This window comes from Mycobacterium sp. E3251 (assembly GCF_001666835.1).
Taxonomy (GTDB): domain Bacteria; phylum Actinomycetota; class Actinomycetes; order Mycobacteriales; family Mycobacteriaceae; genus Mycobacterium.
This window is the reverse complement of sequence record NZ_LZJF01000120.1, coordinates 57,672-114,149: the sequence shown is the minus strand read 5'-3', so window position 1 is coordinate 114,149 and position 56,478 is coordinate 57,672. Positions and strand designations below refer to the sequence as shown.

Here is a 56,478-nt window from a genome sequence, read left to right as displayed (position 1 = left end):
CCCGACCAGCGCAGTTGCGGGCTCAGCGTGTGGGACTTGTCGTCGAACCCGCCGTGGGCGCCGTGGTCGCTGCCCGCCTCCTGGTCGAGCGGGTGCCACAGGTTGTGCGGCCGCCCCGGGCGCACATGCTGCTCGGTCTGCTGCGAGTCGTAACCGGTGCGGCCCAGGTAGCGGTCCAGCAGCGGCGCGACGAACTTCTGCGCCAGCAGCGTCACCATGGTGCTGTCGCCGACCCAATATTGTTTGCGCTCCGGATGATCGGCGGCATACACGACGCCGCGGGCAGCGACCACGGCGCCCACGGCGGGTTCGACGACAAGTCCCACACGCTGAGCCCGCAACTGTGGGCGTCGCAACACCCCGTCATCAGCGGCACGGGCGCGCTCGGCGCGGCCGGACTTGGCGCGTGGCTCGCCGCGCGCCGGTGGACGCGATGACCCTCGACGCACGCATCGACGAGGTCACCGCGCGGGTCTACGAAATCCCCACCGACGCACCGGAAGCCGACGGAACCCTGCCCTGGTCGTCGACCACCCTGGTGCTGGCCGAGGTTGCCGCGGGCGGGCGGCGCGGGATCGGCTACACCTACGCCGACGGCGCGTGCGGCGCGCTGATCAACGGGCCGCTCGCCGGCACGGTCACCGGGCGCAGCGCCCTCGACATCCCCGGCGGGTGGCAGGCGATGGTCCGGTCGATGCGCAACAACGGGCGCCCGGGTCTGGTGTCGTGCGCGATCTCGGCGGTCGACACCGCGCTGTGGGACCTCAAGGGCAAACTCGTGGGCCTACCGGTATGCCGCCTGCTCGGCATGGCGCACGACCGGGTTCCGATCTACGGCAGCGGCGGCTTCACCACCTATGACGAACGCACCACCCGCGCCCAACTCGAACGCTGGGTGCAGGAGTGGAAGATCCCACGAGTCAAGATCAAGATCGGCGAGTCGTGGGGCTCCGACGAGCGCCGTGACCTTGACCGCATCGCGCTCTCGCGCAAGGTGATCGGGCCGGACGTCGAGCTATATGTGGACGCCAACGGCGCCTACCGCCGCAAGCAGGCCATTCGGATGGCCCACGCGATGTCCGCCCACGACGTCACATGGTTCGAGGAACCCGTCTCCTCCGACGACCTGGCCGGGTTGCGGGAAGTGCGCGACCAGGTCACCCCGGACGTCACCGCGGGCGAGTACGGCTACGACCTGGCCTACTTCAACCGGATGCTCGCCGCCGACGCGATCGACTGCCTGCAAATCGACGTCACCCGCTGCGGCGGGATCACCGACTGGCTGCGCGCCGCCGCCGTGGCCGCCGCCCGCAACGTCGACGTGTCCGGCCACTGCGCCCCCAACCTGCACGCGCACGTGGCCAGCGCCATCCCGAACCTGCGGCACCTGGAGTACTTCCACGATCACCACCGCATCGAGCACATGCTGTTCGACGGCGCCCTGCCGCCCGAGGGTGGGGCGCTGCGGCCGGACCGGGACCGGCCCGGGCTGGGCCTCGAGTTCAAACACGCTGATGCCGAGCCGTATCGAAAAGCCTGATGCATGAATGGACCCGCGCGAAAGTGGGCATTGATATGCAGAGGACATAGTTACGGATCTGAAGGGCAGTGCGCGATGACCGTGAACTTCGAAGACGAGGCCGTCCACGGCCGCAACGGGGACTCCCCCGACGACGGTTCGGCCGACTCGGCGTGCGAGGTGTTCATGTCCGATGCCGTCGACGAGCAAGACCTGAACGCGGTCGACTTGGTCCTGGGCCTCGGCGAGCCGCAGAGTGTCGGCCGGTTCCGGTTCTTCCTGGACGGCCACCGCTGGGAGTGGTCGGCGGCGGTCGCCCGCATGCACGGATACAAGCCGGGACAGGTGCAGCCCACCACGGAACTGCTGCTCAAGCACAAGCACCCAGACGACCGCGAGCGCGTCGCCGCCGTCCTGGAACGCGTAATGCACGGCAAGCCGTTCAGCAGCCGCCACCGCATCATCGACACCGGCGGGCGCACCCACTGCGTCGTCGTCGCGGGCGACCGGATGCTCGACGACCACGGCACCCCGCTCGGGACGTCCGGCTTCTACGTCGACGTCACCGACTCGCTGCAGACCGACATCAACAACGTGCTGTCGGCGGTCGCCGACGCCCGGGCCCGGATCGAACAGGCGAAGGGCGTCCTCATGGCCGCCTATGGCATCTCCGCGGAGCGGGCGTTCGACATCCTGGTCTGGCGATCCCAGGAAACCAACCTGAAACTGCGCGAACTCGCCAGCCGCTTCCTGGACGCGGTGGCCAGCAAGGCATCGGCGGAGACCCAGAGCGAAGTCGACCGGGCGCTGCTGACCCTCGAATAGCCGCAGTAGGGTCGGGCCGGTGGCACACCTATTGGGAGCCGAGGCCATCCACCTCGAATACCCGACCCAGCTGGTATTCGAATCGGTGACGCTGGGCGTGAACGACGGCGCCCGCATCGGCATCGTCGGGCGCAACGGGGACGGCAAATCCAGCCTGCTGCGGTTGCTGACCGGCCAGCTGCAGCCCGACTCCGGCCGCGTCACCCGCCGCAGCGGCTTGCGGGTGGGCGCGCTGAGCCAGGCGGACACCCTGGACCCGGACCACACCGTGGGCTGGACGCTGGTCGGCGATGCGGCCGAACACCAATGGGCCGGTGACGCGCGGGTGCGCGACGTGGTCGGCGGCCTGGTCTCCGACATCGGCTGGGACGCCGCGATCTCGACGCTGAGCGGCGGCCAGCGCAGGCGCGTCCAGCTGGCTAGGCTGCTGGTCGGCGAGTGGGACGTCATCGCGCTCGACGAGCCCACCAACCACCTGGACATCGAGGGCATCGCCTGGCTCGCGGAACACCTACGCCAACGCTGGGCACGCAATACCGGCGGGCTGCTGCTGGTCACGCACGACCGCTGGTTCCTGGACGAGGTCGCCACCACGACGTGGGAGGTGCACGACGGGATCGTGGAGCCGTTCGAGGGCGGTTACGCGGCCTACGTGCTGCAGCGCGTCGAGCGCGACCGGATGGCGGCCGCCACCGAAGCCAAGCGGCAGAACCTGATGCGCAAGGAGCTGGCCTGGCTGCGGCGCGGCGCGCCGGCCCGCACCTCGAAGCCCAAGTTCCGCATCGAGGCGGCCAACCAGCTGATCGCCGACGTGCCCCCGCTGCGGAACAACGTCGAGCTGGCCAAGCTGGCGACCGCTCGGCTCGGCAAGGACGTCATTGATCTGCTCGACGTGTCGGTCGCGTTCGACGGCCACCCGGTGCTGCGCGACGTCGAATGGCGGATCGCCCCGGGCGAACGCACCGGCATCGTCGGCGCCAACGGCGCCGGGAAGTCGACGCTGCTGGGGCTGATCGCCGGGAGCATCTTGCCGGACACCGGACGCGTCAAGCGCGGCAAAACCGTCCAGCTGGCCGTGCTCGACCAGCAGGGCGACGCCCTGGCCGGGCTCGCTGACGACCGCATCGCCGACGTGCTGGGCCGGCTCTCCGGCGGGTACGAGGTCGAGGGCCGCGAGGTGACGCCCGCCCAACTGCTGGAGCGGCTCGGCTTCGGCCGGGGACAGCTCTCGGCCCGGATCGGCGAACTCTCCGGCGGGCAGCGTCGGCGCCTGCAGCTGATGCTCACGCTGCTCTCCGAGCCCAACGTGCTGCTCCTCGACGAGCCGACCAACGACGTCGACACCGACATGCTCACCGCCATGGAAGACCTGCTCGACTCCTGGCCCGGCACCCTGATCGTCGTCTCCCACGACCGCTACCTGCTCGAGCGGATCACCGACCAGCAGTACGCCGTTCTCGACGGCCGGTTGCGGCACCTGCCCGGCGGCATCGACGAGTACCTGCGGCTGGCGCGGCGGGAAGCCGGCGCGGCCGCGCCGCCTGCCGCCGCCGCTCCGGTTGAGCCGGCGGGGATTTCGGGAGCCGAGCGGCGGGCCGCGGAGAAGGAGCTGGCCGGCGTCGACCGCCAGCTCGCGCGGCTGGCCGACCGGATCGCGGCCAAACACCACGAGCTGGCCGAGCACGACCAGGCGGACCACGTCGGCATCACCCGGCTCACCCAGGAGTTGCGCGCGCTCGAAGACGAGGTCGCGGCGACGGAGAGCCGCTGGCTGAACCTCTCGGAGGCGCTGGAATAGTCGGAGACCCGACCGTAAGCGCGCGACTTCATTCCTTTCCACCCAGCGCGCGCGGTACCAGCATGCCCGCCAGATGTGTACCGCTTTTTCAGACAGTCCGGTGGCGGTTACTTTCCGCGCTTGGCGATGACGAGCCTTCCAAGGATTGCGACGGCGGCGAATGATCCACCGATATAAGCCTTGGCCATGTCGCGGGCCGAGACGTCGGCGCGGACCGGGAGCGAGGTCAGCCAGGCCACCGCGTCGTCGCGCTCACCGTCGCAGTAAAGCCGCATCGAGCAAGGCATAAACCTGCCGATGCCGCGAGCCGGTGCGCGGATCCAGTCGACGTCGCTGACGACAGCGCAGCCATCGAGCAGCCGCACGTAACCCGACCCCAGTCGAGCGTCCGCCCACAGCGCACCCGGCGTGATGCACTCGAAGTCCGGCCCGAACTGGTAAAGCAGTCGCATCCGATGCCCGTCTTCTCGCGCTCGATCGATGAGCGGCGCAAAGACCCGCTCGTAGTCGTCGGTTGTCACCGTCCCGATCGCCTCCAAGGCTTGAACACCCGCGGGCATGTCCGAAAGTTCTTTCAGCACAACGACCCCTCTCGGGCATCGACGGTGGGATCAACGCGTCGTACCGGTTGCCGGAGCTGTTACTCCCTTACCTTGATCAGCATCAATATTACTTCCTACTGCAACTATTGCATAGTGCAATGATGGTCAACTCGGCTCAGAGGGAAGGTGCGCATGAGGGTCGTCGTCGTTGGGGACTGAGCTGTGAGGCGCGCGCTCAGCGCCAGCGCAAGAGCACGAGCTCGGAGCTGAATCCCGGGCCCATCGCGAGCATCAGCCCGGGGCTGCCGCCGGGCGGCGGCTTGGCGATGGTGTCGCGCAGGATGTGCAGCACCGAGGCCGACGACAGGTTCGCGATCTCGCCCAGCGAGCGCCAGGTCAGCTCGAGGGCGTCCGGTGCCAGCCCGAGACTGTTGCCGATCGCGTTGATGACCTTGGGTCCGCCGGGATGCGCCACCCAGGCGCCGACGTCGTCCGTCGTCAACCCGTGGGCGCCCAGGAACCTGCTCACGTCGCCCGCCAGGTGGCGGTCGATGAGGTTCGTCAGCTCGGGCGACATCACCAGGTGCAACCCGGTCGAGCTGACGTTCCAGGACATGATGTGCAGCGATTCGGGATAGAGCCGACTGCGGGAGTCGACGATGTCGGGCCCGCCGGGGCTCATGCGGTCGGCGCGACGGTCGCCGACGGCGACCACGGCGGCGGCCCCATCGCCGAACATGGCGGTTCCCACCAGACCGGAGACGGTCGGCTTGACCGCGGGGAAGGTGAGGGAGCACAGCTCGACCGACACCAGGACCGCGACGCCGTCCGGCGCGCCGCGCAGGTAGTCGTGCAGTTGGCCCACGCCCGCCGCCCCGGCCGCGCAGCCCAGACCGAACAGCGGAACCCGGCGCACGTCCGAGCGCAGTCCGAGCCGGCCGGCGATCCTCGCGTCGAGTGACGGCACGGCAACGCCGGTGACCGTGGTGGTGGCGATCATGTCGATGTCCTGCGGCCGCAGGCCCGCCTCGTCCAGCGCGCCCAGCAACGCTTCGCAGCCGAGTTCGACGGCGCGTTCGATGAAGACCTCGTTCGCCTCGCCGAAATCGGTCAGCGACGGGTACCGCTCCAGCGGCAGGACCAAGTGGCGGCTGTTGACCTTGGCGGCGGCGTGCAACCGCCGAACGACCTCTTCGTGCTCCTTCAATGCGGGGAATTCGACGATCTGGTCGGTGATTTCGGCCTGGCTGTAACGATGCGGCGGCAACGCTCCGCACACGCCCGCGATGACGCTCATGCCCAACCCTCTTGCTTGCGTCCCAGCTCAAAAGGGACTTTCATCAATTCCCGAAGTCTAGGCCGTTCCGAGTGGCCCGGCAAAAAAACGGCGTATTCGACATGTGTTGTATTGCATCGAGATTCCGTCATTCGGCGTCCTCGTCGTCGCCGGAATTCAGCGCCATCGCGATCAGGGCGTCGGGGCTCAACGAGTCGATCATGTCGATGACCGGTTCGGCGACAACGCTTTCCGGGCCCCCGGCGAGCAGCAGAAGTTTGTCGAGCAATCCCGTTCTTCGAAGCTCGGCGAGCGGGATGCCGCGCAGCGTCGACCACACCTTTTCCTCGTCCGATTCGTCGTCTTCGCCGCGGAACAATTGCCGGCGCAGATGATCGGCCAGCGCCGCGGGGGTGGGATAGTCGAAGATCAGGGTCCGCGAAAGCGCCAGCCCGGTCGCCGTGGTCAGCCGGTTGCGCAGTTCGACGCCGGTCAGCGAGTCGAACCCGAGGTCGGCGAAGGCACGATCGCGGTCGATGGCTCGGCCGTCCGGATGACCCGACACGGCGGCCGTGTGCTCGCAGACCAGCTCGGCAAGCCGGCTCTGCCGCTGCGCGGGGTCCAGGGCGTGCAATTGTTCGGCCAGCCCCGGCGACCGGGTTACCTTGCCGGGCAACGCATTATGCTCGTCACCGAGCCAGAACCGTTGCCGGGCAAAGCCATACGTGGGCAGGTCGACCCGGCGCGCACGCGAGCCGTCGAACACGGCCGGCCAGCTCACGCCCACTCCGGCGGTGAAGAGCCGGCCCGCCGCGCTGAGCACCGACTCGATCTCCGGAGCATCCTTGGGCACGGTGACCACCGAGATCGGCCGGTCGGTGGCCAGCGATTGGTCGACCGCCGCGCTGAGCCCACCGCCTGGGCCCACCTCGACGAACACCGTCGCCCCCAAGGCCTCGGCGGTGCGCACGCCGTCGAGAAAACGCACCTGCCGGCGCACATGCTCGACCCAGTAGTCGGCGGACCCGTACCCGGTTCCGGCCGGCTCTCCGGAGACGTTGGACACCAGGCAGATTCGCGGCCGTCGCGGCTCGATGCCGGCCACCCGATGCGCGAACTCCTCGAGCATCGGCTCCATCGACGCCGAGTGAAACGCGTGCGAGACCGCCAACCGGTGCGTCCGCCGGCCGGTGCCCGCCAGCCGGTCGGCCACGGTTTCCACCGCGGCCCGCTCACCGGACAGGACCACCGAATTGGGCCCGTTGACCGCCGCGATGCTCACGCCGTCGTTCAGCAGCGGCGCGACCTCGGCCTCGCCGGCGCTCACCGCCACCATCGCCCCGCCGGCCGGCAGCGCCGCCATCAATTCGCCGCGGACCGCCACGATGCGCGCCGCGTCGTCCAGCGACAACACGTCCGCCACGCAGGCCGCGACGATCTCCCCCACCGAATGACCCAGCACCAGTTCGGGTGTCACGCCCCAGGACCGCCACAACGCGGCCAGGGCGATCTCGAAGACGAACAGTGCCGGCTGCGCGAACTCCGTGCCCTGCAACAGCTCGGCGTCGGTGCCCCACATCACCTCGCGCACCGGCGACCGCAGGTGGGCGTCGATCGCCGCCGCGGCCTCGTCGAAGGCGTGGGCGAAGGCCGGAAAGCGTTGATGCAGTTGGCGGCCCATGCCCGGCCATTGCGAGCCTTGGCCGGGAAACACGAAGGCCGTCTGGCCCGCCGGCCCGGCCCGGCCCACCACCACACCGGGGGCCGGCCCTCCGGCCGCCAGTCCGGCCAGGCCGCGCGTCAGCACGTCGCGATCTGAGCCCACCAGCACCGCCCGATGCTCGAACACCGAGCGCGTGGTCGCCAACGACCAGCCCACGTCCGCCGCGGTCACGCCCGAGTGGGCCACCCGCTCCGCCAGCCGCCGCGCCTGGTTGGCCAGGGCCTGCTCCGAGCGGGCCGACAGCACCCACGCCACTGACCCGTCACACCTATCCGCGTGCGGATCCTGTTGCGCGGGAGCCTGTTCCACGACGACATGCGCGTTCGTGCCGCCCATGCCGAACGACGACACCCCGGCACGGCGCGGACGGCCCGCCGCCGGCCAGCGCAGCGCGTCGACGTTGACCCGCAGGTATTCGAGGTCGGGATTTCCGTCGGCGTAGTTGAGGCTCGGCGGAAGCACCGAATGCCGCACCGCCAGCACGGTCTTGAGCAGGCCCGCAATTCCCGCGGCGCCCCCGGCGTGGCCGATGTTGGTCTTCACCGACCCCACCCGCAGCAGATGCTCGCGCGCACCGAACACCTCGCCCAGCGCCCGTGCCTCGACCGCGTCGCCGACCTTCGTGCCGGTGCCGTGCGCCTCCACGTAGTCGATATCGCCGCTGCCCAGGCCGGCGGCGGCAAGCGCCCGCCGGATCACGTCGGCCTCACCGGAAACCGAGGGCACCGTCTGGCCGGCGGCCGTGTGCCCGGAATTACCAGCCGCGCTGCCCCGGATGACCGCGTGAATGCGGTCACCGTCCCGCATGGCCGCCGGCAGCGGCTTGAGCAGCACCAGTCCCCCACCCTCGCCGCGGACGTAGCCGTCCGCGCGCCGATCGAACGCGTAGGTGTGACCCGACGTCGACAGCGCGCCGAATTCGCGTTCCAGCATTGCCGTTTCGTCAGCCAGGTTCAGGTGAACCCCGCCGGCGATCGCCAGCGCCGACTCGCCCGTGCGCAGGCTTTCGCAGGCCAGGTGCACAGCGACCAACGACGACGATTGACCGGAGTCGACGGTCATGCTGGGACCCTGCAACCCGAAGGCGTACGAGACCCGGTTGGCGATCATGCCGCGGCTGATGCCGGCGAACGAGTGGTGGTCGAGGTGGTCGGCGATGTCGCGCAGGGTGAGGACGGCGTAATCGTCGGCCATCGCCCCGAAGTACACCGAAATCGCCGTTCCGCGAACGGTTTCGGGAACCACGAAAGCGTCTTCGAAGGCTTCCCAAGTCAGTTCGAGCGCCAATCGTTGCCGGGGGTCCATCGCGGACGCCTCCCGCGGCGAGAGGTTGAAGAAGTCGGCGTCGAACTCCGCGACGTCCCCGGGCAGTTGCGTCGCCTCGCGGCCGTCGCGGATGAGATCCCAGAACTCGCGGGGGCTTGCCGCGCCGGGGAATCGGCACGCGAGACCGATGACCGCGACGTCCGTCATGTTAGGGGCCCATCTCTTCGTCGAGGATGGCGAAGAGCTGACTTTCGGTGGCGGTGGCGATGTCGTCGTCGAACGGGTCGTCGGAGTACTCCGGGTAGGGCACTTCCGCCGGCCCGGTGAGGGTGTTCAGCAGGCCTTCCAGCCGGGCGACGAGCTTTGCTTTGTCGTCGGGGCTCCAGTCGGACCGGCCGAGCAGTGCCTGCAACTCGCGGGCCACGTCGTTGAAGCGGGCCATGCGGTCGGGCGGCTCTCCGCTTGCCCCGGTGCTCAGCTGGCCGTCGAGATGCTCGGCCAAGGCCGCCGGGGTGGGGTGATCGAAAATCAGCGTGGGCGAAAGGGTCAGTCCGGTCGCGATTTTGAGCCTGTTGCGCAGCTCCACCGCGGTCAGCGAGTCGAAGCCGAGGTCTCCGAAGGCCTGCTCGCCGTCGACGTCCGCGGTGCTGTGGCCCAACACCGTGGCGGCGTTGCCGCAGACCAGCTCCACCAGCTCGCGTCTGCGCTGTTCGGGGGCCAGGCCGTCCAGCCGCGCGCGCAGGCCCGTCAGCGACACCATGTCGGTCGGGTCGAGAACCCGCCGCGCGGGCCGGGTGGCCAGCTGGCTCAGCAGCGGCGGTAGCGCGGCGCCGGCGTGCGCCAGCGCGGCGGTGTCGAGGCGGGTGGCCACGACCACCGGCGGCTCGGCCAGCAGCGCGGCGTCGAGCAGGTCGAGCGCCTGGCGCGTGGACAGCGGGGCCAGCCCGGCGCGGCTCATCCGCGCCTTGTCGCGGTCGGTGAGGTTGCGGGTCATGGCCGACTCCTCTTCCCACATCCCCCAGGCGATCGACAAGCCGGGCAGGCGGTGGGCGTGGCGGTACGCCGCCAGGGCGTCCAGGAAGCTGTTGGCGGCCGCGTAGTTGCCCTGACCCGGGGCGCCCACGATCCCCGCCATCGACGAAAACATCACGAACGCCGAAAGATCCAGCCCCCGGGTCAGCTCGTGCAGGTGCCATGCCCCGTCGACCTTGGAGCGCAGCACCGCGTCGATGCGCTCCGGGGTCAGGGACGCGATCACCGCGTCGTCGAGCACTCCGGCGGCATGGAACACGCCGCGCAGCGGGAAGCGCGCCGGTACCTGCGCCAGCAACCGCGCCACGGCGTCGCGGTCACCGACATCGCAGGCGATCACGGACACCTGGGCCCCGGCCTCGCGCAGCTCGGCGACCAGTCCGGACAGCCCGTCCGCCCGCTCACCGCCGCGGCTGACCAGCATGACGTGCGGCACGCGGTAGCGCTCGACCAGGTGACGCGCCGCCGCCGAGCCGGCCATGCCGGTCCCCCCGGTGATCAACGCGGTGCCGCCGGCCAGCCCGGCAGCCCCGTCGGGCATGGTGAGCACGACCTTGCCGACGTGGCGGGCCTGGCTGACGAACCGGTAGGCGTCCGCGGCGCGACGCACATCGAAGGCCTTGACGGGCAATGGCTTCAGAGCTCCGGCCGCGAACAACCGCATCAATTCCGCCCACATCTCCGCGATGCGGTCCGGGCCCGCCTCCATCAGATCGAACGCGCGATAGGTGTGGGCGATCGCATCCGGGTCGCGCAGGTCGGTCTTGCCCATCTCGATGAAACGCCCGCCGGGGCCCAGCAACCGCAGCGAGGCGTCGGTGAACTCGCCGGCCAGCGAGTTGAGCACGACGTCCATGCCGGCGCCGCCCGTCGCGGCCGAGAACTTTTCCTCGAAGTCGAGGGTTCGCGAATCCGCGATGTGGTCGTCGTCGAAACCCATGGCGCGCAGGGTGTCCCACTTGCCGCGGCTGGCGGTCGCGAACACCTCGGCGCCCCAATGCCGGGCCAGCTGCACCGCCGCCATGCCCACCCCGCCGGCCGCGGCGTGCACCAGCACGCGCTCGCCGGACCGCAGGCCGCCGAGGTCCGACAGCCCGTAATACGCCGTCAGGAACACCACCGGCACACCGGCCGCCTGGGTGAACGACCAGCCCGGCGGCATCCGGGTCACCAGCCGGCGGTCGACGGCCGCCTCCGAACCCGTCAGGCCCAGGATGCCCATGACCGCGTCGCCGACGGCCAAATCGGTTACGCCGGGCCCGATCTCGGTCACCACCCCGGCGCCCTCGGCGCCCAACTGCGCGAGGCCCGGATACATGCCCAGGGCCACCAGCACGTCGCGGAAGTTCACCCCGGCCGCGGCCACCGCCACCCGCACCTGACCGGCGGCCAGTTCCGCCGGCGGGCCGGATACCACCGCCAGGTCCTCCAGCGTCCCGGCATCACCGGCGGCCAGCCGCCAGACCGACGGCGCTTCGGGGAACCGCAGCACCGGGTGCGCCTTGACCGGCTTCAGCCGGGCACCGTACGCGACGCCCTCGCGCACGATCAATTGCGGTTCCCCGCAGCCGATTACGGACACGAGGTCGAGGGAACCATCGGAGTCGACCAGCACCGCCCGCCCGGGATGCTCGGCCTGCGCCGACCGCACCAGCCCCCACACCGCTGCACCGGCCAGGTCCGACACGTCCTCACCGGGCAGCGCGACCGCCCCCCGGGTCAGCACCACCAGAGGCCCGGACCCGTCGCCCCGGGACTGCAACACGCCCAACGCCTCGTGTGTGGCGGCGTAGACCGAGCCGACCACGCCCGGGCCGTTCGACGCCGGCTGCCACACCTCGGGGGCCGCTTCGAGGCCGTTGTCCGACAACGGAACCGGGGACCACACCGCCTCCAGCAGTTCGCCGCCGCCGGAACGCGCCGCCGCGGCCGCCGACAGCTGTGCGGCCGAGACCGGACGCGTCACCAGCTCGCGCACCGACAGCACGGGCAAGCCCGACGTGTCGGCCAGCTCGACCGCCACGGCACCCGTGCCCACCGGCGCCAGCCGCACCCGGACCCGCGACGCCCCGGCCGCATGCAGACACACCCCTTGCCAGGAGAACGGCAGGACGGTCTCGGCCCGCTCGTCGGCCACCCCCAAAGCGTGCAGGGCCGCGTCCAGTACCACCGGATGAATCCCGAAGCCGCCCACCGTGACACCGGCCTGCTGTGGGGCCTCGACCTCAGCGAAGGTCTCGTCGCCCCGCCGCCACACCTTCCGCAGCCCGTGGAAGGCCGGACCATACCCGTAGCCGCGCGCCGCCAAATCGTCGTAGGCGCCGGACACATCGACCGCCGTGGCGCCGACCGGCGGCCACACCGACAGGTCCGCGGCCGGTGCCGGCGAGCCTTCGCTCAACACACCCTGGGCGTGCAGCGCCCACTCCGGGCCGGCCTGCGAGTACACCGCGACCGCCCGGGATCCCCCTTCGCCGGCGGCGTCCACCACCACCTGCACCCGCACCGTGCCGGCGGGCGGCAGCGGCAACGGCGCCGATAGCGTCAGCTCCTCGATCACCGGACAGCCGACCTCGTCGCCGGCCCGCAGCATCAGCTCCACGAACCCGGCGCCCGGGAACAACACCGTGCCGGTCACCGCGTGATCGGCCAGCCAGGGCTGGGCCGCCGTCGACAGCCGGCCCGTCAGCACCACCCCGCCCGAATCGGGGCGTTCGACCACGGCGCCCAACAGCGCGTGCCCGGACGCGGTCAGACCCAGGCCGGCGGTGTCCCGCCCGCCCACCGACTCGCTCGGCAGCCAAAACCTGCGCCGCTGAAAGGCATACGTCGGCAGGCCGACCCGGTGGGCGTCCAGGCCGTCGAAGGCCGCGGCCCAGTCCACGTCGGCGCCGGAGACGAACAGCTGCCCGGCCGCCAGCAGCACCGAGTCGACTTCGGGGCGGTCCTTGGGCATCGACACCGCCGAAACGGCCGGCTCGGTCGCCAGGGACTGTTCCACCGCGGCCGTCAACGCCGCGCCCGGCCCCACTTCCACGAACGCGCCGGCACCAAGCGATTCGGCCGACCGCACCCCGTCGACGAACCGCACCGGCCGGCGCACGTGCTCGACCCAGTAGTCGGCGGACCCGTATCCGGGTCCGGCCAATTGCCCGGTCACGTTGGAAATCAAGTCGATTCGCGGCGCCCCGGGCGATATCCCGGCCAGCACCGCGGAGAACTCCCCGATCATGGGCTCCATGAGCGGCGAGTGGAATGCGTGCGAGACGGCCAGCTGCCGCACCCGCCTGCCGCAGTCGGCCAGCCGGTCGGCCGCGGCCGTCACGGCGGCCCGCTCGCCCGACAGCACGACCGCGTCGGGGCCGTTGACCGCCGCGACGCTCACATTCTCGTTCAGCAGCGGTGCGACCTCGGCCTCGGTGGCCGTCACCGCCACCATGACCCCGCCCGCCGGCAGCGCCGCCATCAACCGGCCGCGGGCCGTCACCACCCGCGCGGCGTCTGCCAGCGACAGCACCCCGGCCACGCAGGCCGCGGCGATCTCCCCCACGGAGTGGCCGATCACCACATCGGGCGTCACACCCCAGGACTGCCACAGCGCCGCCAGGGCGACCTCGAGCACGAACAACGCCGGCTGGGCAAACTCCGTGCTCTCCAACAACTCCGGGTCGTTGCCCCACATCACGCCGCGCAGCGGTAGCCGCGCGTGGACGTCCACCGCCGCAACGGCCTCGTCGAAGGCCTGGGCGAACACCGGGAAGCGCTCATGCAGTTGGCGTCCCATCCCGAGTCGCTGCGAGCCCTGGCCGGGAAACACGAACGCGCGCTTGCCGACTGGGCGGGTGCGCCCGACCATCACACCGGGGCCCGGTTCCCCGGACGCCACGCCGGCCAGCCCGGACAGCAGGCTGTCGCGGTCGCCGCCCACCAGCACCGCGCGGTGCTCCAGGGCCGCCCGCGTGGTGGCCAGCGACCAGCCCACGTCCACGGCGCCCAGTTCCGGGTCGGCGTCCAGGTGGGCCAGCAGCCGCCCCGCCTGGGCGGCCAGCGCGTCGGCCGACCGAGCCGACACCAGCCACGGGATCGCCGCGTCTTGCCGATCGCGTTGCGGCGCAGCATGTTCCGGCTCCGCCGGTGGCTGCTCGACGATCACGTGGGCATTCGTCCCGCTGATCCCGAACGACGACACCCCCGCGCGGCGCTGCCCGTCCCGCGCCGGCCACGGCTGGGGTTCGGTCAACACCGACACCGCACCCGCCGACCAATCCACGTGCGGCGACGGCACATCCACATGCAGCGTCTGGGGCATCACCCCATGCCGCATCGCCTGCACCATCTTGATCACCCCGGCCACTCCGGCCGCCGCCGACGTGTGACCGATGTTGGACTTGATCGACCCCAGCCACAGCGGCCGGTCCGCCGGCCGGTCCTGCCCGTAGGTCGCCAGCAGGGCCTGAGCCTCGATGGGGTCGCCCAAAACCGTTCCCGTGCCGTGGCCCTCGACCACGTCGACGTCCGCCGCCGTCAACCCGGCGTTGGCCAGGGCGGCGCGAATCACCCGCTGCTGCGAGGGCCCGTTGGGCGCGGTCAGTCCGTTCGAGGCGCCGTCCTGGTTCACCGCCGAACCCCGCAGCACCGCGACCACCGGATGGCCCAACCGCCGCGCGTCGGCCAGCCGCTCCAGCACCAGGACGCCCGCGCCTTCCGACCACGACGTCCCGTCCGCCGCGCCGGCGTACACCTTGCACCGGCCGTCCGGGGCCAGCGCCCGCTGCCGGCTGAACTCCACGAACGCGGCGGGCGTGGCCATCACGGTCACACCACCGGCAAGCGCCAGGTCACATTCACCGGAACGCAGCGACTGCGCCGCCAGGTGCATGGCCACCAACGACGACGAACACGCCGTATCCACCGACACCGCAGGGCCTTCCAGGCCCAACACGTAGGACACCCGGCCCGAGGCCACGCTCAGTGTGGAACCGGTCAGCCCGTAGCCCTCCAGCTCGCCCTTCACCTCTCCGCCGTAGCCGGCGTGGATGACACCGGCGAACACTCCGGTCGCCGAGCCGCGCAGTCCCAGCGGGTCAATGCCGGCGCGCTCCAACGCTTCCCACGAGATCTCCAGCATCAACCGCTGCTGCGGATCCATCGCCAGGGCCTCGCTCGGCCCGACCCCGAAGAATCCGGCGTCGAAGTCCGCCGCGTCGCGCAGGAAGCTGCCCTGCCGGGTGTACATCTTCCCGGCCGCGTCCGGGTCCGGGTCGTACAGCCCCTCGACATCCCAGCCGCGGTCCGCCGGAAAGTCCGACACCGCGTCGCGGCCCGCGTTCACCATTTCCCAGAGCGTCTCCGGCGAATCGACCCCGCCCGCGTAGCGGCAGGCCATGCCCACCACCGCGATTGGTTCGGACAGCCGGCCTTCCAGCTCCGAGACGCGTCGCCGGGCCCGCCGGAGATCCGCCGTCAGGCGCTTCAGATAGTCGACGTGCTGCGTGGTATCCGGCATGGTCTCAGTTGCCGAGTTCTTCGTCGAGGATGGCAAAGAGTTCGCTTTCGGTCGCGGCATCGAGGTCGGCGTCGAGGCCCTCGGGGGCGGGGTGGTCGGCGGGGCCCAGGGCGGCGAGCAGGTTGTGCAGGCGGGCCCGCAGCGCCGATCTGTCGCCGGCGGCCCAGTCGGGCCGGCTGAGCAGCGCCTGCAATTCCCGGGTGATGTCGGTGAAGCGGGCCATCAGGTCCGGCTGGTCGCTCGCCGCCGTGCCGGCCAGTTGGGTGTCCAGGTGCCCGGCCAGCACCGCCGGCGTCGGGTAGTCGAAGATCAGCGTGGGTGAAAGCGTCAGCCCGGTAGCCGTTTTCAGCCGGTTGCGCAGTTCGACGGCGGTGAGCGAATCGAAGCCCAGGTCACCGAATGCGCGGCCGGCGTTGATGTCGGCGGGATTGGGCAACCCCAGCACGGTCGCCGCGTTGCCGCAGACCAGGTCGACCAGCTCGCGCTGGCGCGCCTCGGGAGACAGACCGTGCAGGCGCGCGGTGAGACCCGTCATCAGGGCGGTCGCATCGGCGTCGTCGATGACGCGCCGGGTGGTCCGGGCGGCCAGTTCGCTCAGCAGCGGGGGCAGCGCGGCGGCGTTGTCGGACAACGCAACCCGATCCACCCGGGCGGCCATCAGCACCGGGGTGTCGACCAGCATGGCGGCGTCGAACGACTCCAGCGCCTGCTCGGTGGACAGTGGCGCGATGCCGAGCCTGCTCATCCGGGCCTTGTCGCGCTCGCCGAGGTGGGCCGTCATCGCCGAGGCCTGCTCCCAAAGGCCCCACGCCAGCGACAAGCCCGGGAGCCCGTGCGATCGCCGGTAGGCGACCAGCCCGTCGAGGAAACTGTTGGCCGCCGCGTAATTGGCCTGGCCCGGGGTGCCGACGATGCCGGCCATCGACGAAAACACCACGAACGCCGACAGATCAAGCTCCCGGGTCAGCTCGTGCAGGTGCCAGGCCCCGTCGACCTTGGCCCGCAGCACCGCGTCCACCCGGTCCGGGGTCAATGACAGCACCAGCCCGTCGTCGAGGATGCCGGCCGCGTGCACCACACCGCGCAGCGGATACTCCGCCGGTATCCGCGCCAGCATTGCCGCGACCGCGTCACGGTCGGAGACGTCGCACGCCACCACCGACACCCGGGCGCCGGCCTGCTGCAGGCGATCAACCACCTCCGCCACCCCCGCGGCCTCAGCGCCGGCGCGGCTGGCCAGGACCACATGGGCGACGCCATAGCGCTCGACGAGGTGATGCGCCAGCGCCGAGCCGGCCATGCCGGTGCCGCCGGTGATCACCACGCTGCCGCCGGCCAGGCCGCCACACCCGCTCAGCATCGCACCGGGCCCGGACGGGATGGTCAACGCGACCTTGCCGATGTGGCGGGCCTGGCTGACGAACCGATACGCCGCCGAGGCGCATCGCACGTCAAAGGCTCTGAGCGGCAACGGCGTCACGGCACCGTCCCGCAGCAGCCCGACGATCTGGGCCAGCATCGCCGCGGTGCGGTCGGCGCCGGCCTCCAGCAGATCGAAGGCGCAATACCGCGCGCCCCGATACCGTTCGGCGATGACGCGCGGGTCGCGGACGTCGGTCTTGCCCATCTCGATGAACCGCCCGCCGGGGGCCAGCAGCCGCAGCGAGGCGTCGGTGAACTCACCGGCCAGGGAGTTGAGCACCACGTCGACCCCGGCCCCGCCGGTGGCCGCCGAGAACTTCTCCTCGAAGTCCAGCGTCCGGGAGTCGCCGATGTGGTCCTCGTCGAAGCCCATCGCGCGCAGGGTGTCCCACTTGCCGCGGCTTGCGGTGGCGAAGACCTCGGCGCCCCAATGCCGCGCCAGCTGGACCGCGGCCATGCCGACCCCGCCGGTGGCGGCGTGCACCAGCACCCGCTCGCCGGCGCGCAGCCCGGCCAATACCGACAACCCGTAGAGCGCGGTGAGGAACACCACCGGCACTCCCGCGGCCGTCACCAGCGACCAGCCCTCCGGCACCCGCGTGACCAACCGCTGATCCACCACCGCCTCGGAACCGACCACCCCCAGCAACCCCATCACCGCATCGCCGACCGTCAGCCCCGCCACGCCGGGGCCGACCTCGACGACGACGCCCGCGCCCTCGGCCCCCAACTGCCCGCCGCCGGGATACATGCCCAAGGCCACCAACACATCCCGGAAGTTCACCCCTACCGCGGCCACCGCCACCCGGACCTGCCCGGCCTCCAATTCCACCTGCGGGCACGGGCTGACCACCAGGTCTTCCAGCGTGCCCCCGCCGCCGGCATCCAGCCGCCAGCCCCCGGAGGGCAGCCGCAGCACCGCTCCCCGTCGCGCGGGCCGCATCCGGGGGGCGTAGGCCACTCCCCCGCGCACCGCCAATTGCGGTTCGCCGCAGCCGATAACCGCGCGCGTGTCCAGCGATCCGTCGGAGTCGATCAGCACCACCCGGCCCGGGTGCTCGGCCTGGGCCGACCGCACCAGCCCCCACACCGCCGCACCGGCCAGGTCCGCGACGTCCTCACCGGCGAGCGCGACCGCCCCACGGGTCTGCACCGCCAGTGTTCCGGACCCCTCGTCGCGCAACCACGATTGCAGCTCACCCAGCGCCTCGGTGGTGGCCGCGTGCACCGACCGGACCACGTCGCCGCCGTGGGCGCCCGGCTCCCACAGCGTGGCGTCGGAATCATTGCCGCTCAACGCTATCGGTGCCCACGCCACCTCGAACAACCCCTCGGCGGGTGCGGCCGCGAGCGACAGCTGCTCGGCCGAGACGGGGCGCATCGCCAGCGAACGCGCCGAAAACACCGGCAGCCCGGAGCCGTCGGCCAATTCCACCGACACCGCCCCGGCGCCGGAGGGCGCCAGCCGGACCCGCGCCCGCGATGCGCCCGCCGCGTGCAACGACACCCCCTGCCAGGAGAACGGCAGCATGGTCTGGCCCTGCCCCGCGGCGACACCGAGCGCGTGCAGCGCCGCGTCCAACAGCACCGGGTGTATGCCGAAGCCGCCGTCTTGCGCACCGGCGTCGTCCGGCAGCGCGATGTCGGCGAAGATCTCGTCGCCCCGGCGCCACATCGCCCGCAGGCCGCGGAAGGCCCGGCCGTACTCGTAGCCCCGCTCCGCGAGCCGCGCGTAGGCGTCGGCCACGTCCACCGGCGCCGCGCCCGGCGGCGGCCACACTGACAGATCCCCGGCCGGCGGCACCGCCGCGGGGCGCACCACGCCCTGGGCGTGCAGCACCCAATCCGACTGAGCGGCGGCCGAATACACCGACAGCTCGCGCTGCCCCGACTCGGTGGCGGCGCCGACCACCACCTGCACCTGCACGCCGTCCGCCACGGGCAGCACCAACGGGGCCGACAACGTCAGCTCCTCGAGCGCCGCACAACCGACCTCGTCACCGGCCCGGATGGCCAGCTCCACGAACCCCGCACCGGGGAACAACACCGTGCCGCCCACCGCGTGATCGGCCAGCCACGGCTGCGCGGCCGTCGACAGTCGGCCCGTCAGGACCACCCCGCCGGAATCGGGCCGCTGCACCACCGCGCCCAGCAGGGCGTGCCGCGCCCCGGCCAGCCCCAGGGTGGCCACGTCCCCCGAACCCGTCGACCCGCCGGGCAGCCAAAACCGCTGCCGCACGAACCCGTACGTCGGCAGGTCCACGCGCCGCCCGCCGAGACCGGCGATCGCGGCCCGCCAGTCCACCGGTAATCCGGCCACGTGGGCCTGGCCCGCCGAGAGCCAAAACCGTTGCAGCGAACCGTCGTCGCGACCCAGCGACGGGACCACGAACGCGTCGCCACCGCAGTCGGCCACCGTCTCCTCGACGGCGGCGAGCAGCACGGGGTGCGGGCTGGACTCGACGAACACGCCATACCCGGCCCCGCACGCGTTGCGCACCGCCCGTTCGAACTGGACCGATTGCCGGATGCTGCGGTACCAGTAGTCGGCGTCCAGGCCCGCGGTGTCGATCAGGTCACCGGTGACGGTGGAATACAGGGCAACCGGGGACGACCGCGGCGCGATGCCGGCCAGCGCTTCGCCCAGCTCCGCGCGGATCGCGTCGACGTGCCGGGAGTGGGAAGCGTAGTCGACGTCGATCCTGCGGGCACGCACGCCGGCGGCCTCGCAGTGCCGCATCAACTCCTCGAGCGCGTCCACCTCGCCGGACACCACCACCGCGGAAACACCGTTGACGGCGGCAACATTCAACCGATCGCCCCACCCGGCGATCAATTCCTCGGCGCGGGCCAGGCCGCAGGCCAGCGACACCATGCCGCCCGCACCCGACAATCCCACCAGCAACCGGCTCCGCAGCGCCACCACCCTGGCGGCGTCCTCCAGCGAAAGCGCTCCCGCCACATAGGCGGCCGCGATCTCGCCCTGCGAATGACCGATCACCGCATCGGGGACCACGCCCACCGAGCGCCACAACTCGGCCAGCGACACCATCACCGCCCACAGCGCCGGCTGCACCACGTCCACCCGGTCCAACCCGGGCGCACCCGGCGCCCCGCGGAGGACGTCGATCAACGACCACTCCACGTGTTCGGCGAGCGCCTTCTCGCAGCGCTGCAGGTGTTCGGCGAAAACCGCCGAACTGTCCAGCAATTCGGCCCCCATGCCGAGCCATTGCGAGCCCTGCCCGGGAAACACGAACACCGTCTTGCCCACCGGTTGCGCCCGGCCCACCACCGCACCCGCGCCCGGCGCGCCGGCGGCCACCCCGGCCAGCTCCGCCAGCAAGCGCTCGCGGTCCGCACCCACCAGCACGGCTCGGTGCTCGAACAGCGACCGCGTCGAGACCAGCGACCACGCCACGTCGACCGTCCGCAGGCCCGGGTCGTCGTTCGCCCGCGCCAGCAGCCGGGCCGCCTGGTTGGCCAGGGCGTCGGCCGACCGGGCCGACAGCACCCACGGCGCCGGCGCGTCATCGCCCGCGGGCGTGGAGCTTTCGGTCTCCGGCGGCGGCTGCTCCACGATGACGTGGGCGTTGGTGCCGCTGATCCCGAACGACGACACCCCCGCTCGGCGCGGCCGGTCCAGCGCCGGCCACTCCCGCGCCTCGGTCAGCAGCGACACCGCCCCCGCCGACCAATCCACATGCGGGGTGGGCACATCCACGTGCAACGTCTTGGGCATCACCCCATGCCGGATCGCCTGCACCATCTTGATCACGCCGCCGGCGCCCGCGGCCGCCGAGGTGTGGCCCATGTTGGACTTGATCGACCCCAGCCACAGCGGCCGGTCCGCCGGCCGGTCCTGCCCGTACGTCGCCAGAACCGCTTGCGCCTCAATCGGATCCCCGAGGGTGGTGCCCGTGCCGTGGCCCTCCACCAGATCCACGTCGGCCGTCCGCAGCCGCGCATCGGCCAACGCGGCGCGGATCACCCGCTGCTGCGACGGCCCGTTCGGCGTCGCCAGTCCGTTCGAGGCACCGTCCTGATTGACCGCCGACCCGCGCAGCAGCGCCAGCACCGGATGCCCGAAACGACGCGCGTCGGAAAGCCTTTCCAGCACCAGCACGCCGACGCCTTCGGAGAAGCCCGTCCCGTCGGCCGCGCCCGCGTAGGCTTTGCACCGCCCGTCGGCGGCCAGTGCCCGCTGCCGGCTGAACTCGATGAACATCGCCGGCGTCGCCATCACCGTCACGCCGCCGGCCAGCGCCAGGTCACATTCGCCGGCGCGCAGCGACCGGGCCGCCAGATGCAAGGCCACCAACGACGACGAACAGGCCGTGTCGACCGAAACGGCGGGACCCTCCAAGCCCAGCGCGTAGGCCACCCGCCCCGAGGCCACACTCAGCGTCGACCCGCGCAGGCCGTAGCGCTCCAGGTGTCCCGGCACCCGCCCCTGGCCGCCGTACGAACCGTGGAAGATCCCCGCGAACACACCCGTCGCCGAGCCCCGCAGGTCGGCGGGGTCAATCCCGGCCCGCTCCAACGCCTCCCAGGACACCTCCAGCAACAGGCGTTGCTGTGGATCCATCGCCAGCGCCTCGCTGGGCGCGATGGAAAAGAACGCGGCGTCGAAGTCGGCCACGTCGGGCAGAAAGCCGCCGCACCGGGCGTAGGACTTTCCCACCGCGTCGGGGTCGGGATCGAACAGCCCCGACAGGTTCCAGCCGCGATCCGCCGGGAAATCGGAGACCACGTCGCGGCCCTCGACCACCATCTGCCACAAGGCCTCCGGAGAATCCACGCCCCCGGGGTACCGGCAACCCATTCCGACCACCGCCACGGGTTCGGTTGCCGCGGCGAGGTATTCGCGCGCCTCGCGCTTCAGCCGCTCGTTTTCCTTCAGCGAAGCGCGCAGGGCCCTGACGAGCTCCTCGGGGTTGCTGTTCACGGGACGTGACCTGGGCGAGAAAACACGGAGTACAAGAGGTAATGCCTTAGCTCAATGCCAGCGCAACAGTACGAGTTCGGAACAGAATCCCGGACCCATCGCGATCATCAAGCCGGGGCTCCCGCTGGGTGGCGGCTTGGCCCGGGTGTCCCGCAACACGTGCAGCACGGACGCCGACGAAAGATTGCCGATCTCACCCAATGAGCGCCAGGTCAGTTCCAGGGCATCCGGCGGCAGGCCCAGGCTCGCGTTGATCGCCTCGATGATCTTCGGGCCGCCGGGATGGCTCACCCAGGCCCCGATGTCGGTCGTCGTCAGCCCGTGCGCACCGAGGAAACCCGTGACGTCCCGCTCGATGTGCTCCTCGACTACTTGGGCCAGGTCCTTGGCCAGCACCAGCTCGAACCCCGCGGCGCCGACGTCGTAACCCATGGTCCGCAGCGAATCGGGATAGAGCGTGCTGCGCGAGTCGAGGATGGCGGGCCCGCCGGCGCCCACCTGTTCGGCGCGGCGGTCGCCGACGGCAACCACGGCGCCGGCCCCGTCGGCGAACAGCGCGCTGCCGACCATGCCCTGCAGCGTCGGCTTGTAGCCCGGATAGGTGAGCGAACAGAGCTCGACCGAGATCAGGGCCGCGGCGCCGTCGGGCGCCCCGCGCAGGTAGTCGTTGAGCCGGGCCACGCCCGCGGCCCCGGCCACGCAGCCCAGGCCGAACAGCGGCACCCGGCGCACGTCCTCGCGCAGCCCCAGCCGCCCGGCGATCCGGGCGTCCAGGGAGGGCACCGCGAGGCCGGTGACCGTCGTCGTGATGAGCACGTCCAGGTCCTGGGGCCGCAGGCCGGCCTCGTCGAGCGCGCCCGAAAGGGCCTCGCAGCCCAGGTTGACCGCGTTTTCGATGAAGATCCGGTTGGCCAGGCCGAAGTCGTTCAGGCTGGGATACCGCTCCAGCGGCAGCACCAGGTGCCGGCTGTTGACCTTTGCGCTGGTGTGCAACTGCCGGACGATGTCCTCGTAGCCCTCGAACTCCGGGATGCTGACGAAGAAGTCGGTGAGCTCGCGCTGGGAATAGCGGTACGGCGGCAAAGCGCCGGAAACGCCAGCGACGACGCTCATTGGTCCCACCCCTTGACGACGAAGATCAGGGCCGAAATGTTCACCCGGATCACTTTCTGCGGGCAGTTTAGTCGGCATGCCGCCGCGCGGCACAGAAACGAAAGTCCTCTCATTCCCCGCCGCCGAGCCGCGCCCTGAGCTCTTCGGACTCGGCCAGGACGGCTTCGAGCTGCTCGGCGACCCGGACCGGCGCGGTCCCGCCGCGACGGTCGCGCGACGACACCGAGCCCTCGATCGTCAACACCTCACGGACCTGCGGTGTCAGCTCGGGGCTGATGGCGGCCAGCTCGTCGTCGGTCAGCTCGTCGAGCCCGACGGAACGCCCCTCGGCCGCCCGGACGGCGGCCCCGGCGGCCTCGTGCGCGGCTCGGAACGGCACCCCCCGCCGCACCAGCCACTCGGCGATGTCGGTGGCCAGCGTGTAACCGGCCGGGGCCAGGGCCGCCATCCGCTCGACGTCGAACGTCAGGCTGGCCACCAGGCCGGCCATCGCCGGCAGCACCAGCTCCAGCTGGGCGACCGAGTCGAACACCGGCTCCTTGTCCTCCTGCAGGTCGCGGTTGTAGGCCAGCGGCTGCGCCTTGAGCGTCGCCAGCAGCCCGGCCAGGTTGCCGATCAGCCGCCCGGACTTGCCGCGGGCCAGCTCGGCGATGTCCGGGTTCTTCTTCTGCGGCATGATCGAGCTGCCGGTGGACCACGAATCGTGCAGCCTGACGTAGCCGAACTCCGTCGAACTCCACAGGATGATGTCCTCGGCCAGCCGTGACAGGTCCACCGCGATCATCGCGAAGATGAAGGCGGCCTCGGCGGCGAAATCCCGGGCGGCGGTCGCGTCGATGGAGTTGTCGGCGGCCTCCGCGAAACCCAGCTTGGTGGCGATCGCGTCCGGGTCCAGCCCCAGCGACGAGCCCGCCAGCGCCCCCGAGCCGTACGGGGACACCGCGGCGCGCCGGTCGAAGTCGACGATGCGGTCGACGTCGCGCAGTAGCGGGTGTGCGTGCGCAAGCAGGTGGTGGGCCAGCAGGACCGGCTGCGCGGACTGCAGGTGCGTCTTGCCCGGCATGATCGCCGTCGGGTGCTCGGCGGCCTGGCCCGCCAGCGCGGCCACCACCTCCAGCGCCCCGTCGGCGACCCGGCGCACCGCGTCGCGCAGCCACATCCGGAACAGGGTGGCCACCTGGTCGTTTCGCGACCGCCCGGCCCGCAGCCGGCCACCCAGGTCGGGGCCGACCCGGTCGATCAGCCCGCGCTCCAGCGCGGCGTGCACGTCCTCGTCGGTCACCAGCGGGGTGAAGCTGCCGTCGGCCACGTCCTCGGCGAGGCTGTCCAGGCCGGCCAGCAGCCCGTCGCGCTGCTCCTCGTCGAGCAATCCGGCGTGAAACAGAATCACGGTGTGCGCCCGCGAGGCGACGATGTCGTAGGGGGCCAGGACCCAGTCGAAGTGGGTGGACTTGCTCAGGGCGGCCAGCGCGTCCGACGGGCCGTCGGCGAACCGCCCGCCCCACAGCGAGCCCTCGCGCGTGCTCACGTCGCGGTCGGACCTTCGTCGGCGGCCAGGTCTCGGCGGGACGCGATCTTGGACGACAGCCCGTGCACGTAGACGAAGCCCTTCGCGGCCGACTGGTCGAAGCTGTCGCCCTCGTCGTAGGTGGCGAGGTTGAAGTCGTAGAGCGACTGGGCGCTGCGCCTGCCGTTGACGGCGATGTGCCCGCCGTGCAACACCATTCGGATCTCGCCCGTGACGTGCTCCTGGGTCTTCGCGACGAACGCTTCCAGCGCGGTCTTCAGCGGCGAATACCAGAGTCCGTCGTAGACCAGCTCCGCCCAGCGCTGGTCGGTGTGGCGCTTGAAGCGGCCCAGTTCGCGCTCCAGGGTGACGTGCTCGAGCTCGGTGTGGGCGGTGATCAGCACCATCGCCCCGGGGGCCTCGTAGATCTCGCGGCTCTTGATGCCCACCAGCCGGTCCTCGACCACGTCCAGGCGCCCGACGCCCTGGCTACCGGCACGACGGTTGAGCTCCTCGATGGCCTGTAGCACGGACACCGGTTTGCCGTCGATGGACACCGGGACGCCGCGCTCGAACCCGACGATCACCTCGTCGGGGGTGTTCCAGTTGATGGTGGGGTCTTCGGTGTAGGCGTAGATGTCCTTGGTGGGCGCGTTCCAAAGGTGTTCCAGGAAACCGGTTTCCACGGCGCGGCCCCACACGTTCTGGTCGATGGAGAACGGCGAGCGTTTGGTGACGTTAATCGGGATCGCGTTCTCCTCGGCGAACGCGATCGCCTTCTCGCGCGTCCACGCGTAGTCGCGGACCGGCGCCAGCACCTCCAAATCCGGTGCCAGCGAAGCGAATCCGACCTCGAACCGGACCTGGTCGTTGCCCTTGCCGGTGCAACCGTGCGCGACGATGCTGCCGCCGTGCTCGCGGGCCGCCGCCACCAGGTGCTTGGCGATCAGCGGCCGGCTGATGGCCGAAACCAGCGGGTAGCGGTCCATGTAGAGCGCGTTGTTCAAGATGGTGGGCAGGCAGTAGCCCTCGGCGAACTCGTCGCGGGCATCGACGACGACGGCTTCCACCGCGCCGCAGTCCAGGGCGCGCTGGCGGACGACCTCCATGTCCTCGCCGCCCTGGCCGAGGTCGATCGCCACCGCCACCACCTCGCGGCCGGTCTCCTTGCCGATCCAGCTGATCGCGACCGAGGTGTCCAGCCCGCCGGAATAAGCCAGGATGACGCGATCTGACATGAACCAATCTCCTTTTTTAGGTGAGCTCTTCCAGGGTGCGGGCCAGCTCGGCGCCGGTCATCGGCTCTCGGGCGGCCACGAAGACCGTGTCGTCGCCGGCGATGGTGCCGACGACGTACGGTAGCGCCGCGCGGTCGATCGCGCTGGCCAAATAGTTGGCACCGCCGGGCGGGGTGCGCAGCACCGCGAGATTGGCGCTCGCGTCGGCGGAGACCAGGAGTTCGCTCAGCAGCCGGGACAGCCGAGCGGTCCCGCCGGATACGCCGCGCACCGGGCTGCCGTCCTCGGGGACGATGTAGACGCCCACGCCGCCGTCGGCGCCGCGCAGCTTCACCGCGCCGAGCTCCTCGAGGTCGCGTGACAGCGTGGCCTGGGTGACCTCGATGCCCTCGTCGGCCAGCCGGGCCGCCAGTTCGCTCTGGCTGCTGATCGACGCCGACGACAGGATCGCGACGATGCGGTCCTGCCGGCCGGCCCGGGTGGTCTCGGCGGCCGCCTTCGAGCGGGTCATCGGGACCGCTCCAGCAGCCACACCAGCAACGCCTTCTGGGCGTGCAGCCGGTTCTCGGCCTCGTCCCACACCACGCTGGCCGGCCCGTCCATCACCTCGTCGGTGATCTCGTCGCCGCGGTGCGCCGGAAGGCAGTGCAGCACAATGGCTTCCGGGTCGGCCAGGCCCAGCAGCCGCTGGTTGACCTGGAACGGCCGGAACGGGGTGCGGCGGTCCAGGCCGTCGCCTTCCTGCCCCATCGACGTCCACGTGTCGGTCACCAGGACGTCGGCGCCGGCCGCGGCGGCGTCCGCGTCCGCGGTCAGGGTGACCGAGCCGCCGGTGGCTTCGGCGCGCTCGAGCGCCGCCGCCGTGAAGGCGGGGGCGGGAGCGAAGCCGTCCGGCGCCGCGATGGTGACGTGCATGCCGGCGGTCACGCCGCCGAGCAGCAGCGAGTGGGCCATGTTGTTGGCGCCGTCGCCGAAGTACGACATCCGCAGTCCGGCAAGCGATCCCTTGCGTTCGGCGATGGTCTGCAGGTCGGCGAGCACCTGGCAGGGGTGGAAATCGTCGGAGAGCGCGTTGACCACCGGCACGCTGGCCACCTCGGCCATGGCCTCGAGCCGGTCCTGCTCGAACGTCCGCCACACGATGGCCTCGACGTAGCGGGACAGCACCCGCGCGGTGTCGGCCAGCGTCTCGTCGCGGCCCAGCTGCGTGCTGCGGGCGTCGACGACGACGGCGTGGCCGCCGAGCTGGGCGATGCCCACCTCGAAGGAGAACCGGGTGCGGGTGGAGTTCTTGTCGAAGATCACCGCGACCCCGCGGGGCCCCTCCAGCGGGCGGTAGCTGAACGGGTCCTTCTTCAGGTCCGCGGCCAGTTGCAGCACCTCGGCCTGTTCCTGGGGTGACAGGTCGTCGTCGCGCAGAAAGTGCCTAGGCGTCATCCGCGGCCCTGTCCAGGATGCCCGGCAACGCGGCGACGAAGCTGTCGAGCTGGGCTTCGGTGACGATCAGCGGCGGAGCCAGCCGGATGACATCGGGTGCGGCGGCGTTGACCAGGAAACCGGCCGCCCGCGCGGCGTTTTCGGCTTCCTTGGCGCGCGGCGCGGTCAGCACCATGCCTTGCAGCAGGCCACGCCCGCGCACGTGGTCGATCATGGGGTGGTTGAGGGACTCGATCCCGTCGCGCACCGACTTGCCCAGCACGTCGGCGTGCCGGACCAGGTCCTCGTCGGCGATCACCCGCAGCACCGCCCGTGCCGCCGCGGCGCAGATGGGGTTGCCGCCGAACGTGCTGCCATGCAGGCCGGGCGCCATCAGGTCGGCGGCCCGGCCGACGGCCAGGCACGCGCCGATGGGCAGCCCGCCGCCGAGCCCCTTGGCCATGGTCACGACGTCCGGGGTGATGCCGTCGTGCTGGTGGGCGAAAAACGCTCCGGTGCGGCCCATCCCGGTCTGCACCTCGTCGAGCACCAGCAGCGCGCCGTGCCGCGCGGTGATCTCGCGCGCGGCTGTCAGGTAGCCCTCTGGTGGGACGACGACGCCGCCCTCCCCCATGATCGGTTCGAGGAACACCGCGGCGGTGGCGTCGTCGACCGCGGCCGCCAGCGCGTCGGTGTCGCCGTAGGGCACGTGGGTGACGTAACCCGGCAACGGCTCGAACGGCGCCCGCTTGCTCGGCTGACCGGTCAGCGCCAGCGAACCCATGGTGCGGCCGTGGAAACCGCCCTGCGCGGCAACGAGATTGGTGCGTCCGGTCAGCCGCGACAGCTTGAACGCCACCTCGTTGGCCTCGGTCCCCGAGTTGCAGAAGAACACCCGCGTCGGCGCTCCGGTCTTGTCGGCGCCCAGCAGGGCCGACAACTCCTCGGCCAGCGCGATGCCCGGTTCGCTCGCATACAGGTTGGAGGTGTGGCCCAGCGTCGTCATCTGCCGTGTGACGGCCTCGATGACCGCGGGGTGGCGATGGCCGAGGACGTTGACCGCGATGCCGCCGAGCAGGTCGAGGTAGGTGTTGCCGTCCACGTCGGTGACCACGACGCCGTCACCGCTGGCCAGCGCAAGCGGCGGGGTGCCGTAGTTGTTCATCATCACGGCTTCCCAGCGCTGCTTCATCGCCACGGACTCAGTCACTTGCTCACCACCTTGGTGCCGGTGCCCGCATCGGTGAAAAGCTCGACCAACACGCAGTGTTCGACCCTGCCGTCGATGACGTGTGCGCTGGGCACACCCGCTGTCACGGCTCGCAGACACGCTTCGACCTTGGGAATCATGCCCGCCTCCAGCGTGGGTAGCAGTTGTGCGAGGGTGGCGGTGTCGATTTCGCTGACCAGCGATTCGCGGTCCGGCCAGCTGGTGTACAGACCCTCGACATCGGTGAGCATCAACAGCTTTTCGGCGCGCAGGGCCTCGGCTAGCGCCGCCGCGGCGGTGTCGGCGTTGATATTGTGCACCACGCCCTCGGCGTCCGGGGCGAGCGTCGACACCACCGGAATGCGGCCCGCCGCAATCAGATCCAGCACGGCGGCGGTGTTGACCCGCTCCACGTCCCCGACCAGTCCGATGTCGGTGGCCACGCCGTCCACGGTGACGCTGCGCCGCACGGCGGTGAACAGCTGCGCGTCCTCGCCGGTGATGCCGACGGCGTAGGGGCCGTGCGCGTTGATCAGGTTGACCAGTTCGCGGCCCACTTGGCCGAACAGCACCATCCGCGCCACGTCGAGCACTTCGGGTGTGGTGACCCGGAAGCCGCCCTTGAAACCGCCCGCGATGCCGAGGCGCCGCAGCATGGCGGTGATCTGCGGGCCCCCGCCGTGCACGACGACGGGGTGGATGCCGCAGTTGCGCAGGAAGGCCATGTCGGCGGCGAAGGCGTGCCGCAGCGTGTCGTCGGTCATGGCATTGCCGCCGTACTTGATGACGACGATCTTGCCGTGCAGCTGCTTGAGCCAGGGCAGCGCCTCGGCCAGCACCTGCGCCTTGACCGCGGTGGACAGCTCTCCCGTGCGCAACGATATGCGCCGCTCTCCCCCGCAAGCGGGAGGTGCCCCCACCTCATCACTGCGTTCTGCATCGTCGCCGGCGCGCGTCATGAGCTGTATGCCGAGTTCTCTTCGACGTAGGCGTGCGACAGGTCGGTGGTGCGTACGGCCGCGGAGGCGTCACCCACGCCCAGGTCGACGGTGATGTCGATGTCGGCGCCGGACAGGTCCACCTCGCGCGCGCCGGGCGCCCCGACGCCGTCGACGCACACGGCGAACCCGTTGAAGGACACGGTGATTCGATCCGGGTCGAGCGTGACCGGCGCCATGCCGACGGCGGCCAGCACGCGGCCCCAGTTGGGGTCGGACCCGAACACCGCGGTCTTGACCAGGCTGTCGCGGGCGATCACCCGGGCGGCGGTCAGCGCGTCGTCGTCCGAGGTGGCCCCGGTGACGGTGACGGTGACGCGCTTGGTGACGCCCTCGGCGTCGGCCTGCAGCTGCGCGCACAGGTCGTCGCAGACCCGCAGCACGGCATCGTCGAGATCGGCCTGGCTCGGCGTGATTTCGCTGGCCCCCGACGCCAGCAGCAGCACCGTGTCGTTGGTCGAGCAGCTGCCGTCGATGTCGAGCCGGTCGAAGGTGCGCGCGGAGGCCCGGCGCAGCGCCCGGTCGAGCGCGGCGGCATCGACGGCCGCGTCGGTGGTGAGCACGCAGAGCATGGTGGCCAGCGACGGCGCCAGCATGCCCGCGCCCTTGGCCATTCCGCCGACGGTCCAGTTGCCCGGGTGGTGCAGCGCAACCTGTTTCGGCACGGTGTCGGTGGTCATGATCGCGCGCGCGGCCTCGTCGCCGCCCGACAGCCCGCCGGCCATGTCTTGGACGATCGTGCGCACCCCGGCCAGCACCTTGTCCATCGGCAACCGGTCGCCGATCAACCCGGTGGAGCAGACCGCGACCTCGATGGCGCCGGTCTCGGTGCCCCAGTCGGACAACGCGGCCGCGACGGCCTCGGCGGTGGCGTGGGCGTCCTGGAAGCCGCCCGGGCCGGTGCAGGCGTTGGCACCGCCGGAGTTCAGGATCACCGCGCGCAGCGCCCCGGTGGTCAGCACCTGCTGGGTCCACAGCACCGGCGCCGCCTTGACCTTGTTGCGGGTGAACACGCCGGCCGCCGCGTAGTCGGGTCCCTCGTTGAAAACCAGGGCCAGGTCGCGGTTGCCCGACGCCTTGATGCCGGCGGCGATGCCGGCGGCCCGGAACCCGGCCGGCGCGGTGACGCCCTGTTCGCGCACCAGGCGCGCCTCGGCTGCGCGAGTCACGGCGCGACTCCGACCACCGAAAGGCCTTGCGTCTCTGGCCATCCCAGCGCCAGGTTCATCGACTGCACCGCCGCGCCGCCGGTGCCCTTGACCAGGTTGTCGATGGCGGCGATGGCCACGAACGTCTCCGCGGCCGCGTCCACCGCGACGGCCAGGTGCGCCGCGTTGCTGCCGATCACCGATCCGGTGCGGGGCAGCTGGCCCTCGGGCAGCAGGTGAATGAAAGGTTCGGCGTCATAAGCCTTTTCGTAGGCCGCCCGCAGCTGCGAGAGCGGCGCACGGGTGCGCGCGGTACAGGTGGCCAAGATGCCGCGTGAGGTCGGGATCAACACCGGGGTGAACGACACCGTGACGTCGCGGTCGGTGACGGCCCGCAGGCCCTGGGCGATCTCGGGGGTGTGCCGGTGGCCGCCCGCGATGTTGTAGGCCCGCGCGGATCCGATGACCTCGGAGCCGAGCAGATCGGTCTTGGCGGCCCGGCCCGCCCCGGAGGTCCCGCTCACGGCGACCACCGTGACGGCGGGCTCGATCAGATCCTCGGCCACCGCGGGCAGCAACGCCAGTAGCGCCGCAGTCGGGTAGCAACCCGGGACGGCGATGCGCCGCGCGCCGCGCAACCGCTCCCGCGCGCCCGGCAGTTCGGGCAGCCCGTAGGGCCAGCTGCCGGCGTGCGGGGAGCCGTAGAACCGTTCCCAGGCGCCGGCGTCCGTAAGCCGGAAGTCGGCGCCGCAGTCGATGATCAGGGTGTCCGGGCCGAGCTGTTCGGCCAGCGCGGCCGAATGCCCGTGCGGCAGGGCCAGGAACACCACGTCGTGGCCGGCCAGCACGGCGAGTTCGGTGGGCTCGACCACCCGCTGGGCCAGCGGCGTCAGGTGCGGGTGGTGCTCGCCGAGCGTGCTGCCGGCGCTGGTCGCGGCGGTCAGCGAACCGATCGCGAGGCGGCCGTCGGCATAGGCCGGATGGCCGAGCAACAGGCGCAGGATTTCACCGCCGGCGTAGCCGCTGGCCCCGGCGATCGCCACCCTCAATACGTCGGCCATTCCGCCGATTCTGCATGGTTATGCAGTCTTTTGCAAATCCATTCTCCAGGGGGGCTCGGGGGCCAGAAGTGCTCACCCGCCGCCCTTTCCGCCCTCGGCGGCTTGCAGTTGCCGTGGGCAGTAGGACTTCGCCGATATCGTCGCGAACTGGGCGGCGCCGTTTGTCGTCAGCTCGGGATTGTTGTCCCGCAGGTCATTGAGGAGCTGAAGACCGGATACGCCGCGAGAGATCAAGCCGCACACCGCTTTTCCGGCGGTGATGGCCTGATCCGGGTCCGCAAAGCTGATTCCCACCTTGTGCAGGTCAGCGATGAAGACCTCGTTGTTCTCGTCGGTCGCCGCTTCGTCCTCCCCGGGTATGGCGTGCGCGGGCGCCGCGGCGACGATGCCCAGTGACACACCGAGAAGCGCTAACAGCAGTTTCATCACTCCTCCTTCGATGCGACTCATCACGGCGGCTTTCCCGACCGGGCCTGGCTATGCCCGTGATCACGCCGCGAAACCCCTGCGCTGCGGTCATTTAACCCATCTTCGATTCGGCGCCGCCCACCGCCAGCTCGGCGCCGTCCGTCACGTGCACGGCGTGCACGCCCGGTGTCGTTCTGAGCTTGGCGACCAGGTCATCGAGACCTGTCTCGTCGACGTTCCAGTGCTGAACCTGGTCGGGCATCTCCTGCAGTTGGGCGATGATGCGGTCGAGCTTGACCGGTGCGGTGCGGCGCTCGCCGGTGGCGACGCGGGCCTGCTGGATGCCGGGTGAGCTGACCACGCGCGCCGCCGGGCTGCCCAGCGCGCCGCCCGCCAGGCTGCCCAACGTCGCCTCGTTGACCAGGCCCGAGAAATCCGTGGCCGCGGCCGCGCCCACGCTGGTGCCCGGCAGCGAGGCCAGCCGGATGGCCGGCGCGGCGGTCGCCCAGCTGGGCGGCACCGAAAGCTTCCCCACCGTCGGCGCGTTACCCGCTACCGCCGACACGGGCTTGGCCGCGACGCCCGCGGCGACATGCCCCGGCGACGCCAGACCGGCGCCCAGCGAGGTTTTGGCCATCGCGGCGCTCCACGGTGCGTAGATGAAGAAGTTCTTCCACTGCGAGACGCCCAGGCCGATGGTGGCGTTGGTGACGTTCGTCCACGTCGCCTGCGTGCCGATTTGGGAAATGCTGGAATACAGCGTCTCCCAGAACGGTGCGATCTCCGTGCTCCCCGTCGTCCCCGCGATCAAGTCCTGCCAAAACTTGGTGTATTGGCCGGTGAGCGAGGTCAGATAGTCCTCGATCTGCTTGAGCCACGACGACAACGACTGGGGCGACGCCGCCGCCACGGCCGCGGTCTGGGTGGCCGGTCCTGTGTCGTTGGTGGTGGCCGGCGCCTCCTCGAACGGGGTCAGCTCGCCGGCCGACTCCGACGCGCTGGCGTAACTGAACATGGCGGCTACATCTTGGGCCCACATCTGTCCGTAATCGTCTTCAGTCGCCGCGATCGCCGCGTCGTTCTGGCCCAGGAGGTTCGTCTCCAACAGTTCCGCCAACTGAATGCGGTTCGCCGCGACGAGCTGTGGCGGCACGGTGGCCGCCAGGGCGGCCTCGTAGGCGCCGGCCGCGGCCCGGGCCTGGGTGGCGGTCTGCTCGGCTTGGCCCGCCATGGTCGACATCCACGCCAGATACGGTGCCACCGACGCGGCCATCGACTCCGACGACGGACCCTGCCACGACTCGCCGACCAGGTCCGAAATGACCGTGCCGTAGGAGGCCGCGGTGGAGTGCAACTCGGCGGCCAGCGTCTCCCAGGCCGCGGCGGCCGCGAGCAGCGGCCCGGCGCCCGGGCCCGCATAGATCTGGGTGGAGATCACCTCAGGTGGCAGCGTTGCGAAATCGCTGAAAACCATTGCCGCACCCTTTCTTATTTGGTGTTCGGCGGGATCACGATGACGGTGGACGTGGTCGCGAGGTCGTCGACGGCGACGGCACCGGGCACCCGAAACGCCGGCCCGGCGACCGCGCGGGTGGCGCTCGCGCCGACGGCGCGCCCGGCCAGGCTTGACAGAGCCGTCGGGCCGAACATGCCTTGTTGGCCGGTCGCGGCCATCGCGGGAGCGGCTTGCGCCATCGTCTCCGGCAGCTCGGCGGCCACCGTTCGGATCGCGGGAACGGCAGCAGCCCAATTCGCCGGCACCGACAACGACCCGACCAGGCCGGCCTGGCCCGTCGCGGCCGAAACCGAACTCGCAGTCGACACCGCGGTCGCGCCGCTCAGCAGGTCGCTGCGCAGCAGCGGCGCCAAGACCCCGGTGAGCGCTTTGGGGTGCAGTAGGGGTCCGATCCCTTGGATGCCCGTCCCCACGCTCGGGATACTGAGGGCGATCTGGTACCAGTTCTTCGCCAGGTTCGCCACGCCGAGCGGGGTGTACGGCCCGGAGATCGTGCCCATGACGCTGTTGAACGTCTTCAGGATCCCCGTGATGTCCGTCAGGCTCAGCGGGAGACCGCTCGCCGCCGTCGTCACCGCATTCGCGTTCACGGCGAGGGTTTGCAGGCCGGCCGGACCCTGCGAGACCGCCTGTGACAGCGCAGATTCCACGCCGGAGGCGCTCGACGGCCCGATCGCCGAGGTGACCGCGGCCAACTGGTCGGCCTCCCCGCTGCCGTCGGTGGTCGCGGGTGGCGCGGCGAACGGGGTCAGTTGCGCCGCCGCAGCCGACGAGGCGGCGTAGCCATACATGGCGCCCGCGTCCTGGGCCCACATCTCGGCGTACTGCGCCTCGGTGGCCGCGATCGCGGGGGTGTTCTGACCCAGGATGTTGGTCGCGATCAGCGAGGCCAGCAAGGCCCGGTTGGCCGCGATCACCGGCGGCGGCACGGTGGCCGCGAAAGCGGCCTCGTAGGCCGCCGCCGCCGCCCTGGCCCGCGCCGCGGTCTGCTCCGCCCGCAGGGCGCCACTGCCAAGCCACCCGATGTAGGGGGCCGCCGCGCCAGCCATCGATATCGACGAGGGCCCGTGCCAGGTGGTTGTCAGCTCCGCGATCGCAGCGGCGTAGGACGCCGCCGCGGAATTCAGTTCGCCGGCTAACCCGTCCCACGCGGCCGCAGCAGCCAGCAGCGGCGCCGATCCCGGTCCAGAGTAGATCCGGCCGGAGTTGACCTCCGGCGGTAACGCCCCGAAATCCATCCGCTTCCTCCACCCGGCCGATCGCCATCGGCCTCTCACTCACGCCGCCGATAGCGCTGTACGTCAACGACATTGAGCGCCTTCCGACTACCGCCACCCGATGGATGCGAGATCGGCTGGCGGTCGCTGGGGTGCTCTCGTGCCCAGGACACTAGCCAGGAGTTACGCAAAGACATTCGGCGCCGCCGGCCGAGCCTGGCACCTTCCGAGCGGCGATCAGCAAAGGCCTGAGTGTGGCGATCGGCGGTCCGGGCGGCGGTGACCCGCGTCTAGCTCGGCGGAACGCGGCCCCAGACAGGGTGAACACAAATGAATCACACAATGAACACAGGGGAAACGACGATCCGCCGCCGACGATCCGAAAATAAATCTCGCCCGGCAAAATTACGAGGGCGTCACCCGGCGCCCGATCGGACCCCGGTAGGTCGGCCGCGCGGCGTCAGGCCCGCAGTTCGGCGCCGACCGCCTCGGCGGCGCGCCGCACCGCGGCGTCGCGGGCCGCGCTGGCGTCGTCCTCGGTCAGCGTGCGATCCGGGGCGCGGAACCGCAGTGCGAAGGTCAGCGATCTGCGGTCTTCCCCGAGCTGCGGGCCGGTGAAGACGTCGAAGAGTTGCAGGTCTTCCAGCAGCTCGCCGGCGCCCTCCCGGACCGCGTCGGCCACCGCCTGGGCGGGCACGTGCGCGGGCACGACCAGGCTGAGGTCCTGGAAGACGGCCGGGAACGGCGACACCCTGGGCGCCGGCAGCGCCTGGACGATCGGGATCGCGTCGAGGTTCAGTTCGACGGCGCAGGTGCCCTTCGGCAGGTTGGACCGCTCGATCACGGCGGGGTGCAATTGCCCGGCGTGACCGACGACGGTCTCCCCGACGAGCACCTCGGCGCACCGGCCCGGATGCCAGGGCAGGAGTTGGGCCGCCCGCAGGCTCACCTCGACGCCGCTGGCGCGGGCGATGATGCGCGCCGCGTCGAACGCGTCGGCGGCCTCGGCCCGGCGGCCGGGCCCCCAGGGGCCCCGGCGTTCGCGCAGGCCCGCCAGCACCACCGCGGCGTGCTGCGGCTGGCGGGGCAGCGAGGCGTCCAGCAGCGCGATCTCGTGATCGGTCGGCCGGCGGTGCACGGGAATGGGCTGCACGCCGCGGGTCTGCTCGGTCGGTTGCACCACCTGGGCCAGGGCATACAGCCCGACGTCCACCAGCCCGCGGGATACGTTGCGCACCAACGCTTCCAGCAGCGCGGGCAGCAGCGTGGTGGCCAGGTGCGGACGGTCGGCCTCCAGCGGGTTGAGCACCCGCGTGGTGGCGCGTCGCGGGTCGTCTTCCGGCAGGCCCCACAGGTCGAACACCCCCGCGGGCAGGAACGGCGTCGGCAGGATCTCGACGTACCCCGATTCCGCGAGCGCTCTGCCGATGGCGCGGCGGCGTTTCTGCCCCGCGGTGAGGCCCCGGCCCGCCGGGGCCGCGGGCAGCACCGACGGAATGGCCTCCAGCCCCTCCAGCCGCAGCACCTCCTCGACGAGGTCGGCGGGCTGCAACAGATCGGGTCGCCAGCTCGGCGGCGTCACGGTCAGGACCCCGCCGCCGTCGCTCACCGAAGCCCCGATCTGCGTCAGGCGCCGCGCGGTGGCGCCCGCGGGGTAGGCCACCCCGGCGACACGGTCGGGCAGGTCGGCCGGCATCCGGATCGGCGGTAGCGACCAGTCGTCGGTCGGCGGGTCGCCCCGCCAATCGGTCAGCTTCTCCTCCACCGCTCCCCCGGCGATCTCGACGAGCAGCGCCGCGCAGCGGTCCAGTGCGGCCACCGAGACGGCCGGGTCCACGCCGCGCTCGTAGCGCCGGGCCGCCTCGCTGGGCAGGTGCAACCGGCGCTGGGTGCGCGAGACGGCCGCCGGGTCCCAGACGGCGGCCTCCAGCAGCACGTCGGTGGAGTCGGCGCGCACCTCGGTGCTCGCCGCGCCCATCACGCCACCGATCGCCGCGGTCGCCCGGTCGTCGACGATCAGGACGTCGGCCGGATCGAGCCGGCGCTCGATGTCGTCCAGGGTGACGACCGTCTCGCCGGGACGGGCGAACCGCACGACCAGGCCCCCGGAGATGCGGTCGCGGTCATGGGCGTGCATGGGGTGACCGAGTTCGAGCATCACGTAGTTGGTGACGTCCACCGCCGGCGACGTCGCACGGATCCCGGCCAGCAGCAGCCGCCGTTGCAGCCACCACGGCGACACCGCCGCCGGGTCGATCCCGGTGACGGGCCGCAGGGCGAATCGGCGCACGCCGGTCTCGGCGTCCACCGTGAGCGGCCACGCCTCGCCCTCGGCCGGCAACGGCTTGATGTCCGCCGGATCGACGAAGTTCAGGTCGAAGGCGCAGGCGATCTCGCGGGCGAGCCCGCGCACCGACATGCCGTAGCCCCGGTCGGGGGTGATCGCGAGGTGAAAGACCACGTCGTCCAGGCCCAGGACCGTGGCGCCCTCGGCGCCCGGCTCGGCGGTGCCGGGCGGCAGCACCAGGATCCCGGAATGGTCGGCGCCCAAACCGAGTTCGGCCGCCGAGCAGATCATGCCGTCGGAGTCGCGGCCGTAGGTCTTGCGTGCGGTGATAGCGAACCCGCCCGGCAGCGTGGTGCCGGGCAGCGCCACGACCACCAGATCGCCGACGGCGAAATTCGTTGCACCGCAAACGATGTCGCGCTCCGCGCCGTCGCCGACGTCCACTCGGCAGGCGCGGATCGGTTTTTTGAAGCCGGTGAGCTCCTCGATGTCCGTCACCCGTCCCACGGTCAGCGGCCCGTCGACCGGGCCGAGGGTGACGACCTCCTCGACCTCGTGGCCGATGCGGATCAACGCCTGCTCGAGATCGCCGGGCGCGACGTCCCAGCCCGGGGCGCCCGCCGCTACCACTTCTTGCAGCCAGCTGTAGGGGATGCGCATCAGGCACCCACCCCGAACGGCAACGAGAACCGGACGTCGCCCTCGACCATGTCGCGCATGTCGGGTATGCCGTTACGGAACTGCAGGGTGCGTTCCAGGCCCATGCCGAACGCGAACCCGGAGTAGACGTCGGGGTCAATCCCGGCCGCCCGCAACACGTTTGGGTGCACCATGCCGCAGCCGCCCCACTCCACCCAGCCGGCGCCACCCTTCTTGCCGACGAACCACACGTCGACCTCGGCGGAGGGTTCGGTGAACGGGAAGAAGTGCGGGCGGATCCGGGTGCGCGCCTCCGGGCCGAACTCGGCCCGGGCGAACGCGTCGAGGGTGCCCCGCAGATGCGCCATGGACAGGCCGCGGTCCACCGCCAGCCCCTCGACCTGGTGGAAGACCGGCGTGTGGGTGGCGTCGAGCTCGTCGGTGCGGAAGGTGCGGCCGATCGAGATGATGTAGACGGGCAGCTCGTGGGCCAGCAGGGTGCGCACCTGCACCGGCGACGTGTGGGTGCGCAGCAGCTGCCGGGAATCGTCCGGCGCGATGTAGAAGGTGTCCTGCTCGCTGCGCGCCGGGTGGTCCGCGGGGAAGTTGAGGGCGTCGAAGTTGAACTGCTCGGTCTCGACTTCCGGCCCCTCCGCCAGCTCCCACCCCATCGCGATGAAGGTGTCGGCGATGTGATCGGCCAGCTGGGTGATCGGGTGTCGGGCGCCGGTCGGCTGCCGGCCCGACGGCAGGGTGACGTCGATGCCCTCGGCGGCCAGCACCGCCGCGTCGCGTTCGGCCCGCAGCGCCGCCAGCCGATCGTCGTAGCTGCGCTGCACTTCGGTTCGCGCGGAGTTGACCCGCTTGCCGGCGTCGGCCCGCTCGTCCTTGGGGACGCTGCCCAGCGCCTGGCGGGCCAGCGCCAGCGGTGAGCGGTCACCGAGGTGCTCGGTCTTCACGCGCGCCAGCGCGTCCAGATCGCCGGCGAGCGCGATCGCCTCCCGGGCGGCGCCGACCGCCTCGGCCAAGGCATCCGGTGACAGGTCGACGGGCTGAGCACCCACGCGGCGACACGCTCCTTGCTGATGAGGGGCTGGGAGGAAGGTCCCCAGCGGCAAGTGCCGATCATAGTGATGCGGTGCGCGCGGCCCGGCGGGCGCTTCGGGGTAAGGGCGAGCCGGTGTCTAGCCGGCCGCGACCGGCTGCGCGCCGGCCAGGGCGGCGTCGTCCGACACCGCGCGCCCGGTGGCGAACCGCACGAGCTTGTGCGCGGCCAGCGCGCCCAGGACGCCGAAGGCGGGCGCCGCGGCCATCGTGCCCCAGTGGTGGGCCAGCAGCAGAAAGCCGAAGCCCGACGAGGCGGCCAGCATCATGATGCGCACCGGCGTCCAGTGGATGGGCTGGCGGAGCCGGGCGGAGACCAGCACGCCCAGCACCACGGCGACGGTATGGCCGGCATCGGTGAAATCGCCGCCGATGATCGCCGAGGCGATGCCGGCCGACACCCACCAACCGACCCAGGCGGCCCGCCAGCGCTGGGGAATCACCGCCGTCATCGCCCCGAGCACCGCCAGGGCGCCGTAGCTCATCCCGACGTCGCTGGCCCGGGTGATCGACAGCGGCATCCACTCGAACTCGACCGCGGCGGCCAGGGCGGCGGCCACGAGCAGCGTCGCGCCGACGTGCCCGACGAGGAACGCGACCACCAGCCGGATGGTGCGCAGGTGCAGTTCGCCGAGCGCGAGCAGGCAGGTGAGGAACGGCAACCAGAAGTAGAGCGGACCGGCGTCGACGACCAGCGCGCTGCCCAGCAGCGTGCCCACGTGGCCATGGGCCAGATTGTGCAGGTTGGTGCTGGCCCGCTCGACCAGCACGTCGTGCGCGTGCGGGCCGAGCGCCAAGATGGCACAGCTGACGGCAAGCAGCATCGCCACGTATCCCACCGTGAACTGGACCCGGGCGAGCCGGGCGAAGACGCCCCCAAACATTGCGTCCATTATGTCGATTAATTTGTTTCGGAAGTGTGATCGGGCGCTGTCAACTCCCTATGAGTCCTCAAACGATATATCGCCAAGTCGGCCGGGACGCCCGTCGTCTTGCCCGCAAAAACCGGTTTACGTGCACGTTTGGCGACCACGCCCATTGCGTCCAGTTCGCTCTGGGCGATCAGGTCGAGTGTCGAACCTGACACCATGACCCCGCCTTTGGTGGCCCGTTCCATCACCCGCGCGGCGATGTTGACGTCGACACCGAGCCAGTCCGCCGCCAACCGCTGGGGCCGCCCGGTGTGAATCCCGACCCGCATCCGCGGCGTGTAGCCGGCCACCTCGACGGACTTCAGCGCATCCTTGGCTGCCAGGACGGCCCGCAGCGCGACCGTGGGATCGCCGAAGACGGCCATCAGGCCGTCACCCATCCGTTTGACGATGTGGCCACCGGCGTCCAACAGCGGCGGCTCGACGGCCCGCGCCACCTGTCGCAGCAGGGTGAGCGCCGCCTCGTCACCGGCCCGCAAGGACCACGACGAGAAGCCGACCAGGTCGGTGAACACCAGCGTCACCTCGGGATTCGCGGGGCGCCGGGCGACCGACTCGGTCAGCGCCTGCCACACCTGCAACAGCCCGAGGCTGACTTCCCGCGACACCGCGTCGCGATCCCCCAGCAGCCGGTCGGCGGCACGCGCCGCGGCGCGCGGTCCACCGTCGCCGGCCGTGGACAGCGGGTCGCCGAACTCGGGGTCGCCGGGCAGCAGACGCCGCGCCCGGCGGATGAACGCCACCGCGCCGGGACTGTGATTCCGGTTGTGCAACCACTGCGAGGCGCCGTGCGCCGAGACCGCGGAACGCGGCGGCGAATCGGACGACGTCGCCGTCGGTTGTCCGGGCTCGCCCGAGTCCGGGTCGCGACGCGCGAGTTCCACCTGGCCAGGTTATTTGGTTGCGCCGGAGGCGGGCAATGAAGGCTTCGCGGTTTGTGTCACAGCTCGCAACGTATCGCCTGATCACAGGGACGCCACACCGCTATGGACGCTGCGTAACACCCACCGGCGCGCACGGCCGAAATCGTAGACAACGCGCGTTGTCAAAGTTATCGTGAGCCGAGGAGGCCGAGATGACTGCCATTCCAACGAGATCCGACGATCCGCTCGGGCCCGATTCCCTGACCTGGAAGTACTTCGGCGATCTACGCACGGGAATGATGGGCGTCTGGATCGGCGCGATCCAGAACATGTATCCGGAGCTGGGCGCGGGCGTCGAGGAGCATTCGATCCTGCTGCGCGAGCCCCTGCAGCGGGTGGCCCGCTCGGTGTACCCGATCATGGGCGTCGTCTACGACGGTGACCGGGCGGCCCAGACGGGACGGCAGATCACGAGCTACCACCACACCATCAAGGGCGTCGACGCGTCCGGGCGCCGGTATCACGCGCTGAACCCCGAAACCTTCTATTGGGCCCACGCCACCTTCTTCATGCTGGTGATCAAGGTGGCCGAGTACTTCTGCGGGGGCTTGACGGAGGCCGAGAAGCGGCAGCTGTTCGACGAGCACGTCCGGTGGTACCGGATGTACGGGATGAGCATGCGACCGGTGCCCACCTCCTGGGAGGAGTTCCAGGAGTATTGGGACCGGGTCTGCCGCGAGCAATTGGAAATCAACCAGGCGACGCTGGACATCTTCCGAATCCGGATCCCCAAGCCGAAATTCGTGCTGATGCCGACGCCGGTCTGGGACCAGATGTTCAGGCCGCTGGTCGCCTGCCAGCGCTGGATCGCGGCGGGGCTGTTCGAGCCCGCGGTTCGCGAGAAGGCGGGCATGCGCTGGACGCCCGGCGACGAGGTGCTGCTGCGGCTGTTCGGCAAGTTCGTCGAACTGGCCTTCCTGGCGGTTCCCGACGAGATTCGGCTGCACCCCCGGGCGCTGGCCGCGTACCGCCGGGCCGAGGGGCGGCTGCCCGACAACGCGCCGTTGGTGGAGGCTCCGCCGTTCATGGCGCCGCCGCGCGACCGGCGCGGGCTGCCCATGCACTACTTCCCCCCAAAGCCCCGCTCGCCGCTCGACCCGGCCAAGGCGCTCATGGAGCGCGCCGGCTCGCTGGTACACGGGACGCTGTCGCTGGCGGGTCTGCGGCCCGCCCGGGGTCGCGTCAGGGCCGCTTGAACAAGCCGAGCGCCTGCGCGCTCTGGTAGAGGCAGATGGCCGCGGCGGAGGCCACGTTCAGGCTCTCGGCACCGCCGGCCATCGGGATGCGCATGCGGTGATCGGCCGCGGCCGCGATTTCGGTTGGCAGACCCTGTGATTCGGGCCCGAACAACCACGCGGTGGGCCTGGCGAGCAGCGCTGGGGCGTCGTCGAGGCGGGTCTCGCCGTCCACCGTGGTCGCCAACACCTGCAGCCCGGCGGCGCGCACGGCGCCCAGCGCGGCGGCCGCGTCGGGCTCGGCGACCACCGGAATCGAGAAGATGCTGCCGGTCGAGGCGCGCAGACACTTGCCGTTGTACGGGTCGACGCTGTGCCCGCCGAGGATCACGCCCTGTGCGCCCATGGCGTCGGCGATGCGAATGACCGTGCCCGCGTTGCCCGGTTCGCCGAGCTCGACGGCGACCGCGATCAGCCGGGGTGAGCCGGCCAGCACGTCCGCCAGGCCGGTCGCGGGCATCTCGCAGACGGCCACCAGCCCGGCGGGGGTGACGGTGTCCGACAGCGCCTTTGCGGCCCGCTCGCTGACCAGATGGACCGGACAGCGCTGCGCGCCAAGCAAAGCCGCATACCGCTGCGACGCGGCTTCGGTGACGAAGACATCGCGGACCAGGCCGCGGGCGGCCGCCGCCTCGACCAGGTTGGGGCCTTCGGCCAGGAATCGGCCCGCCCGCCGCCGGCCGACGTGGCGATGCAGTTTGACCGCCGCGGCGACCCGGGCCGAACGTTCGGTCAGCAGGGGCTAGGCGGCCTCTCCGGAATCCGAGGGCGCGTTGACGTCCTCGGGCAGTGCGGCCCGGGCGACGTCAACCAGCGCGGTGAACGCCGCGGGATCGGTGATCGCGATGTCGGCGAGGTTCTTGCGGTCCACTTCCACACCGGCGGCCTTCAGACCCTGGATCAGCCGGTTGTAGGTGATGTCGTTGGCGCGCGCCGCCGCGTTGATCCGCGAGATCCACAGCTTCCGGAACTCGCCCTTGCGCGCGCGGCGGTCGCGGTAGGCGTAGTTCAACGAATGCAGCTGCTGCTCTTTGGCTTTGCGGTAGAGCCGCGAGCGCTGGCCGCGATAGCCCTTTGAGGCCTTGAGAATGCTGCGCCTCTTCTTGTGGGCGTTGACCGCCCGCTTCACGCGTGCCATGGGTGTTCCTACTCTCGTTCTAAGTAAATGGGTCGGGTGCCGGCACCGACGGGCCCCGGCGCTCGGCTTGGTGAAGATCAGCCGTTCAGCAGCTTGTTGATCCGCTTGGTGTCGTTGGCCGCCACGGTCGTGCGGCCTTCCAGCCGGCGAGTCCGGGTGGACGGCTTGTGCTCGAACAGGTGGCGACGGTTCGCCTTCTCGCGCAGGATCTTGCCGGTTCCGGTGCGCCGGAACCGCTTCGAAGCCCCGCTGTGGGTCTTGGCCTTGGGCATGTTTCCTCTACTTCTGAAATTCTCGCTAGTTGGTCTCGGGTCAGTTGGGTGAAGGGGTGTCGGCGCCCGCGTCGGCGTCCGATGCCGCGCCGTCCCCGGGTCCTTCGGGGTGCCGCGCCCTGGCACGAGTCTTCGCGCCGCGGTGCGGGGCCAGCACCATCGTCATGTTGCGGCCGTCCTGCTTGGCGGACGTCTCGACGAAGCCGTATTCGGCGACGTCCGCGCCCAGCCGCTGCAGCAAGCGGTAGCCCAACTCGGGCCGCGACTGCTCACGTCCGCGGAACATGATGGTGACCTTCACCTTCGAACCCGCCTCCAGGAAGCGGATCACGTGACCCTTCTTGGTCTCGTAATCGTGATCGTCGATCTTTGGTCGCAGTTTTTGCTCTTTGACGACGGTCTGCTGCTGGTTCCGGCGGGATTCGCGCGCCTTTTGCGCCGCCTCGTATTTGAACTTGCCGTAGTCCATGATCTTGCAGACCGGGGGTCTGGCGTTCGGGGCGACTTCGACGAGGTCGAGATCGGCGTCCGCAGCGACGCGCAGTGCGTCTTCGATGCGCACTATGCCTACCTGCTCTCCCCCGGGGCCGATCAATCTGACTTCAGGTACGCGGATGCGCTCGTTGACGCGGGTCTCAGTGCTGATGGGGCCTCCCTTGTTGGGCTTATAGATATCCTGCGCTCACGGCCAGGGCCTCGGTCGGGATCCAGCGGCGGAAACACCACACCACCAGCAAAAAAGCCCTGCAATAGCAGGGCCCAATGCCGACCGATCACGGCTTGCAACTAGTCAAGCCGCCCGCGTTGCTCGCGGAACAGACATGCGCGATGTCTGTGACCGGACCGCCAAGCCTTGAAGGAAACTTCGTGGCACGCGGTGGGAGTGGGACTCCACTTACTGATCCTGGCCTTCGCCGGGATGGTCGCGGCCGCCAGTTTAGCAGCCACCGGGGCGGCTTTTTGCACTTCGCCCCGGACCCCCGTCCGGCGCGCACGAGCACGCTTGGGCGACCGGACCAATTATTGCCAGCCGCTCTTCGCGCTTCGCCAAGCTTTTCACGGATTGAGGGCATATCCTCGCGGTCTGTGACTCTCGCTTCATCTCGTTCGGGGTCCCGTTCGGGGGCTCGCGGCCGGTCGCAATCCCGGTATCGCTGGGTACCGGCGGCGGCCGGGTGGATTGTGGGCGTCATCGCCACCGTGTCGCTGCTGGCCAGCGTCTCCCCGGCGATCCGGTGGCTGATCAAGGTCCCCCGGGAGTTCATCAACAACTACCTGTTCAACTTCCCCGACACCAGCATCGCGTGGTCTTTCGTGCTGGCATTGCTGGCCGCGGCCCTGACCGCCCGGAAACGGATCGCCTGGCTGGTGCTGCTCGGCCAGATGATCCTTTCCGCCGGCCTGAACGTCGCCGACATGGCTGCGGGCGACAACACCGCGGCCGAAACCTTCGGGGAGAACCTCGGGTTCGCGGTGCACATCGTGGCGATCGTGCTGCTGGTGCTGGCGTACCGGGAGTTCTGGGCCAAGGTCCGCAAAGGCGCTCTGGTCAAGGCGGCCGCGGTGCTGGTCGCGGGGGACGTGGTCGGGATCCTGCTCTCGTGGGGCCTGGTGGAGTTGTGGCCCGGAACGCTGGCGCGCCAGGACCGGCTGCCCTACGTGGCCAACCGGGTGGTCGGATTCGCCCTGGCCGATCCGGACCTGTTCACCGGCAAGCCGCACGTGTTCCTCAACGCGATCTTCGGCCTGTTCGGAGCGCTGGCGCTGATCCTGGCGACCATCGTGCTCTTCCAATCCCAGCGCGCCGAGAACGCGCTCACCGGTGAGGACGAGTCGGCAATCCGCGGGCTGCTCGAGCTGTACGGCAAGCACGACTCGCTCGGATACTTCGCGACCCGCCGCGACAAGTCGGTGGTGTTCGCGCAAAGCGGCCGCGCCGCCATCACCTACCGCGTCGAAGTCGGCGTCTGCCTGGCCAGCGGCGACCCCATCGGCGACCCGCGGGCGTGGCCGCAGGCCATCGACGCGTGGCTGGGGCTGTGCCAGACCTACGGCTGGGCGCCGGGCGTCATGGGTGCCAGCACGCAGGGGGCGCGCGTCTATCGGGAAGCGGGGCTCAACGCGCTCGAGTTGGGCGACGAGGCCATCCTGCGGACCGCCGATTTCCGGCTGTCCGGCCCCGACATGCGCGGGGTGCGCCAAGCCGTGACCCGGGCCCGCCGGGCGGGGCTGACCGTGCGCATCCGCCGGCACCGCGACATCTCGGCCGAGGAGATGACCCAGACGATCACCCGCGCCGACGCCTGGCGCGACACGCAGACCGAGCGCGGCTTCTCCATGGCGCTGGGCCGGCTGGGCGATCCGGCGGATGGCGACTGCCTGCTGGTCGAAGCGCTGGACCGCGACGGCGCCGTCGTGGCGATGCTGTCGCTGGTCCCGTGGGGAACCACCGGGGTCTCCCTGGACTTGATGCGCCGCTCGCCGCAGTCCCCCAACGGCACCATCGAGCTCATGGTCAGCGAGCTCGCGCTGACCGCCGAAACCCTTGGCATCAGCCGCATTTCGCTGAACTTCGCGATGTTCCGCTCGGCGTTCGAACAGGGCGCCCAGCTCGGCGCGGGCCCGGTCGCCCGGCTGTGGCGGGGGCTGCTGCTGTTCTTCTCGCGGTGGTGGCAGCTGGAGACGCTGTACCGGTCGAACATGAAGTACCAACCGGAATGGGTCCCGCGCTACGCCTGCTACGAGGACGCGCGGCTGATCCCGCGGGTCGGCGTCGCCTCGGTGATCGCCGAGGGCTTCCTGGTGCTGCCGTTCACCCGGCGCGAGAAGGTGCACACCGGCCATCACCCCGCCGTGCCGCCCAGGCTGGTGGAGTCGGGCCTGCTGCATCACGACGGCTCGGCGCCCGACGTCAGCGAACTTCAGCAGCGACGGGACGACGCGGAACTCGAAGAGTCGAGAGCCCGCCTGCCCGAGCAGGTACGGGTGCGCCTGGCCAAGCTGAAGATATTGCGGCGCAACGGCATTGACGCATACCCGGTGGGATCACCACCCAGCCACACGATCGCCCGGGCGCTGGACGCCGACGATCAGGAAAACATCTCGGTGGCGGGCCGGATACTGCGGATACGCGATTACGGCGGGGTGCTGTTCGCCCAGCTGCGGGACTGGTCGGGCGAATTGCAGGTGCTGCTGGACAATTCACGCCTGGAACACAGCCGCACCGCGGACTTCACCGCGGCCATCGACCTCGGCGACCTGGTCGAGATGACCGGGCACATGGGCTTTTCCAAGAACGGCACCCGCTCGTTGATCGTGCGCGACTGGCGGATGATCGGTAAGTGCCTGCGGCCGCTGCCGAACAAGTGGAAGGGGCTGACCGACCCCGAGGCGCGGGTGCGGACCCGCTACGTCGACCTGGCGGTCAATCCCGAGTCGCGCGAGCTGGTCACCGCCCGCAGCAGCGTCTTGCGCTCCGTCCGGGAAACCTTGTTCGCCAAGGGGTTCATCGAAGTCGAGACACCGATCCTGCAGCAGATCCACGGCGGAGCCACCGCCCGGCCGTTCGTCACCCACATCAACACCTACGACATGGACCTGTTCCTGCGCATCGCGCCGGAGCTGTACCTGAAGCGGCTATGCGTCGGCGGCGTGGAGCGGGTGTTCGAGCTGGGCCGGGCCTTCCGCAACGAGGGGGTCGACTTCAGCCACAACCCGGAGTTCACGCTGCTGGAGGCCTACCAGGCGCACGCCGACTACATGGTCTGGATCGACGGCAGCCGGGAGCTCATTCAAAACGCCGCGCAGGCCGCCAACGGCGAGCAGACCGTGCTGCGGCCCGGCGCCGACGGCCGCCTCGAACCGATCGACATCTCCGGGGACTGGCCCGTGAAGACCGTGCACGACGCGGTGTCCGAGGCGCTCGGGGACCACATCGATCCCGACACCCCGCTGTCCGTTTTGCGCAAACTTTCCGACGCGGCCCACATTCCGTATCGCGCGCAGTGGGATGCCGGCGCCGTGGTGCTGGAGCTGTACGAGCACCTGGTCGAGGACCGGACCGAGCGGCCGACCTTCTACATCGACTTCCCGACGTCCGTCTCGCCGCTGACCCGGCCGCACCGCAGCCGGCGCGGCGTCGCCGAAAGGTGGGACCTGGTGGCCTGGGGCGTCGAGCTGGGGACCGCCTACAGCGAGCTCACCGATCCGGTCGAGCAGCGCCGCCGCCTGCAGGAGCAGTCGCTGCTGGCCGCCGGCGGCGACCCCGAGGCCATGGAGCTCGACGAAGACTTCCTGCAGGCCATGGAGTACGCGATGCCGCCCACCGGCGGGCTCGGCATGGGCATCGATCGGCTCGTCATGCTCATAACCGGCCGTAGCATCCGTGAAACGCTGCCATTTCCGCTGGCCAAGCCCCACTAGGCGGCCCCGGACACGCGGGCGGCCCACCGGCGAACATTCGGTGAATATGTTCCAGGCCGGTTAACAATGGCTCACAATGAATGCCGTGACCGCGTCGACGACCAATGCCGCGACGCAGTTGCTGGCAAGTAGTCACACGTCGCTGATGCACGGCTGGGTGCCCACCACGATCCAGGTGGTGACCGCGGTCGTGCTGACGCTGGCCGTCGGCTGGCGGTCGCGTCGGTGGCGGACGGTGTGGTTGCCGGCGGCTGCGCTGGCCGGCGCTGCCGTGGCCTACCTGACGCACTGGTACATCGTCGACCGCGGCCTGTCCGACGAACCCGCGCCGGCGGCGCTGTGGCTCTGGATCACGTTGACCGGCATGGCGGTGGCCGTGCTGCTCCTGGGTTGGCGCGGCGCGCGCCGCTGGCGGCGCGGGGCGGGCCTGCTGGCCGTGCCGTTGTGCGCGCTGTGTGCCGCGCTGGTCCTCAACCTGTGGGTCGGCTATTTCCCGACCGTGCAGGCCGCGTGGAGCCAGATCACGTCCGGTCCCCTGCCCGATCAAACCGACCCGGCCACCGTCACCGCGATGGCCGCCAAACGGGCGCGGCCGCCGCACGGCAGCGTGGTTCCGGTCGCGATCCCCTCTGACGCCTCACATTTCAAGCACCGCGGTGAGCTGGTTTACCTGCCGCCCGAATGGTTCACCAGCAGCCCGCCGCCGGCGCTGCCGACCGTCATGATGATCGGCGGCCAGTTCAACACCCCGGCGGACTGGACCCGCGCGGGCAACGCGGTCAAGACGATCGACGACTTCGCGGCCGCCCACGACGGCAAGGCACCGGTGCTGGTGTTCGTCGACTCCGGCGGGGCCTTCAACAACGACACCGAATGCGTCAACGGAGTCCGCGGTAACGCCGCCGACCATCTGACCAAAGACGTTGTGCCGTACCTGGTTTCCAAGTTCGGCGTCAGCCGCGACCGGTCGCAGTGGGGCATCGCCGGCTGGTCGATGGGCGGGACCTGCGCCGTGGACCTGACCGTCATGCACCCCGACATGTTCAGCGCGTTCGTCGACGTCGCCGGCGACTTCTTCCCGAATGCCGGAAACAAGACGCAAACCATCGCGCGGCTCTTCGGCGGAAACGCCGACGCGTGGGCGGCATTCGACCCGACCACGGTGATCAGCCGGCACGGGCGGTACAGCGACGTCGCGGGCTGGTTCGCCATCTCCTCCGACGGCCCGCCCGCATTGCGCCACGACCCGATGATGACCGACGGCGGCGCGATACGGCTCGCCGCCCGGGAAGCGGCCGCCGACCCCGGCAACCAGACGGCGGCCGCTTATTCGCTGTGTTCACTCGGGCGCGCCAACGGAATCGACTGCGCGGTGCTGGCGCAGCCGGGCAAGCACGATTGGCCGTTCGCCGACCGGGTCTTCGCCGCCGCGCTGCCGTGGCTGGCCGGCCGGCTGGGCACGCCGGGAATTCCGCGGACCGCGCTGCCCGGCGCTGCGCCACCCGCGCCCGCCACCCCGGTCGTCATCCCGGCCGACCATTCCAATCCCGCCAGGCGGTAGCCGGCCGGTGTTTGCTGTTGCGCGGGTTCGGCGCGCGATCTTTGCGCGGCACTGCAATCCGTGGAGCGCCTGGACCCGCTGGGCGAGCACCCCGCTGATCCTGGTGCCGCCGTGGACGCGGCGCTGGAGCCATGCGGCGTGGCTCGGGCTGTGGCTGGCCGTCAACCCGTTCGTTTTCGGCAAGCCGGCGCACGAGCGGGCATGGTCGACGCGGGCGATGCTGGGCGAGGAGCTGTGGATCAGCCGTCGCCCCCGGGACGCGGCCATGGTCATCAGCGTGCTGACTTCGGTGGCCGCGCTCGCCGCCGTCGCCGCCGCGCGTCGCCGCCGCCTGCTGCCCGCGGCGGCGGCCATCGCGGTGCAGATGGCGTTGACGCTGGTGTATTGGGAACAAATGGTGCGCTATCTGGAGCGCGAGCGGCGGGCCGCCGCCGGGCTTTTAGTAGCGTGACCTTCATGCCCGACGAACCCACCCCGCCCGATCCCGGGTACGACAGCGCCGGCGTGCCGACCTTCGATTCCGTCCGCGAGAAGATCGAAAACCGCTACGCGACTTCCTTGGGCGACGCGGAATTGGACGCCGAATCCCCCGAGGGCCGCACCGTCGCCGAGCAATACGACGAGCGCGAGCGCGCCGCGGCCGAACGGTTGGCCGAAATCCGCGAGTCGATGCGCACGGATGAGGGCTAGGGCGGCTGGCTTAGCGTCGGGGGGACGTCGATGAGTGAAACGCAGCCCGGTTCGCGGATCGGGAGCCGGTTCGGGCCGTACCAGCTGCGCCGCCTGCTGGGCCGCGGCGGGATGGGCGAGGTTTACGAGGCCTACGACACCGTCAAGGACCGCGTGGTCGCGCTCAAGCTGGTCTCCGAGGAAGTCAGCTCCGACGACGTGTTTCGCCGGCGCATGCAGCGCGAGGCGCGGACCGCCGGCCGGCTGCAGGAACCCCATATCGTGCCGATTCACGACTTCGGGGAGCTCGACGGTCAAGTGTTCATCGACATGCGCCTGATCGAAGGGCGTCACGTGGGCACGGAGCTGAGCCGCACCGGGCCGCTACCACCACCGCGCGCGGTCGCGATCGTCGAACAGGTCGCCTCCGCGCTCGATGCCGCGCACCGCGCCGGGGTCATTCATCGCGACATAAAACCCGAGAACATCCTGCTCACCGAGGGCGACTTCGCCTACCTGGTCGACTTCGGCATCGCCGCGGCGGCCACCGATCAGCGGGCGACCAGGATGACGAAAACCGGTGCCGCCATTGGCAGCTGGAACTACATGGCCCCCGAGCGATTCGGCAACGACGACCCGACCTACCGCGTCGACATCTACGCTCTCGCCTGCCTGCTTTTCGAATGCCTCACGGGGACAACACCTTTCCAGGCCACCAGCCTCAGCAGCCTGATGGCCGCACACCTGGTGGAGCCGATCCCGCGCCCCAGCCAACGCAATCCCGCCGTCCCGGCGGCGTTCGACGAGGTCGTCGCCCGCGGGATGGCCAAAGACCCGAACGACCGCTACCCGACAGCGGGTGATCTGGCGAAGGCGGCCCTGCACGCGCTGAGCACGCCGGACCAACGCGAGGCGACCGAGCTGATCCAGCACAGCCGGCATTTCGCGCCGCCGCCGCGCATTGAGCCGTTTGCCGCCCAGCCCGCGCCGCCGCCTCCGGCGTGGTTCACGGCCCCGCCCGGCGGGCCGTGGGCGCCGCCCGCACCCCCTCGGCGCAGGCTGGGGCTGGTCATCGGCGCGCTCGCGCTCGTCGTCGCGGTCATCGCGGGCACCGGGGTGTGGTTGGCGGTCGGCAAGTCCGGTGATCCCCCGCCGGACGCCTCCCCAACGACGACCACCGCGGCTCCCTCCACCACGAGTGCGGCGACCAGCAGCGCGGCCCCCACAGTGGGTCCCGCACAACTGGATTCGCTCCTGCTTCCGGTCGACCAGATCAACGCCCTGGTCGGCACCACCGGGATCATCGTCGAGGGCAGCACGCGCGAGATGACGGACCCCGACCCGACCAGCACCGTGTCCGACGACAAGTGCACCGGGGCGTTCATCGGTCTCCAAACCCGGACGTACAAGAGCAGCGGCTACACCGCGATGCTCGCCCAGGTGATGAAGAAACCGCAAAGCGACCCTCCCAACGTCGTGGTCCAGGGGGCGGTGATCTTCGCGTCCGCCGACCAGGCCCGGGGGTTCGTGAACAACCAATGGCCGCAATGGCGGGACTGCGGCGGGAAGACCGTGACCCAGCTCGGCGAGAAAGGGTCACTCCAATGGACCTTCGGGCAGATCAGCGGCAATCCGCCCAACATCGCCCTGCAGCACACGTTGGCCAACAGCCTGGTGGTGTGCCAGCACGTCCTCGAGGCAGCGTCCAACGTGGTTTTCGACGTGGACGTGTGCGGGCTCGGAGTCATAAACCAGGCGAGGTTGATCGCCAACCAGATGGCGACCAAGATCCCCGGCTGAGAATCAGGCGGTGGCTTTGCGTCGCCGCTTCGGCCGCTGCGGCGGGGCGGCGCGGCCGATCACCTCCGCGAGGAACTTACCGGTGTAGCTTTCCGGCACGGCGGCGATGTCCTCCGGGGTGCCTTCGGCCACAACGGTTCCGCCCTCGGCGCCACCCTCGGGCCCCATGTCGACGATCCAGTCCGACGTCTTGATGACGTCCAGGTTGTGCTCGATGAGGATGACCGTGTTGCCCTTGTCCACCAGCCCGTTGATCACGGTGAGCAGCTTGCGGATGTCGTCGAAATGCAGCCCGGTGGTGGGCTCGTCGAGGATGTAGACGGTGCGCCCCGTCGAACGCTTCTGCAGTTCGGCGGCCAGCTTGACGCGCTGCGCCTCACCGCCGGACAGCGTCGGGGCGGGCTGGCCCAGCCGGACATAGCCCAGGCCGACGTCGACGAGCGTGCGCAGGTACCGGTGGATGCCGGTGATCGGCTCGAAGAACTCCGCCGCCTCCTCGATCGACATGTCCAGCACCTCGGAGATGGTCTTGCCCTTGTAGTGCACTTCCAGGGTTTCGCGGTTGTAGCGCGCGCCGTGGCAGACCTCGCAGGGCACGTACACATCCGGCAGGAAGTTCATCTCGATCTTGATGGTGCCGTCGCCCGTGCACGCCTCGCAGCGGCCGCCCTTGACGTTGAACGAGAACCGGCCCGGTTGGTAGCCGCGGACTTTGGCCTCGGTGGTGGCCGCGAACAGGGTGCGGATCTTGTCGAACACGCCGGTGTAGGTGGCCGGGTTGGACCGCGGTGTGCGCCCGATCGGCGACTGGTCGACGCGCACCAGCTTGTCCAGGTGGTCCAGGCCCGTCACCCGGGTGTGCCGGCCAGGGACGAGCCGGGCGCCGTTCAGCCGGTTGGCGAGCACCGTGGCCAGGATGTCGTTGACGAGTGTCGACTTTCCGGAGCCGGACACGCCGGTCACCGAGGTCAGCACGCCGAGCGGGAACGAGACGTCGATGCCGCGCAGGTTGTGCTCGCGGGCGCCGACGACGGTGAGCTGACGCTTGCGGTCTATCGCACGCCGGATCGCCGGCATCTCGATGGCCTCCTTCCCCGACAGGAAGGCGCCGGTGATCGAGTCGTCGTTGGCCAGCAGCTCGGCGTACGTCCCGCTGTGCACGATCTGCCCGCCGTGCTCGCCGGCCCGGGGCCCGATGTCGACGATCCAGTCCGCGTGGGCGATGGTGTCCTCGTCGTGCTCGACGACGATCAGCGTATTGCCCAAATCCCTTAGCCGTGTGAGGGTTTCGATGAGGCGACGGTTGTCGCGCTGGTGCAGCCCGATCGACGGCTCGTCGAGCACGTAGAGCACGCCCACCAGCCCGGACCCGATCTGGGTCGCCAACCGGATGCGTTGCGCCTCACCGCCGGACAGCGTGGCCGCCGCGCGCGACAGCGACAGGTAGTCCAGCCCCACGTCGAGCAGAAAGCCGAGCCGAGACTGGATCTCCTTGAGCACCTGCCCGGCGATGGCCTGCTCCCGGTGCCCCAGGGTGAGCGCGTTCAGGAAGTCCGAGCAGTCCGAGATCGACAGCTCGGAGACCTCGGCGATGGACTTGGCGCCCCGGTCCCCCGCGCTGAGTGTCACCGCCAGGATCTCCGGCTTCAGCCGGGTGCCCTCGCACTCCGGGCAGGGCACGTCGCGCATGAAGCCCTCGTAGCGTTCCTTCATCTGCTCGGATTCGGTCTGCGCCATCTTGCGCTGCAGGAACGCCAGCACACCCTCGAAATCGGCATAGTACGAACGGGTTCGGCCGTACCGGTTGCGGTAGCGCACATGCACCTGGTGATCCGAGCCCTCGAGAATCGCCTTGCGCGCCTTGGCCGGCAGCTTGCGCCACGGCGTGTCGACGTCGAAGCCCATCTCGTCGCCGAGCCCGGCCATCATCCGGGTGAAGTACTCCGCGGTGTGGCCCGTCGACCAAGGGGCCACCGCACCCTCCGCCAAGGTGCGTTCGGGATCGGGCACCACCAGGTCGGGGTCGACCTCCTTGCGGATGCCCAGGCCGGTGCACTCGGGGCAGGCGCCGTACGGCGAGTTGAAGGAGAACGATCGCGGCTCCAGGTCGTCGACCGCCAGCGCGTGCCCGTTGGGACACGCCAGCTTCTCGGAGAACCGCTGCTCGCGGTTGTGCGCGTCGTGCTCGTGATCGACGAACTCCAGCACGACGATGCCGTCGGCCAGGTTCAGCGCGGTCTCCACGGAATCGGTGAGCCGCTGCTTGGCGCTCGCCTTGACGGTGAGGCGGTCCACCACCACCTCGATGTCGTGCTTCTCCTGCTTCTTCAGCTTGGGCGGGTCGGTCAGCGAGTGCACCACGCCGTCGACCCGGACCCGGCTGTAGCCCTGCGCGTTCAGCTTCTCGAACAGGTCGGCGAACTCGCCCTTGCGGGTGCGCACCACCGGCGCGAGCACCAGGAAGCGGGTGCCCTCCGGCATCGCCAGGACCTGGTCGACGATTTGCTGGGGAGTCTGGCGGGCAATCCGCTCGCCGCACACCGGGCAGTGCGGCGTGCCGGCGCGCGCGTAGAGCAGCCGCAGGTAGTCGTACACCTCGGTGATCGTCCCGACGGTCGATCTCGGGTTGCGGTTGGTCGACTTCTGGTCGATCGACACCGCCGGGGACAGACCCTCGATGAAGTCGACGTCCGGCTTGTCCATCTGGCCCAGGAACTGGCGGGCATACGCGGACAGCGACTCGACGTACCGGCGCTGGCCCTCGGCGAAAATCGTGTCGAAAGCCAGCGACGATTTGCCCGACCCCGACAGCCCGGTGAAGACGATCAGCGCGTCGCGCGGTAGGTCGAGGTCGACGCCCCGCAGGTTGTGTTCGCGGGCGCCCTTGACGATCAGGCGGTCAGCCACGCTGCCCTCTCTCAGTGGATCTTTTACGTTCTGCGGCCGGTAATGCGCACGGCGCATTCCATGCTATGTGCCCGTACCGACAAGAAACGTTTGACCAGTAACGTGGCCGCTATGACTGCCCCCGACAAGGTGAGCGACAACTACACCGGACACGTCGACCCTGGTACTGCGGCCCGCCGGACCCTACCCGGCGCCACGATCCTAAAGGTGTCGGTGGGCCCTATGGACAACAATGCGTATCTGGTGACGTGTTCGGAGACCGGGGAGACGTTGTTGATCGACGCCGCCAATGACGCGGACGTCCTGATCGGCTTGATCCGGCGGAACGCACCCAAGGTGTCGCTGATCGTGACCAGCCATCAGCACTTCGACCACTGGCAGGCGCTGGAGGCCGTGGCCGCGGCCACCGGGGCGCCGACCGCCGCCAACGAGATCGACGCCGCGGCGTTGCCGGTCAAACCGGACCGTTTGCTGGCGGGCGGCGACACCGTGCGGATCGGCGAGCTGCAGTTCGAGGTCATCCACCTGCGCGGGCACACGCCCGGCTCGATCGCGCTTGCCCTCGACGGGCCCGCCACGGGCGGGGTCACCCAGCTGTTCACCGGCGACTGCCTCTTCCCGGGCGGCGTCGGCAAGACATGGCAGCCCGGCGATTTCGCGCAGCTACTGGACGACGTCACCACCCGGGTGTTCGACGTGTGCGACGACTCCACCGTCATCTACCCCGGCCACGGCGACGACACGGTGCTCGGCGCCGAGCGCCCTCACCTGGGCGAATGGCGCGAGCGGGGCTGGTAGGCCCCCGCTACGACGTGGTGTGGACGATCAGCACGTCCACCTTGGCGCGCCGCGACACGTTGGCCGGCACCGATCCGAGCAGCCGGCCCGCGATTGTGCTGAGTCCGACGTTTCCGACCACCAGCAGGTCGGCCTTCTCGTCCTCGGCCAGCTTGACCAGCGCGTCGACCGGGGCGCCTTCGATCGGGCGCTCCTCGACGTTCTTGGCCCCGGCCTTGTGCGCCCGCTCCTTCGCGTCCTGCAGGATCGCGTAGATCGGCGCGGTGCCGGACACCTTGTAGCTTTCGTTGCGCAGCGCGTCGGCGGCCCGGGTGTCCTCATGCTGGGGCAGGTACGCCGATGCGACGATCAGCCTGGCGTCCGGCCCGGCGATCTGCGCCGCCTTGTCCACCGCACGCATTGACGAGTCCGAGCCGTCGGTTCCCACCACTACAGTCTGATAGGCGCCCATTAACCCTCCCAGTTTCGGTTGGTCAGCCAACCCAAGACACTATCGCGTTTGCCCGTTGCAGAGGGAACAGATTAGCGACACCGCGTGGCGCGGCGTGTCGATAATTTGCGGGGCTGCGCTGCGCGGGCGGACAATATCGCCGATGGCAAAACAATCAAATGCTCAGGCCCTACGCGGAAAGCGTTGCATAACGCAGCTTTTCGCGGAATGCGGACGCCTGGGGCTAATGTGCGGGGCGCGATTTGTGAGCCGGCCCCGCGATTGCGCTTTACAGTGACAAGCATCATGTCCATGCCCACCGTCGAGCAGCGCGTCGCGGACCGAGTCGCAGAAACCGCGCCGGCGCGTTCGCCGGGGCGGTTGCTCGACCCGTGGGCGATCGCCGTGTTCGCGGCCGTGGTCAGCGGCGCGTGGGCGTGTAGGCCCTCCCTGTGGTTCGACGAGGGGGCGACGATCTCGGCCGCCGGGAGCCGGACGCTGGCGGAGCTGTGGCGGCTGCTGGGCCACATCGATGCCGTGCACGGGCTGTATTACCTGCTGATGCACGGTTGGTTCGCGCTGTTCCCGCCGACTGAGTTCTGGTCGCGAGCGCCCAGCGCCCTGGCGGTGGGCGCCGCCGCGGCGGGCGTCACCGTCTTCACCAGGCAGTTT

General features: G+C 70.5%; 37 protein-coding genes and 2 pseudogenes (1 of these 39 cut by a window edge). 11 read left to right on the top strand and 28 right to left on the bottom strand.

Annotation, left to right across the window (positions count from 1 at the left end; translation table 11 throughout):
* A pseudogene (locus A5697_RS14685) lies at positions 1-293 on the bottom strand (short-chain dehydrogenase); the annotation flags it as partial.
* A gap of 140 nt (positions 294-433) precedes the next feature.
* On the opposite strand from A5697_RS14685, the gene A5697_RS14675 reads away from it, so the two are divergent.
* The 3 genes from A5697_RS14675 (at position 434) to A5697_RS14665 (ending at position 4,142) form a co-directional block, all read left to right on the top strand.
* A complete protein-coding gene (locus tag A5697_RS14675; RefSeq protein ID WP_068011170.1) occupies positions 434-1,540 on the top strand; it encodes an enolase C-terminal domain-like protein in 1,107 nt (368 codons plus the stop codon).
* A 75-nt stretch (positions 1,541-1,615) separates the two neighbouring features.
* Positions 1,616-2,344, top strand: coding sequence for a PAS and ANTAR domain-containing protein (locus A5697_RS14670; protein WP_082953396.1), 729 nt, complete (start codon positions 1,616-1,618; stop codon positions 2,342-2,344).
* A 19-nt stretch (positions 2,345-2,363) separates the two neighbouring features.
* Complete coding sequence (locus A5697_RS14665) at positions 2,364-4,142, top strand: ABC-F family ATP-binding cassette domain-containing protein (protein WP_068011146.1); 1,779 nt, start codon at positions 2,364-2,366, stop codon at positions 4,140-4,142.
* 107 nt (positions 4,143-4,249) lie between these two features.
* Here the strand turns inward: A5697_RS14665 and A5697_RS14660 are convergent, their stop codons facing one another.
* From A5697_RS14660 to A5697_RS14560, 21 genes and pseudogenes are all read right to left on the bottom strand, one after another.
* Positions 4,250-4,723: an STAS/SEC14 domain-containing protein gene (locus tag A5697_RS14660; RefSeq protein WP_068011145.1), complete on the bottom strand. Its 474-nt coding sequence runs from the start codon at positions 4,721-4,723 to the stop codon at positions 4,250-4,252.
* 196 nt (positions 4,724-4,919) lie between these two features.
* Positions 4,920-5,981, bottom strand: a complete 1,062-nt coding sequence (locus A5697_RS14655) for a type III polyketide synthase (RefSeq protein WP_068011138.1) — start codon at positions 5,979-5,981, stop codon at positions 4,920-4,922.
* 127 nt (positions 5,982-6,108) lie between these two features.
* Positions 6,109-9,156 (bottom strand): type I polyketide synthase, encoded by a 3,048-nt coding sequence (locus A5697_RS14650; protein ID WP_068011137.1) that lies wholly within the window; start codon positions 9,154-9,156, stop codon positions 6,109-6,111.
* Position 9,157: 1 nt separating this feature from the next.
* Complete coding sequence (locus A5697_RS14645; protein WP_068011135.1) at positions 9,158-15,487, bottom strand: type I polyketide synthase; 6,330 nt, start codon at positions 15,485-15,487, stop codon at positions 9,158-9,160.
* Between the two features lie 4 nt (positions 15,488-15,491).
* Positions 15,492-21,857 (bottom strand): type I polyketide synthase, encoded by a 6,366-nt coding sequence (locus A5697_RS14640; protein WP_068011133.1) that lies wholly within the window; start codon positions 21,855-21,857, stop codon positions 15,492-15,494.
* Between the two features lie 51 nt (positions 21,858-21,908).
* Positions 21,909-22,970: a type III polyketide synthase gene (locus A5697_RS14635; RefSeq protein ID WP_068011131.1), complete on the bottom strand. Its 1,062-nt coding sequence runs from the start codon at positions 22,968-22,970 to the stop codon at positions 21,909-21,911.
* Positions 22,971-23,079: 109 nt separating this feature from the next.
* Positions 23,080-24,498, bottom strand: a complete 1,419-nt coding sequence (gene argH, locus A5697_RS14630) for an argininosuccinate lyase (protein WP_067951249.1) — start codon at positions 24,496-24,498, stop codon at positions 23,080-23,082.
* Positions 24,495-25,715, bottom strand: a complete 1,221-nt coding sequence (locus A5697_RS14625) for an argininosuccinate synthase (RefSeq protein ID WP_067951247.1) — start codon at positions 25,713-25,715, stop codon at positions 24,495-24,497. The genes argH and A5697_RS14625 overlap by 4 nt, the downstream gene beginning before the upstream one ends.
* Before the next feature lie 16 nt (positions 25,716-25,731).
* Positions 25,732-26,226, bottom strand: a complete 495-nt coding sequence (locus A5697_RS14620) for an arginine repressor (RefSeq protein ID WP_067951245.1) — start codon at positions 26,224-26,226, stop codon at positions 25,732-25,734.
* The gene (argF, locus tag A5697_RS14615; protein ID WP_067951243.1) at positions 26,223-27,152 is read right to left on the bottom strand and encodes an ornithine carbamoyltransferase; all 930 of its coding nucleotides are present in this window, start codon (positions 27,150-27,152) and stop codon (positions 26,223-26,225) included. The genes A5697_RS14620 and argF overlap by 4 nt, the downstream gene beginning before the upstream one ends.
* Positions 27,142-28,323 (bottom strand): acetylornithine transaminase, encoded by a 1,182-nt coding sequence (locus A5697_RS14610; RefSeq protein ID WP_231972071.1) that lies wholly within the window; start codon positions 28,321-28,323, stop codon positions 27,142-27,144. The genes argF and A5697_RS14610 overlap by 11 nt, the downstream gene beginning before the upstream one ends.
* Positions 28,324-28,337: 14 nt before the next feature.
* Positions 28,338-29,219, bottom strand: coding sequence for an acetylglutamate kinase (argB, locus tag A5697_RS14605; protein WP_156673306.1), 882 nt, complete (start codon positions 29,217-29,219; stop codon positions 28,338-28,340).
* A gap of 77 nt (positions 29,220-29,296) precedes the next feature.
* Positions 29,297-30,550, bottom strand: coding sequence for a bifunctional glutamate N-acetyltransferase/amino-acid acetyltransferase ArgJ (argJ, locus tag A5697_RS14600; RefSeq protein ID WP_231972070.1), 1,254 nt, complete (start codon positions 30,548-30,550; stop codon positions 29,297-29,299).
* A pseudogene (gene argC, locus A5697_RS14595) lies at positions 30,505-31,564 on the bottom strand (N-acetyl-gamma-glutamyl-phosphate reductase). Before argC ends, argJ begins: the two are co-directional and overlap by 46 nt.
* Before the next feature lie 56 nt (positions 31,565-31,620).
* Positions 31,621-31,974 carry a DUF732 domain-containing protein gene (locus A5697_RS14590; protein WP_068011125.1) on the bottom strand — a complete coding sequence of 118 codons (354 nt, stop codon included), beginning with the start codon at positions 31,972-31,974 and terminating at the stop codon, positions 31,621-31,623.
* A 94-nt stretch (positions 31,975-32,068) separates the two neighbouring features.
* Entirely contained in the window at positions 32,069-33,430 is a 1,362-nt protein-coding gene (locus A5697_RS14585; protein WP_068011124.1) for a PPE family protein, read from the bottom strand.
* A gap of 14 nt (positions 33,431-33,444) precedes the next feature.
* Entirely contained in the window at positions 33,445-34,710 is a 1,266-nt protein-coding gene (locus tag A5697_RS14580; RefSeq protein ID WP_068011122.1) for a PPE family protein, read from the bottom strand.
* Positions 34,711-35,149: 439 nt separating this feature from the next.
* Positions 35,150-37,636: a phenylalanine--tRNA ligase subunit beta gene (gene pheT, locus A5697_RS14575; RefSeq protein WP_068011120.1), complete on the bottom strand. Its 2,487-nt coding sequence runs from the start codon at positions 37,634-37,636 to the stop codon at positions 35,150-35,152.
* A complete protein-coding gene (gene pheS / locus A5697_RS14570) occupies positions 37,636-38,679 on the bottom strand; it encodes a phenylalanine--tRNA ligase subunit alpha (RefSeq protein WP_068011118.1) in 1,044 nt (347 codons plus the stop codon). The genes pheT and pheS overlap by 1 nt, the downstream gene beginning before the upstream one ends.
* 120 nt (positions 38,680-38,799) lie before the next feature.
* On the bottom strand, positions 38,800-39,603 hold the full coding sequence (locus tag A5697_RS14565) for a rhomboid-like protein (RefSeq protein ID WP_068011164.1): 804 nt from the start codon (positions 39,601-39,603) through the stop codon (positions 38,800-38,802).
* A 17-nt stretch (positions 39,604-39,620) separates the two neighbouring features.
* A complete protein-coding gene (locus A5697_RS14560; protein ID WP_068011113.1) occupies positions 39,621-40,535 on the bottom strand; it encodes an adenylate/guanylate cyclase domain-containing protein in 915 nt (304 codons plus the stop codon).
* Between the two features lie 191 nt (positions 40,536-40,726).
* Between A5697_RS14560 and A5697_RS14555 the strand changes: the two genes are divergently transcribed.
* Positions 40,727-41,770 (top strand): oxygenase MpaB family protein, encoded by a 1,044-nt coding sequence (locus tag A5697_RS14555; protein WP_068011112.1) that lies wholly within the window; start codon positions 40,727-40,729, stop codon positions 41,768-41,770.
* On the opposite strand, the gene A5697_RS14550 is transcribed toward A5697_RS14555, so the two are convergent.
* From A5697_RS14550 to infC, 4 genes are all read right to left on the bottom strand, one after another.
* On the bottom strand, positions 41,757-42,548 hold the full coding sequence (locus A5697_RS14550) for an RNA methyltransferase (protein WP_068011111.1): 792 nt from the start codon (positions 42,546-42,548) through the stop codon (positions 41,757-41,759). The genes A5697_RS14555 and A5697_RS14550 overlap by 14 nt on opposite strands.
* 3 nt (positions 42,549-42,551) lie before the next feature.
* Positions 42,552-42,947: a 50S ribosomal protein L20 gene (gene rplT, locus A5697_RS14545; RefSeq protein WP_046184507.1), complete on the bottom strand. Its 396-nt coding sequence runs from the start codon at positions 42,945-42,947 to the stop codon at positions 42,552-42,554.
* Between the two features lie 77 nt (positions 42,948-43,024).
* Entirely contained in the window at positions 43,025-43,219 is a 195-nt protein-coding gene (gene rpmI / locus A5697_RS14540) for a 50S ribosomal protein L35 (protein WP_067951226.1), read from the bottom strand.
* Positions 43,220-43,259: 40 nt separating this feature from the next.
* Positions 43,260-43,865, bottom strand: coding sequence for a translation initiation factor IF-3 (infC, locus tag A5697_RS14535; protein ID WP_082939437.1), 606 nt, complete (start codon positions 43,863-43,865; stop codon positions 43,260-43,262).
* Between the two features lie 440 nt (positions 43,866-44,305).
* On the opposite strand from infC, the gene lysX reads away from it, so the two are divergent.
* The 5 genes from lysX to A5697_RS14510 all read left to right on the top strand — a co-directional run bounded on the left by lysX (position 44,306) and on the right by A5697_RS14510 (position 51,671).
* Positions 44,306-47,641, top strand: coding sequence for a bifunctional lysylphosphatidylglycerol synthetase/lysine--tRNA ligase LysX (gene lysX, locus A5697_RS14530; protein ID WP_082953395.1), 3,336 nt, complete (start codon positions 44,306-44,308; stop codon positions 47,639-47,641).
* Between the two features lie 76 nt (positions 47,642-47,717).
* Complete coding sequence (locus A5697_RS14525) at positions 47,718-49,202, top strand: alpha/beta hydrolase family protein (protein WP_197501008.1); 1,485 nt, start codon at positions 47,718-47,720, stop codon at positions 49,200-49,202.
* A 7-nt stretch (positions 49,203-49,209) separates the two neighbouring features.
* On the top strand, positions 49,210-49,653 hold the full coding sequence (locus tag A5697_RS14520; protein ID WP_231972069.1) for a DUF6653 family protein: 444 nt from the start codon (positions 49,210-49,212) through the stop codon (positions 49,651-49,653).
* Between the two features lie 5 nt (positions 49,654-49,658).
* Positions 49,659-49,892, top strand: a complete 234-nt coding sequence (locus tag A5697_RS14515) for a hypothetical protein (RefSeq protein WP_068011158.1) — start codon at positions 49,659-49,661, stop codon at positions 49,890-49,892.
* A gap of 30 nt (positions 49,893-49,922) precedes the next feature.
* Positions 49,923-51,671 (top strand): serine/threonine-protein kinase PknH/PknJ, encoded by a 1,749-nt coding sequence (locus A5697_RS14510; protein WP_068011109.1) that lies wholly within the window; start codon positions 49,923-49,925, stop codon positions 51,669-51,671.
* A gap of 3 nt (positions 51,672-51,674) precedes the next feature.
* On the opposite strand, the gene uvrA is transcribed toward A5697_RS14510, so the two are convergent.
* On the bottom strand, positions 51,675-54,578 hold the full coding sequence (gene uvrA / locus A5697_RS14505) for an excinuclease ABC subunit UvrA (RefSeq protein WP_068011156.1): 2,904 nt from the start codon (positions 54,576-54,578) through the stop codon (positions 51,675-51,677).
* A 111-nt stretch (positions 54,579-54,689) separates the two neighbouring features.
* Here uvrA and A5697_RS14500 point away from each other — a divergent pair, with 111 nt between their 5' ends.
* Positions 54,690-55,376, top strand: coding sequence for an MBL fold metallo-hydrolase (locus A5697_RS14500; RefSeq protein WP_068011107.1), 687 nt, complete (start codon positions 54,690-54,692; stop codon positions 55,374-55,376).
* A 7-nt stretch (positions 55,377-55,383) separates the two neighbouring features.
* On the opposite strand, the gene A5697_RS14495 is transcribed toward A5697_RS14500, so the two are convergent.
* Complete coding sequence (locus A5697_RS14495) at positions 55,384-55,827, bottom strand: universal stress protein (RefSeq protein WP_067951216.1); 444 nt, start codon at positions 55,825-55,827, stop codon at positions 55,384-55,386.
* Positions 55,828-56,112: 285 nt separating this feature from the next.
* On the opposite strand from A5697_RS14495, the gene A5697_RS14490 reads away from it, so the two are divergent.
* On the top strand, positions 56,113-56,478 hold the 5' portion of the coding sequence (locus A5697_RS14490) for a glycosyltransferase family 39 protein (RefSeq protein ID WP_068011103.1). Its footprint extends 1,206 nt past the window's final position; only the first 366 of its 1,572 coding nucleotides appear in the window; the start codon lies at positions 56,113-56,115; the stop codon falls past the right edge of the window.

Bases quoted from the DNA above. Each gene is read 5' to 3' on its own strand.
- A5697_RS14670 (WP_082953396.1), top strand. From the start codon at position 1,616: ATGACCGTGAACTTCGAAGACGAGGCCGTCCACGGCCGCAACGGGGAC.
- A5697_RS14620 (WP_067951245.1), bottom strand. From the start codon at position 26,226: ATGACCCGCTCGAAGGCGGCCGCCGAGACCACCCGGGCCGGCCGGCAG.
- pheT (WP_068011120.1), bottom strand. From the start codon at position 37,636: ATGCGCATCCCCTACAGCTGGCTGCAAGAAGTGGTAGCGGCGGGCGCC.
- A5697_RS14645 (WP_068011135.1), bottom strand. From the start codon at position 15,487: ATGCCGGATACCACGCAGCACGTCGACTATCTGAAGCGCCTGACGGCG.
- argF (WP_067951243.1), bottom strand. From the start codon at position 27,152: ATGACGCCTAGGCACTTTCTGCGCGACGACGACCTGTCACCCCAGGAA.
- A5697_RS14555 (WP_068011112.1), top strand. From the start codon at position 40,727: ATGACTGCCATTCCAACGAGATCCGACGATCCGCTCGGGCCCGATTCC.
- A5697_RS14500 (WP_068011107.1), top strand. From the start codon at position 54,690: ATGACTGCCCCCGACAAGGTGAGCGACAACTACACCGGACACGTCGAC.
- A5697_RS14590 (WP_068011125.1), bottom strand. From the start codon at position 31,974: ATGAAACTGCTGTTAGCGCTTCTCGGTGTGTCACTGGGCATCGTCGCC.
- A5697_RS14565 (WP_068011164.1), bottom strand. From the start codon at position 39,603: ATGTTTGGGGGCGTCTTCGCCCGGCTCGCCCGGGTCCAGTTCACGGTG.
- A5697_RS14525 (WP_197501008.1), top strand. From the start codon at position 47,718: ATGAATGCCGTGACCGCGTCGACGACCAATGCCGCGACGCAGTTGCTG.
- A5697_RS14650 (WP_068011137.1), bottom strand. From the start codon at position 9,156: ATGACGGACGTCGCGGTCATCGGTCTCGCGTGCCGATTCCCCGGCGCG.
- A5697_RS14675 (WP_068011170.1), top strand. From the start codon at position 434: ATGACCCTCGACGCACGCATCGACGAGGTCACCGCGCGGGTCTACGAA.
- A5697_RS14510 (WP_068011109.1), top strand. From the start codon at position 49,923: ATGAGTGAAACGCAGCCCGGTTCGCGGATCGGGAGCCGGTTCGGGCCG.
- A5697_RS14495 (WP_067951216.1), bottom strand. From the start codon at position 55,827: ATGGGCGCCTATCAGACTGTAGTGGTGGGAACCGACGGCTCGGACTCG.
- A5697_RS14515 (WP_068011158.1), top strand. From the start codon at position 49,659: ATGCCCGACGAACCCACCCCGCCCGATCCCGGGTACGACAGCGCCGGC.
- A5697_RS14635 (WP_068011131.1), bottom strand. From the start codon at position 22,970: ATGAGCGTCGTCGCTGGCGTTTCCGGCGCTTTGCCGCCGTACCGCTAT.
- A5697_RS14625 (WP_067951247.1), bottom strand. From the start codon at position 25,715: ATGTCAGATCGCGTCATCCTGGCTTATTCCGGCGGGCTGGACACCTCG.
- A5697_RS14585 (WP_068011124.1), bottom strand. From the start codon at position 33,430: ATGGTTTTCAGCGATTTCGCAACGCTGCCACCTGAGGTGATCTCCACC.
- rplT (WP_046184507.1), bottom strand. From the start codon at position 42,947: ATGGCACGCGTGAAGCGGGCGGTCAACGCCCACAAGAAGAGGCGCAGC.
- A5697_RS14580 (WP_068011122.1), bottom strand. From the start codon at position 34,710: ATGGATTTCGGGGCGTTACCGCCGGAGGTCAACTCCGGCCGGATCTAC.
- argJ (WP_231972070.1), bottom strand. From the start codon at position 30,550: ATGGCCAGAGACGCAAGGCCTTTCGGTGGTCGGAGTCGCGCCGTGACT.
- rpmI (WP_067951226.1), bottom strand. From the start codon at position 43,219: ATGCCCAAGGCCAAGACCCACAGCGGGGCTTCGAAGCGGTTCCGGCGC.
- A5697_RS14610 (WP_231972071.1), bottom strand. From the start codon at position 28,323: ATGAAGCAGCGCTGGGAAGCCGTGATGATGAACAACTACGGCACCCCG.
- A5697_RS14655 (WP_068011138.1), bottom strand. From the start codon at position 5,981: ATGAGCGTCATCGCGGGCGTGTGCGGAGCGTTGCCGCCGCATCGTTAC.